Genomic DNA, 55181 nt, shown 5'->3' with positions numbered 1-55181 from the left:
CGGAACCCCGCCAGGCGCCCCGGCAGCGGTGCCTCGCGCGCCACCAGCAGGGCCACCGCCAGCACACCCGCCAGCCACAGCAGCCCGGACAGGACGGTCAGCGGCACGTCCGCCGTGAAGCCGATCCGCGGGGTGACGCCGAACAGGTCGGCGAGGTCGTCGACGACGCCCTCGCCGAGCGGCACCTCGAAGGTCTGCCGCGCGGCGAGGGCCGCCCCGAGGAGGGCGAGCAGCCACAGCACCGCGATCCGCCCGGCCCAGCCGGCCAGCTCCGGCATCCCCGCGACCGCCCGGTGGCGCAACGGCCGCAGGAACCCCGCCGCGATCACCAGTGCCCCCGTCAGCGTGACGGACAGCGGCATCACGGTCAGCCCCGCGTCCGTGCCGGCGAGCCCGCCGGCCTCTCCGGTCAGCTCCAGCGCACCGCCGACGGCGGCGACGACGGTCGCGGTGACGACCCGGGGGAAGGCGCGGTCCGGCAGGCCCGTGGCGCCGGCCGCCCACAGACCGGCCGCGGCGACCACGCCCATGGCCACCAGTGCGGCCAGTACCGTGCCGAGGGCCTGCGCCCAGCCGTGGCGGGGCACCGTCCGGCCGGAGGGGGAGGGGGTTCGCGCGCTCACGCGGCCACGCTAAGCAGCGGCCACCGGGCACGCCCTTCCGGCGGGGCCGTCCGGCGGGACCGCCGGAAGGGCGTGCCGCTTCCCGGACCGGCGTCCCGTACGCCCCACGTCAGGCCGAGCCGACGACCAGCGCGTGGTCGCCGAGGCCCATCATGCGGCCGGCCGGCACCTCGCCCCGCGTGGTGAACACCGCGAGGACGCGTCCGGTCCGCGGATCGAACGCCACGTCCAGCACCGTGCCGTGCTCCGTGCCCGTCTCGGTCAGCACCAGACGTCCCAGCAGGGCGTGCCCGGCCGGCGCCGTGCCGGGGAGGGCCGCCGGGACGACCCGGACGGCTCCCGGGCCGACCGACCGCACCGCCTCCCAGGGCAGCACCGTCTCCCTCCGGAGGAGGCCGGTGCGGAACCGGACGTGGCTGACCGTCCCGGCGCGGACGTCCACCGACAGGGACGACACGGTGCCGAGCCTGCCGTCCCCGTCCAGACGCAGCACGGGCAGGCCCCGCACCGCGGAGAAGAGCATCACGGCCACACCCCGCGCCGGCCGCCGGGCACACCGGCCGGCGTCGCGAAGCCCGGCAGGTCGCCGGTGACGTGCCGGACGGTCTCCTCGGGCAGGACGAGCGTCCGCCCCGCGACCGTCAGCGTCTGCCCGCGGGGCACGAAGACCCTGCGGCGGTGGGCCGGGCCGGGCGCGAACCGCCTGCTCGCCACCGTCCGGAAGCCGACGACACGGCCGCGGCCGCCGATGCCGCCCTCCACCACGACGTCGAGGACGGTACCGATCTCGGTGCCCGCGTCCGTCACCACCCGCGCCCCCAGCAGCCGGGCCCGCAGCGTCTCCTGCTGCCCCGTCAGGACCGCGGCGCTCACCAGGTCCCGCCGGTCGCGGACCATCACCGCGTCGTGGCCGAGCGCGTACACCGCCGGCCACGGGAGAGCCTCCTTCATCGGACCGCTCCACAGGCGCCGTCCGCTCAGCGTGAAACCGGTGATCCGCGCGACCGCGGCGTCGAGGACGGTGTCCTTGACGTGGGCGACGGCGTCCCCGCCCAGGGTGACCACCGGGCGGGTGGTGAGACTGCGTGCACCCATCAGTTCGTTCATCGCACACCCTTCCCGTGTCCCGGGTTCCCCGGCGGGCTGTGAGAATGTCCGCACTGCCGGAACAGGGGGACTGCCCCGCCGGGCCCGGGGTACGAGGACTGGTGCAGTGGCGTCCGGCCAGTCCGGCTTCCGAGAGAGAAACGTATGACCGAACACCTGGACGGGGCAGTGATACCGACTGGCTTCGACGTACCCGTGGAACCGCTGAGGCGGGCCGCGCACTACTCCGGGGAGCCCGGGAGCATCGCCGAGGCGCGTGCTTTCGCGTCGCTCTTCCTGGAACAGCTCAGGACCGAGTGGTGCGCCACGATCGGCCGGCGGGCCGACGGCGCGGTGCTCCTGGTGGTGAGCGAACTGGTCACCAACGCCGACCGGCACAGCCAGGGGCCGTACATCCTGGAGCTGGAGGGCACGGACGCCTCCGTGACGGTGAGCGTCTACGACAGCAGCGGCGCGGTGCCCCGGCGTTTCCCCCGCGATCCCGAACGCGTCGGCCGGCACGGTCTGGAGATCGTCCACGCCCTGGCGGACGCGGTCGTCGTCGAGCGGGTGCCGGTCGGCAAGCGCGTGCGCGCGACGCTGAGCCTCACCGCCGAATGACCCGCTGAACGACGCACCGCCCCGGGGACCCGCGTCCCGGGGCGGTGCCGTGCCCGGTCAGGCGCAGCCCAGCTCGCCCAGCATGCCCTCACGCAGCCGGGTGATGATCCGCTTGATCAGCCGCGAGACGTGCATCTGCGAGCAGCCGAGCCGTTCGCCGATCTCCGCCTGCGTCGCCTCCTCCACGAACCGCATGTGGATGATCTGCCGGTCGCGCTCGCTGAGCTCGGCCATCAGCGGGGCGAGCGAGTGGAAGTCCTCGACGAGCCGCAGCCCCTCCTCCTCCACGCCGATGAAGTCGGCCAGCACGGACTCGCCCGTCTCGGGCCCGTCCCCGGTCAGCGCGGCGTCCAGCGAGGACGAGTTGTAGCCGTTGGACGCGATCTGCCCCTCGATCACCTCGCGTTCGCTGATGTTCATCAGCGTCGCGAGCTCGGCGACGGTGGGCTCGCGGTCCAGGCGGCTGGAGAGTTCCTCGTGGGCCCTGGCCAGTTCCACCCGCAGCTCCTGCAGCCGCCGCGGCACGTGCACCGCCCAGGTGGTGTCCCGGAAGAACCGCTTGATCTCGCCGACGATGTACGGCAGCGCGAAGGAGGTGAACTCGACCTCGCGCGACAGCTCGAACCGGTCGATGGCCTTGATCAGGCCGATCATGCCGGTCTGGACGATGTCCTCCATGTCGTCGCCGCGGCCGCGGAACCGGCCGGCGGCGAACCGCACGAGGGACATGTTCATCTCGATCAGGGTGTTGCGCGCGTACTGGTACTCGTGGGTGCCCTCCTCGAGTTCCGCCAGCCGCTGGAAGAACTGGCGGGACAGCTGCCGCGCGTCCCGCGGGGCCACGGCGCGGGGGTCCGCGACCCCCGGCAGTGCCCCGTCGTCCGTCCCGCTCGAGGTCGTCCTCTCGACGATCTGCGCCTTCGGCCGGATCACGGCGGTCTCCATTGCCTCTCCCACGAAAGTCACGGTCGGACGTCTTCCCAGGTTCTCCCTGCGGGCGGATACCCGGGGCGTGGCGATGCATGCCACCCGGTTCTCCGGGCGGCACGGGATCGGTGACCGCGGCGTCTGCACGGGGTGACACATCTTCTTCCAGGGTATGCCCGCGGCGGCCGGCCGGCATGTGTGCGCACGTTCCGCCCACGGGCCGGCCGGCCCGTGGGCGGCGGCGCCCGGCGGGGGATTCCCCTGAGGGCGGAACGCCGTGCTCTTGTCCCGCGCCGCTCCGTTCCTACGCTGGAGAGGTGACCAGCCATGTGCCGAACGAAGCCCGCGTCATCGCCCTGCGCCCGCCCGCCGCGCGCCCGGGGGAGCGATCCGACCGCCGCACCGACGGCCCCGACGCCCCTGTCCGTCCCGGCCGCCCCGCCGCCGGAGAGCCCTTGTGGCGCGACCTGGTCGGTGACGCCCTGCGACGCGAACGCCTCGCCCAGGAACGGACGCTGAAGGACGTGGCACAGGCCGCCCGGATCTCCATGCCGTACCTGTCGGAGGTGGAGCGCGGCCGCAAGGAGGCGTCGTCGGAGGTCCTGGCCGCGGCCGCGGACGCCCTCGGTATCTCCCTGGCCGGCCTGCTGGCCCGCGTCCAGGGAGAGCTGGTGCGCGTCACCGCGCGGCACACCGGTGCCGGCCGCGTCTCCCGGCCCTCCGGTGCCCGGTTCGACGGGATGTGCCTGGCGGCCTGACGGACGCTCTTCGCCGTACGGTCCGGCGGTCGTACGGTCCGGCGCCGCACGCGTGTCCCGTCGTGCGGCGCCGGACCGGTGTCTCACGTCCTCGCCAGGCGCCGGCTGAGCACCTCGTCCGCCAGCCCGTAGGCCACGGCCTCCTCGGCGGTGAACACCTTGTCGCGGTCCATGTCCGCGCGCAGCCTCGCCGGGTCGTGCCCCGTGTGCCGGGACAGCACCTCCTCGACCTGGGAGCGGATCCGCACCATCTCCTTGGCCTGCAGCGCGAGATCGGAGACCGTGCCCTGGCGCCCGCCGCTGGCCGGCTGCCCGAGCAGCACCCGCGAGTGCTCCAGCACGAACCGCCGCCCGGGATCACCGCCGGCCAGCAGCACGGCCGCCGTGGAGGCCGCCTGCCCGACGCAGAACGTCGAGATCGGCGCCTGCACGAACGTCATCGTGTCGTAGACCGCCATCAGCGAGGTGAACGAGCCGCCGGGGGAGTTGATGTAGAGCGCGATCTCGCTCTCCGGGGCCGCCGACTCCAGGTGCAGGAGCTGCGCGATGACGACGTTCGCCACGCCGTCGTCGATCTCGGTGCCCAGGAAGACGATCCGCTCCGACAGCAGCCGGCTGAACACGTCGTAGGAGCGTTCGCCCTGCGGGGTGCGCTCGACGACGTTCGGAATCGTGTAGCTCCCCATCACCGCAGCCCCATCCTGTGCCGCGAGGCGGCCGGACGGACGTCCACGAGGGACTCCACGACCCGGTCGACCATGCCGTACTCCCTGGCCTGCTCGGCCGTGAACCAGCGGTCGCGGTCGCCGTCCCGGGAGATGGTCTCCGGGCTCTGGCCCGTGTGTTCGGCGGTGATCCGCTCGATGGTCCGCTTGGTGAACTCCAGGTTGTCCGCCTGGATCTCGATGTCGGCGGTGGTGCCGCCGATGCCCGCCGACGGCTGGTGCATCATGATCCGCGCGTTCGGCAGGGCGTAGCGCTTGCCCGCCGCGCCGACGCTGAGCAGGAACTGCCCCATGCTGGCGGCGAAGCCCATGGCGAGCGTCGAGACGTCGTTGGGGATCAGCCGCATCGTGTCGTAGACGGCGAGCCCCGCGTGCACGGAACCGCCGGGGCTGTTGATGTACAGGCTGATGTCGGTGCGCGGGTCTTCCGCGGACAGGATCAGCAGCTGCGCGCAGACCCGGTTCGCGGAGACCTCGTCGACCTGGGTGCCCAGCAGCACAATGCGCTGTGCGAGCAGCTGCGCGGCCAGGTGGTCGTCGAAGCGGGTGACGGGGGTGTCACCCTCCTCCGCGCGGGGCTGGAACACGGCCGGCGCCGGGCCGGCGATGAGTGGAGACATCGGCGCTCCTCGTCGAGTCGTCGGGGGAGCCGCGAGCGGCCGGACCGCCGCGGTTCCTCCACTCTCGGCCGGGGGACGGCCCCCGCGGGGATTTCTCTGCCCGCGGCAGATTCGCCGTGAGCAGAGCGCTCACGCGGCCCCGCCGAGATTCCCGGCGCCACGACCGATGAGTTCCGCGCCCCGCACCGGTCGACAGTGATGACCGCGTTCCACGCCCGCTCCCGGGAGGTACTCATGACCACCGACGGATTCGTCACGTGTCTCTGGTTCGACGGGCAGGCGGAGGAGGCCGCCGACTTCTACGTCTCGGTCTTCGAGAACTCGGCCATCGGCTCCGTCACCCGCACCCCGGAGGGAGCACCCGGCGCCGCCGGCACCGTCCTGACCGTCGACTTCACGGCCAACGGCCAGAAGTTCGTCGCCCTCAACGGCGGACCTCGGTTCACGTTCAACGAGGCGGTCTCCTTCCAGGTCATGTGCGAGAACCAGGAGGAGGTCGACCACTACTGGGCCAGGCTCGTCGAGGGCGGCGGCGAGCACGGCCCCTGCGGCTGGCTCAAGGACCGGTTCGGAGTGTCGTGGCAGGTCGTACCGGCCGGGATCGACGAGATGTTCCGCGACGCGGACCCGGCCAGGGCCGAGCGTGCCTTCAAGGCGATGATGTCGATGGGCAAGCTCGACATCGCCGAGCTCGAGAAGGCGTACGCGGGACAGTGAGCCGGCCGCCGCCGGGGACGGCGGACCGGTCCGGGCCGCCGCGGCGCCGCACCCGGCGCACGGAGCGGGGCCCGGACGCACAGCACGAGGAAGCGGGCCTTCCCGCACCCTCCCACCACCATCACCATCCGGAACATTCAGTGAGCGGAGGCGGCAGACATGGCCGTGCAACCCGAGGGAGCCCCTTGCTGGGCCGACGCGATGTTCGGTGACGTCGAGGAGGCCAAGCGCTTCTACGGCGACGTCCTCGGCTGGACCTTCCACGAGCTGCCGTCGGAGTACGGCAGCTACACGCAGTGCTACTCCGACGGCAAGGCGGTCGCCGCGGTGGTGCCGCCGCCGCCCGGCCAGGAGGACCGGCCCCAGTGGTGCCTCTACTTCGCCTCCCGGGACGCCGCCGCGACCGCCGGCCGCGTCCGCGAGGCCGGCGGCGAGCTGCTGATGGGACCGATGCAGGTCGACGACTTCGGCACCATGTGCCTGGCCCGCGACCCGAGCGGCGTCATGTTCGGCGTCTGGCAGGCCGGCACCCACGAGGGCTTCGAGGCGACGGCCGAGCCCGGCGCGTACTGCTGGGCGGAGGTCTTCACCCGCGAGCCCGGGAAGTCCGACGCGTTCTTCCCCGCGGTCTTCCCCTACACGGCGAAGCAGATGGAGGACGCGGAGGTGGACTTCCGCCTCTTCGAGCTGGGCGACAGCCCCGTCCTCGGCCGGATGCGGATGACGGAGGACTTCCCGCCCGAGGTGCCGCCCTACATCAACGTGTACTTCACGGTCCCCGACTGCGACGACGCCGTGGCCCGGGCCACCCGGCTCGGGGGTGTGCTGCACTTCGGGCCCATGGACACGCCCTTCGGCCGCTTCGCGGCGCTCGGCGACCCGCAGGGCGCGGTCTTCTCCGTGATCGACATCACGAAGACAGCGGGGGACATGCCCAAGCTGCGGCCCGTGACCTGAGGGCCGTGGGGACGGCCGGCCCATGGCATGATCGGGGCCATGCGTGAACGTGTGGTGGCCGCGTGCGACGGGGCTTCGAAGGGAAACCCGGGTCCGGCCGGCTGGGCCTGGGTGGTGGCCGACGACGCGGAGGTCCCGGCCCGCTGGGAGGCGGGCCCGCTGGGCCGGGCCACCAACAACGTCGCCGAGCTCACCGCCCTGGAGCGCCTGCTGGCGTCGACCGACCCGCAGGTGCCGCTGGAGGTCCGCATGGACTCCCAGTACGCCATGAAGGCCGTCACCACCTGGCTGCCCGGCTGGAAGCGCAACGGCTGGAAGACCGCCGCCGGCAAGCCGGTCGCCAACCAGGAGCTGGTCGTGCGCATCGATGAGCTGCTCGCCGGCCGCTCGGTCGAGTTCCGCTACGTTCCCGCCCACCAGGTCGACGGCGACCGGCTCAACGACTTCGCCGACCGCGCCGCCAGCCAGGCGGCGACCGTCCAGGAGCCCGCGGGCAGCGGCCTCGGTTCACCGGAACCCCCGCCCGCGCCGGACGCCCCGGCGGCCCGCAGGGCGCCGCGCCGGGCCGCCGGAGGCGCCCGCAGGAGCGCCGGCGCCTCCGCGCGGACCATCAAGGCCAAGTTCCCCGGACGCTGCGCGTGCGGCCGTTCGTACGCGGCGGGGGAGTCCATCGCCAGGAACGGCCAGAGCTGGGGCCACCCGGAGTGCCGCACGGCGGCGGCCGGATAGCCCGCGGCCTCGGCCGGCCGGGTCACACGACGGTGCCGCGCCACTGCCCGGTCTCGCGGCCGCGGCTCTCGATGAACCGCTTGAACCGCTCCAGATCGCCCTTGGTCTGCCGCTGGACGACACCGAGTTTGTCGCCGATCTTCTCGGTCACGCCCTGCGGGTGGAACTCCATCCGCAGCCGCACCTCGGTGCGGCCCGTGTCCAGCGGGCGGAAGGTGACCACACCGGCCTGCTTCGTCTCGCCCGACACCGTGGTCCACGCGACCCGCTCGTCGGGGATCTGCTCCGTGATCTCCGCGTCGAACTCGCGGTGCACGCCGTCGACGCTGGTCACCCAGTGCGTGAGGGTGTCGCCGCGCTGCTCGATGCGCTCCACCCCGTTCATGAACTCGGGGAACGACTCGAACTGGGTCCACTGGTTGTAGGCGGTGCGGACCGGGACGCCGACCTCGATGGTTTCCTGAACCTGCGACACGCTGTACTCCTCCTTCGTTTCGTCGGACGGAGCCGCACGGGTACCCGGCGGCCGGACGGCGAATCACCCCGCGCCGCCCCGGAGAGGCGGGAATATGATCCGTCAGTTTTGTTAATCTGCGGGCCACATGACCGTTTTGAGTGCATTTCAGGGGTGAGTGTGAAGGTCGCTTGCGTCGGCGGCGGGCCCGCCGGTCTGTATCTCTCGATCCTCCTCAAGCTGCAGGACCCGTCCCACGACATCACCGTCCACGAACGCAGCCCGGAGGGCTCCACCTACGGCTGGGGCGTGACCTACTGGCGCGGTCTGCTGGACGAACTCCACGCGCACGACCCCGAGTCGGCCCGCACCGTCGAGGAGCACTCCGTGCGCTGGCGGGACGGCGTCGCTCATGTGCACGACATGACCACCCGTCACCGCGGCGACGAGGGCTTCGGCATCGGCCGCCACCGGCTGCTGGAGATCCTCGCCGCCCGCGCCCGCTCCCTGGGCGTGCACCTGCGCCACGAGGACGAGATCTCCGGCGACGACCCGCCCGAAGCCGACCTCGTGGTCGCCGCCGACGGTGTGCGCAGCGCCCTGCGCACCCACCACGCCGGCCACTTCGGCACCGAGATCAGCGCCGGACGCAACCACTACATCTGGCTCGGCACCACCAAGGTCTTCGACGCCTTCACCTTCGCCTTCACCGAGACCGACCACGGCTGGATCTGGGCGTACGGCTACGCCTTCGGCCCCGAGGGCAGCACCTGCGTCGTCGAGTGCGCCCCCGAGACCTGGACCGGCCTCGGCCTGGACCGGGCCGACGAGGCGGAGGGGCTCAACCTGCTGGAGAAGCTCTTCGCCGACGTCCTGGACGGCCACCCGCTGTCCGGCAGGGCCACCCCCGCCGCCGGCGCCGCCTCCTGGCTGACCTTCCGCACCCTCACCAACCGCACCTGGTCGCGCGGCAACCTCGTCCTGCTCGGCGACGCCGCCCACACCACCCACTACTCCATCGGCGCCGGCACCACCCTCGCCCTCCAGGACGCCATGGCCCTGTCCGCCGCCCTGCGCGAGCACACCGCCCTCCCCGACGCCCTCGCCCGCTACGAGAGCGAACGCAGAGCCGCCCTGCTGCCGGTGCAGAGCGCCGCCCGGCACAGCGCCCAGTGGTACGAGAACCTCCCCCGCTACATCCACCTCCCCCCGGAGCGGATGTTCGCCCTGCTCGGCCAGCGCCACTCGCCGCTGCTGCCCTACGTCCCGCCCCAGCTGTACTACCGGCTCGACCGGGCGGCCGGGCAGCTCGAGCCGCTGCGCCGGTTCAAGCGCTGGCTGGGACCGAGGATCGCGCGCGGCGTGCAGGCACGGGTACAGGCCACCCGCCCCCGGTGAGCCGTGGACCGGCCGTCCCGGCACGGCCGCGGGGCGCCGGATGACACACTGACGACATGGACGAACGCACTTTCGACAGGTCGGGGCAGCGTGCCTCGGTGATCGGCCTCGGCACCTGGCAACTGGGAGCCGACTGGGGAGACGTCGACGACAAGGAGGCCCTCGCGGTGCTGGAGGCGGCCGCCGAGTCCGGCGTGACCTTCTTCGACACCGCCGACGTCTACGGCGACGGCCGCAGCGAGGAGACCATCGCCGCCTTCCTGCGCGGCAGGCCGGACCTGCGCGTCATGGTCGCCACCAAGATGGGCCGCCGCGTCGAGCAGATCCCGCAGAACTACGTCCTCGACAACTTCCGCGCCTGGAACGACCGTTCCCGGCGCAATCTCGGCGTCGACGTCCTCGACCTCGTACAGCTGCACTGCCCGCCCACCCCGGTCTACTCCAGCGACGAGGTCTTCGACGCGCTCGACACCCTGGTGGAGGAGGAGCGCGTCAAGGCGTACGGGGTCAGCGTCGAGACGTGCGAGGAGGCGCTCACCGCCATCGCGCGGCCGAACGTGGCGAGCGTGCAGATCATCCTCAACCCGTTCCGGACCAAGCCCCTGCGCGAGGTCCTGCCGGCCGCCCGGGAAGCGGGCGTCGGCATCATCGCCCGGGTGCCGCTCGCCTCCGGCCTGCTGTCCGGCAAGTACACCAGGGACACCGTCTTCGCCGCCAACGACCACCGCACCTTCAACCGGCACGGCGAGGCCTTCGACCGGGGCGAGACCTTCTCCGGCGTCGACTTCGCCACCGGCGTGGAGGCCGCCGCCGAGTTCGCCGCCCTCGCCCCCGAGGGATACACCCCGGCACAGCTGGCGCTGCGCTGGATCGTCCGGCAGCCCGGGGTGACCACCGTCATCCCCGGCGCCCGCTCTCCCGAACAGGCCCGCGCCAACGCGGAAGCGGCCCGGCTGCCGGAGCTGTCCGAGGAGACGCTCACGGCGGTCCGCGACCTCTACGACCGGCGCATCAGGGCGCAGGTGGAGAGCCGCTGGTAGCCGGGCCGGGCTTGCCGCGCACGCCTCACGGCGCCAGGAGCAGCTGCCGTTCCCGCTCCTGGTCGCCGGAGGAGACCCCCTCGTCCCGCGCGGAGAAGGCGCTGGTCAGCGTCCTGCTCGCGGCCTCGACGGCCTGCGGGGTGCCCTGCAGGGTGACCGTCACCGGCGCCGACAGTTTGGCACCCGCCTCCGGCGGCGCGGGATCCGCCTCCGGGGAGGGCGGGGAGCTGAAGGTCGCGGTGCGGACCGTCGCCCGCTCGTCGGCCGGAAGATCGTCGGGGGCCCCGAAGGCGCCCTCCAGCGCGCGTACGACCGCCCGCGCGTCGTCGATGCCGCCACCGTCGAGTGTCACGGTGAGCTGAGTGTCGGACATCCTTCGCCATCCTCCTCGGCCTCGGTGTGGTACCCGCCCCGTGTAACCGTCCCGCGACCGCCCAAACCGGACGCCGCCCCGGCCCGGCGTCTGTCCGCGGGGAACCCGGGAACAGGGAAGAGGACTCGAGGCAGCGGCGACCCGGGAGGAACAGTGGCCGACATGGGCAGGGACACGGGCACGGCGAACCGGCCGGACCGGCGCAGGGGGCGCAACGAGACCGAGGACGAGCGGGCCGACCGGATGTGGACGGAGCTGATCCAGGAGGTCCGCGTCGCGCAGATGGGCGTGCAGATCCTCTTCGGCTTCCTGCTCACGGTGGTGTTCACCCCGAAGTACGACGACCTGTCCGACACCGACAGGACGATCTACCTGGTGACGGTCGTCCTCGGGGCCGTGACGACCGGCGCCCTGATCGGGCCGGTGTCCCTGCACCGGCTCGTGTCCGGACGGCGGGTGAAACCCCAGGCGGTGCGGTGGGCCTCCAGGCTGACCCTGCTCGGCCTGGTGCTGCTGCTCGCCACCACGACCGCCTCGCTCCTGCTGATCCTGCGCGTCGCGTCCCACGACGGCTTCGTGCCCTACCTCGTGGCCGGCGTGGTGCTGTGGTACCTGCTGTGCTGGTTCGGGATACCGATGTGGACCCGGTACCGGCACACGTCACGCACCGACTGACCGGCCGTGCCGCCCGCTCAGCCCTCCGCCATGAGGTCGGCCAGGAAGTCGTCGACGCACACCTCCTCCTCGCCGGGCGGCACCACCGCGTGCGTCTCGCGCAGGAACGCCGCGACCGCCGTCGCCCACACGAAGACCACGGCGCGATGACGCCCCCCGTCGGGCCGCGTGTCGCCGAGGAACTCCATGCGCAGTTCCTCGCACACACCCCGCGCCTGCGGCCGCAGCCGTACGTCGCCGATGCCGACCGGGCGGGTGAGCCCGTCGCCCACCATCTCCCGGTCCAGCGTCCAGCGGGCGAGCACGCGGCCGTCGTGGCTGAACACCACGGTGAGCGCGAACGGGTCCGCGGGGTCGTAGCTCAGGTGGGCGAGCACCGGAAAACGGTCGGCGTCACCCGTCTGGAGCTGCACGACCACGGTCTTGTGCACGAGCGAGTTCATGGCGGAGGCCTCCGGGAGAGCGGACGTAGGGCCCTCTCATACCCGGCTGTCGCACAAGATGCCCGTGCAACCGGGTGAAATCCGCGGCCGCCCGGCGTCAGGAGCCGCCCAGGGCGTCGCGCAGCGCCGGCAGCAGCGTCTTCTCCGACCAGTCCAGGAACGCCGGCTGGGACTCGCCGCCGATCTGCACCAGCGCGATCTCGGTGAACCCGGCCTCCGCGTACGGGCGTACGGCCTCGACGAAGGCGTCCGGGTCGTCACCGCACGGGATCGACCGCGCCACGTCGTCGGGCGTGACGAACCGGGTCGCCGCGTCGAAGGAGTCCGGGTGCGGCAGCTCCGAGTTGACCTTCCAGCCGCAGCCGAACCAGCGGAACTGGGAGTGGGCGCGCTCGATCGCCGCGTCCCGGTCCGGGTCGTAGCAGACCGGCAGCTGGCCGACGCGCGGCTTGCCCTTGCCGCCGTGCCGGTCGAACGCCTCCAGCAGGTCCGCCTTCGGCTCCGTGGCGATCACCAGGTCGGCGTGTTCGCCCGCCAGTCTGCACGAGCGTTCCCCGGAGACGGCGATGCCGATGGGCGGCGGGGCGTCCGGCAGGTCCCACAGCCTGGCCGACTCGACGTCGAAGTGCGTGCCGCGGTGGTTGACGTGCCGGCCCCCGAAGAGCGCCCTGATGATCTCCACGGCCTCCAGGAGCATCTCGTGGCGCACGTCGGCGGTCGGCCAGCCGCCGCCCACCACGTGCTCGTTGAGGTTCTCTCCCGAGCCGAGCCCCAGCCGGAACCGTCCCCCGGACAGCAGTTGCAGCGTCGCCGCCTTCTGCGCCACGACCGCCGGGTGGTAGCGGAAGGTCGGACACGTCACGTACGTCATCAGCGGGATGCGGGACGTCGCCTGCGCCGCGGCGCCCAGCACGGCCCAGGCGTAGGGCGAGTGCCCCTGCGAACGCAGCCACGGGAAGTAGTGGTCCGAGGTCACCGAGAAGTCGAAGCCCACCTGCTCGGCGCGCACCACGTGGTCGACGAGCTCACGGGGACCGGCCTGCTCGGTCATCATCGTGTATCCGATCTGCACCATGAGGGGCGAGTCCCCGCCCGCGCGGAGCGAAAACGGGCCACGGCGCGGGGCACGTCCACGGCCCGCCCGGGCGGGTCAGCGCAGCCCGAAGCGGTCCGCCCACGCCGCCATGTCGGCGGTCGTCGCGTTGCCCCCGCACACCACCAGCCCGATCCGGGCGCCGTTCCCCACCCGCCGCACCACCTGCCGGGCGGCGGGCAGCAGACAGCCGGCGGCCGGCTCGGTCCACACCTTGGCGTGCTCGGCGAGCTCGAGCGACCCCCGGACGGCCTCCCGGTCCGGCACCACCAGGACCTCGGTGACCAGCTCCGACACATGGTCGTACGTCGACCGCGAGACGGCCGGGGCGCTGAGCGTGGTGACGACCGACGACAGCGGGACCGTCAGCGGGCCGCCCGCCGCCAGCGCCCGGGACATGGCCTCCGCGCCCTCCGTCTCCACGCCCCAGACCCGCACGCCCGGCCGGCGGGCCCGCAGCGCGGCCGCCACACCGGCGATCAGGCCCCCGCCGCCGATGCTCACCAGCACGTCCGTGAGCTCCCCGGCGTCCTCGGCGAACTCCAGTCCCACCGTCCCCTGCCCGGCGATCACCACCGGGTCGTCGAAGGGGTGGACGAGGGTCAGCCCCTCCTCCCGCAGCCGTGCCACCAGAGCGAAGGCACCGTCCATGTCGTCGGTGAGCCGCACCAGCGCGCCCGCCGCCTCGGCGGTCTCCACCGAACGCGCGGGCGCCGTGCGCGGCATGACCACCGTCGCCTTCACGTCGAGGGCGGCGGCCATCACCGCGACGGCGACGCCGTGGTTGCCGCCGCTGACCGCGACGACGCCGGCGGCCCGTTCGGACTCGGTCAGCGACAGCAGCTTCGCCGTCGCGCCGCGCGCCTTGAACGACCCGGTGCGCTGCAGCAGCTCCAGCTTGGCGGTGACCGGGACGCCGAGCAGCGCGGTCAGCCCCGGGCTCGGCACGGTCGGGGTGCGTACGACATGGTTGGCGATCCGCTCGGCGGCGGCTTCGATCCGATCGATCCCGATCAAGGCGTTCGTCCTTCCGGCGCGGGAGGCGGTCCACGCCGTCCGGCAGCCTTTCGCGCGTCGTGCCCCGGGTCAACCGGGCCCCGGGACAAGGACGGTGAGGCACGGGTCCCCGGGCCGCCCGGTGGGGCTCAGTGCTGCTGGGGCTTCTGCGGCGTCGTCTCGCTCGGCCGTACGACGACGTGTCCCTCGCCCTGGAGCACCAGTTGCACGGCCTCCCCGGAGCCCCCGCGCAGCATGGAGCCGAGCGACTGCGAGCGGTGCAGGGAGGTGGTCAGCCCCGCGGACCAGCCGACGACCGCGTCCGTGTCGACGTACACCGGGGACTGCGGCGACACCGGGATGACCAGCGGGTTGCCCTCGCACACCAGCCCCAGCCTGCCGTGGCCCGTGAAGACGCTGTTGAACAGCCCGCCGCCGGTGACGCCCGCGCCCTTCACGGTGGCGATGCGGTACGCCAACGACGCGTCGAAGCACAGGACGTTGCGGCCGTTGACGGTGAACTCGTCGCCCGGTTCCACCTCCACGACGAAGCAGTTCTGCGCCTCCTGCGCGAACCACGCCTCGCCCTGCCCGCGCACCGTCATCAGCGGCAGTCCCTCGCCGGTGACCGCGCGTTTGAGCATGCCGCCCACGCCCTGGCTCCTGCGCTCGAACTGCAGGCTGCCGCGGTAGGCGATCATCGCCCCCTGCCGGGCGAGCATCTCGCCGTCCACCACGTACCGCAGGCACTTGGCGTTCTCGACGGACATGCCCGGCGCTGCGGCGGGCTGTACCACGTACTCGCTGGAGAAAAGATCACCCTTCATGCGGGCATCCTGTCCCGGAGCGCCCGCCTCCGCCAAGTCCGTCCCGCCTCCCCTCCCTTCACGGGGTCACACGCACGGTGCGGGGAAGACTGGCCCCCATGGACGTGACCGCGACACAGGGAGGGGCCCGCATGACGCGCCCGATCACGGCAGGGCTGGACGGATCCGAGGAGAGCCTGGCCGCACTGGCCTGGGCCGCCAGGGAGGCGGCCCGCCGGGGAGCCCCGCTGCACGTCGTGCACGCCTGGCGGGCGGGGCCGGAGACGGCCGGCGCGGGGGACAGGGACACGCAGGAGCGGTGGATCCGCGACGCGGTCGCCGAGTCGGTCCGGACCGTCACCGAACGGCACCCGCGGCTCACGGTGACCACGGACGTCACCGAGGCCGACGACGCCGTCGCCGTACTGCTCGCCGCCGCGGCCGAGGCCCGGACGCTGGTGCTCGGCTCGCGCGGCCACGGAGCGGTCGTCGGCTTCCTGCTCGGCTCGGTCGGCCGGCAGGTGATCGCCGGGGCGACCCGGCCCGTCGTCCTCGTGCGGGCCGGGGACGAGGCCGCGTCGGAGGCCGCCGGCCGCGAGATCGTCGTCGGCCAGCAGGGGGAGCCGGAGGACAGCGCCGACGCGATCGGCTTCGCCTTCGAGACCGCCGCCGCGCGCGGCGCCGCCGTGCGCGCCGTACGGGCCTGGACCCTGCCGACGGTGTTCACCTACAGCCCGGGCTCGATGCGGCTCGCCGACGAGGCCGGCGGCCTGGAGCAGTACGAGCGGAAGGCTCTCGGCGAGGCGCTCGGGCCGTGGCGCGAGCGCTTCCCCGACGTCCCGGTGACCGAGCACGTGGAGATGGGCAGCGCGGGACAGGTCCTGCTGTCGGTCGCCCCCGGCGCCCAGCTGATGGTCGTCGGCCGCCGTGCCCGCCGCAGTGCCGTCGGCGCCCGGATCGGCTCGGTGGCGCACGGCGTGCTGCACCACGCGCACTGCCCGGTGGCGGTGGTCCCGCACGGCTGAACCGCCCGCGGGACGGCTCAGTCCGACGTGGGCTGGAGCGTCTCCCGGGCCTTCGGCAGGATGTTCGTGATGTAGTCCTGGACGGCGGTGTCCAGGCCGATGTCGTGCTGGGCCCGCTCGGACAGGTACCAGCGGTGCTCCAGCAGCTCGTGGTAGATCTCCGCCGGGTCCATCGAGCCGCGCAGCTCCACCGGCACCGCCCGCACCGTCGGCCGGAACACCTCCCGCACCCAGCGGTGGGCGAGGACCTCCGGGCGGGCGCCGAGGGGATCGCCCGGGGCGTAGTCGTCCTGGGTGGCCATCCAGGACTCCAGGTCGTTCAGCAGCCGCCGGGCCTGGTTCTCCTCGGCGTCCAGACCCGTCAGGCGCAGCAGCTGGCGCTGGTGGTGGCCCGCGTCGACGACCTTGGGCACGAAGGTGACCGTGTCGCCGTTGGAGGCGTGCTCGATCTGCATCTCGGCCACGTCGAAACCGAGGTCGTTGAGGCGCCGGATGCGGCGCTCGATGTAGTGGTGCTTGCCGGCCGGGTAGACGGAGGTGCGGGTCAGCTCCTGCCACAGGCGGCCGTAGCGGGCGCAGATCTCCCTGCCGAAGTCCACCGGGTCCACGGAGGGGTGCAGCGCCCCCGACGCCTCCAGGTCGAGCAGTTCGCCGCTGATGTTCACCCGGGCCAGGTCGAGGTCGTAGTCGCGCTGCCCGTCGCTCAGCCTCGGGTGCAGCTCGCCGGTCTCGGCGTCCACCAGGTAGGCGGCGTAGGCGCCCGCGTCGCGCCGGAAGAGCGTGTTGGACAGCGAGCAGTCGCCCCAGGCGAACCCCGCCAGGTGCAGCCGGACCAGCAGCACGGCGAGGGCGTCCATCAGACGGTGCATGGTCGCCGGCCGCAGTGTCGTCTCGAACATCGACCGGTACGGCAGGGAACCGCCGAGGTGCCGGGTGATCAGCACCGGCTCCAGCGGCTCGCCGGCTCCGTCGGTGCGGCCGGTGACCACGCCCAGCGCGTCCACCGCGGGGATGGCGAGCCGGTCCAGGTCGCGCAGCAGCTCGTACTCGCGCAGCGCGGGCCGTTCGGCCAGCTCCTTGACGGCGATCACCTCGTCGCCGGCCCGGGCGTAGCGGACGACGTGACGGGAGATGCCGCGGGGGAGCGGCACGAGGTACTCCTCGGGCCACTCCTCCAGCGGAAGCTGCCACGGCAGTTCGAGCAGGAGCGCGGGGTGCTCCGGATTGGTGGCACTGATCTGCAAGGCCATGCCCCGACTCTAGAACGTCCGTTCCCGCGCCTGTCGCGCGGCGTCCCCCACCGGCCCGCGGTGGAGGGGGCCGTGCCCGGGCAGCAGCACGTCGCCGTCGAGTTCCGCGAGGACGTCGAGCGAGGCCGCCGCGCGTTCCCGGTCGTGGTGGAACATGCCGGGCAGCAGCTGGGGCCCCCGCAGCCGCGAGGTGGCGTGCCCGGTGACCAGCGCGTCGCCGGAGATCACCACCCCGGCGTCCGGCAGGTGGTAGGCGCAGTGCCCGTCGGTGTGCCCGGGGGTGTGCACGGGCACGGGCCGGCCGGGCAGGTCGAGCGCGCCGTCCGCGGGGAAGGGGGCGGGCGCGGTCACCGGGTGGTGTTCGGTGCCGCCGCGGCGGATCACGTGCACCGCCCACGGCAGCACGCCCGGACGCCAGCCGTTGCGCAGGACCGTGCCGACCGACACCTGCTGCAGGAAGTCCCGCCGGGCGTGCGGCACTTCTGCCTCGTGCAGCAGTACGGGGGTGCCGTGGGCGGCGCGCAGGTGCTCGGCGGAGCCCAGGTGGTCGTTGTGGGCGTGGGTGATCAGCACGGCCGTCACCGCCTCGGGCGAACTCCCGATCCGCGCGAGGGAGTCGAGCAGCAGCCCCCGGTCGCCGGGGTAACCGGTGTCGACGAGGGTGACCGCGTCGCCCTCGGCCAGGAGGACCCAGTTGGTGTGGCTCCCGTGCACCAGATAGGTGCCGTCCGCGACCTGCCGCACGTCCGCGCGCATCGACGACCTCGCATTCCCAGGTGGCTGCCCGACGGGGACACCCAACCAGAAACGGCACGCGCACGGGTGCCCGACGCCCGGCACACCCCCGTGACCGGGAACGGCCCCGGATCCGTCCCGGCCCTTCCGGCACGCCGGTGCATCCGATACATTCCCGTACTCGGCGGCGGGTGGCGTGAACATGCTTTTCTCCGGTTCCGGCGGCCACGACGGGACCGTTCCTCGCTCTTCACCGCGAACGCACCGCCCTCGTCGCGGTCCGCGTCACCGGGGTGCCGCCCGACCCGACGGGACGGACGAGGAAAGGGACGGTCGCCATGGACGCCGACGTCATCGTGGTCGGAGCGGGCCTCGCGGGCCTGGTCGCGGCGCACGAACTGACCAGCAGGGGCCGCAGGGTCGCGCTGGTCGACCAGGAGAACGCGGCCAACCTCGGCGGACAGGCCTTCTGGTCCTTCGGCGGACTGTTCCTCGTCGACTCGCCCGAGCAGCGGCGCCTCGGCGTCAAGGACTCCTTCGACCTGGCCTGGAGCGACTGGCAGGGCAGCGCCGGCTTCGACCGGACCGAGGACGAGGACGCCTGGGCGGTGCGCTGGGCGCGGGCGTACGTCGAGTGGGCGGCGGGGGAGAAGCGGTCCTGGCTGGCCGGGCACGGCATCACCTTCCTGCCCACCGTCGGCTGGGCCGAGCGCGGCGACCTCACGGCCGGCGGGCACGGCAACTCGGTGCCCCGCTTCCACGTCGCCTGGGGCACCGGCACCGGGGTCGTCGAACCGTTCGTGCGGTACGCGAAGCAGGCCGCGCGCGACGGGCTGCTCACCTTCCACCACCGCCACCGCGTCGACCACCTGGTCGTCGAGGGCGGCACCGCGCGCGGCGTGCGCGGCACGGTCCTCGCCGAGGACACCTCGCCCCGGGGCGTCGCCTCCAACCGGGACGCCGTCGGCGAGTTCCACCTCACCGCCCGGGCCGTGATCGTCACCTCCGGCGGCATCGGCGCCGACCACGACATCGTGCGCCGTCACTGGCCCGCACGCCTGGGCACCCCGCCCGCCGAGATGGTCACCGGCGTCCCCGCCCACGTCGACGGACGGATGCTCGACATCAGCGCCGAGGCGGGCGCACGCCTGGTCAACCGCGACCGGATGTGGCACTACACCGAGGGGGTGCGCAACTGGGACCCGGTCTGGCCCGGCCACGGCATCCGCATCCTGCCCGGGCCGTCGTCGATGTGGTTCGACGCCCTCGGCCGCCGCCTGCCCTCGCCGTACCTGCCCGGCTACGACACCCTCGGCACCCTGCGGCACCTGCGCACCGCCGACGGTCTCGCGGGCCACGACCACTCCTGGTTCATCCTCACCCGGAAGATCGTCGAGAAGGAGTTCGCGCTCTCCGGCTCCGAGCAGAACCCCGACATCACCGCCAAGGACCGCGCCGGCTTCCTGCGCGAACGCCTCATCGGCAAGGGCGCCCCCGGCCCGGTGGACGCCTTCCTGCGCAAGGGCCCCGACTTCGTCACCGCGCCCACCCTGGAACTGCTGGTCGACCGGATGAACGGGCTCACCGGCAAACCGCTGCTGGACGCCGCCTCGATCCGGCGTCAGATCGAGGCCCGCGACCTGCAGATGGCCAACCCGTACGCCAAGGACGCCCAGGTCCAGGGCATCCGCAACGCCCGCCGCTACCTCGGCGACCGCCTCGGCCGCGTCGCCGGCCCGCACCGCATCCTCGACCCGGAGGCGGGCCCGCTGATCGGCGTCAAGCTGCACATCCTCACCCGCAAGACCCTCGGCGGCATCCAGACCGACCTGGACTCCCGCGCCCTGGGCGCCGACGGCACACCGGTCGAAGGACTGTACGCGGCCGGTGAGGTGGCCGGCTTCGGCGGCGGCGGGGTGCACGGCTACAACGCACTGGAGGGCACCTTCCTCGGCGGCTGCCTGTTCTCCGGACGGGCGGCGGGCCGGGCCGCGGCGCGGCAGACCGCCTGAACCGCCCGGCCGCCGCGCCCCTCGGCCACAGCCGGTCCGCCGGCACCCGCGCACCGCCGCCCGGGGGGCGCCGGGAACGGGACTTCCCGGCGTGATTCCCCCGCGCGCCGCCCGGGTACTCCGTCGGCCTGACGGACCGCCGACGAGGGAGGTCAGCGCATGGGCGCACCGGAGGACCTGCCGGTCGTACGCACACTCGCCGGGCTCGCCGATCTGGTCGCCCGCCGGCAGTGCCTGTACGTGCGCTGGTCGCGCGGCCCCCGCGCCGATCTCGCCCGGACCTCCAGCACCGACGAACTCACCGGCGTACCGATGCCGGGCCTGTCCGCGAACCCGCTGGACGTGGAGGAGTGGTGGGGGGACCGGCCCGTACGGGTGTGGGCGGCGCGCCGGCTGCACGACTACGCGCATCTGCCGCACGAGAAGGGCCCCGGCGTACGGCCCTGGGTGCTCACCGGCCGGGAGACGGGCCGCGGCCCGGACAACGAGCCGCTGGTGGCCGACGTCCGGCCGCTGTGCTGGATCGCGCCCGGCGTCATCGACGAGGCCCGCACGGAGGTGGCACGCCAGGAACGCCCCTGGGGCCCGCTGCGCCGCACCGCCCGCTGAGGAGGGGCGGTGCGGCGCAGCGGGCCCCGACGCGCTCGGGCCTGCCGGCGGCGGCCGTCAGCCGTGCCGCCGCCGTGCCGCCGCGCGCCGCTTCAGCGCCCGGCGCTCCGTCTCACTGGTCCCGCCCCACACGCCGAGGGTCTGTCCCGTGTCGAGCGCCCACTGCAGGCACTGCTCCTGGACCGGACAGCGCCGGCAGACCGCCTTCGCCTGCTCGGTCTGCAACAGGGCCGGGCCGGTGGCGCCGATCGGGAAGAACAGGTCGGGGTCCTCCGTACGGCACGCGGCGTGCTCTCGCCAGTTGTCCATCAAAGTCACCTGCGATCGAATCGTTCGCGCCTTCGTGAATGCATTGCTCCGTCCGGGTGACCCGCCGGCACCGGGGCGAAACCGCCCGTGACCGACGGCGCCGTGCGCGTCTACCACCGCAGCGCCTCGGCCGCCGCCGACACCACCGCGTCGGCCACGGCCGCCAGCGCCGGGGAGTCGAGCTTCCACTGCTGCCAGTACAGCGGGACGTCGACGGTCAGGTCCGGGGCCAGGTCGACGAGGCGGGCGGCGCGCAGCAGCGGCTCGGCCTGGGGCTGCGGCACCATGCCCCAGCCCAGCCCCGCGGCCACCGCGTCCACGAAGCCCTCCGGGGTCGGTACGTGATGCCGGGCGGCACCGGCGCCGGCCGCCCCGAGCCGCCGCACGAAGCCGTCCTGGAAGTCGTCCCGCCGGTCGAAGCACACCACCGGCGCCTCGGCGAGCGACTCCCGCAGGGGCCGCCCGTCCAGGTGCCGGCCGGCGAACCCGGGCGCGGCGCACGGCCGGTAGCGCATGCGGCCGAGCGCCCGGACGGTGCAGCCCGGCACGGGGTCGGGGGACGAGGTCACCGCGGCCATCACCACGCCCTCGCGCAGCAGCGCCGCCGTGTGGTCCTCGTCCTCGCGGCGCAGATCGAAACAGAGCCGGGGCTCCTGCGGCACCCGTGTGAGGGCGCCGAGGAACCAGGTCGCGAGCGAGTCGGCGTTGACGGCCACCGACACCCGCGTCGGTTCCCCGGCCCCGCTCAGCCCCAGCTCCGCGTACGCGTCCCGCTCCAGCCGGGCCACCTGACGGGCGAGGCGCACGAGCACCGCCCCGGACCCGGTGGGCCGCACCGGCTTGGTGCGCAGCAGCAGGACCCGTCCGGTGCGCTGCTCCAGCGCCTTCACCCGCTGGCTGACCGCGGACGGCGTCACGTGCAGCGCGGCGGCGGCCGCCTCGAACGTGCCCTCGTCCACCACGGTCAGCAGGGTGCGCACCTGGTCCAGGGGAAGGTCCGCGAACGCCGCCGCCGGTTCCGTCGTCACTGCCGCCCCGCCCTCTTCCGCCGTCGTCCCGGCGCCGTCCTCGGGAGATCTCTCCAGGAGATCTCTTCAGAAGGTCTAAGGATACGTAAGAATCTTTAGCTGTACGTGCGGTGATCGCGCGTCTAGCTTCGAGGTCATGAGCAATGCCCTGACCGCCGCGGCCGCCGGATTCGGCACCGGCCTCTCACTGATCGTCGCCATCGGCGCCCAGAACGCCTTCGTCCTGCGGCAGGGCGTCCGCCGTGACGCCGTCCTCACCGTGGTCGCCATCTGCGCGCTGTCCGACGCGGTCCTCATCGCCCTCGGGGTCGGGGGCGTCGGCGCGGTGGTGGTGGCCTGGCCGGACGCGCTGACGGTCGTCGGCTGGGTCGGCGGCGCCTTCCTGCTCTGCTACGGCGCCCTGGCCGCCCGGCGCGTGTTCCGCCCGGCCGGCGCGCTGCGGACGCAGGGCGAGGCGGCGGGCTCGCGGCGGCGGGCGGTGCTCACCTGCCTGGCACTGACCTGGCTCAACCCGCACGTCTACCTCGACACCGTCTTCCTGCTGGGTTCCGTGGCCGCCGACCGCGGACCGCTGCGCTGGACCTTCGGCCTGGGGGCCGCCCTGGCCAGCCTGTGCTGGTTCGCCGCGCTCGGTCTGGGCGCCCGCCACCTCGGACGGTTCCTCACCCGGCCCGCGGCCTGGCGCGTCCTGGACGGGCTGGTCGCGGCCGTCATGATCGCCCTCGGTCTCACCCTCGTCGCAGGCGCCTGAACCGGGGGCGAGGCGCGGCCGTCACCCGGTGCGCGGCACGGGCACGGCGCGCGGTCGCCTCACAGCGCGCCGCGCCCGTGCAGCGCGGCGTGTTCCATGAGGCGGCCGCGGGTGGCCTCCAGCCGGTGGGCGAGGATCTCGGCGACCGTCCGCACCAGCACGATGCCGAGCTGGGGATCCCGCTCGCACAGCGCGAGGACCGACGCGGCCTCGAACTCGTAGGCGCGCACCGGACTGAAGGCCTCGGCGCCGAAGTCCCACTCGTAGGGCGGGAACAGCCAGGACCAGCCGAGCAGGTCGCCCGCGCCCAGGCTGGCGACCGTCACCCGCTGCAGGGGCGTCACCTGCTGGGTCAGGGAGACCGCGCCGGACCGGATGACCCAGAAGCGGTCGGCCCTGCCTCCCGCCTCGAAGATCCGGACGTCCTCCGGGAAGGAGACCTCCTGGGCGAGTTCCATGAGACGGGCCCGCTGGGGCGGGGGGAGGGCGGTGAGCAGTTTGATCGCCTTGGTCATGGTGTGGGGCTCCTCGCCGACGGTTCGGTTCCGGTGCTTTCCCTACGTCCATCTTCAGCCGCCGCCGGCGCCCCGGGCACCTCGGCGGACGACGGTTCCCGAGGGGATTCCGTGCCGGTCCGGCGGGCACCGGCGCCGGGCATGAAAAAGCCCTGGCTGGACGGGGGAAACCAGCCAGGGCCGTGAGCGGTGACGTCCGGAGGACCTGTCGTCGACTCCGCCGCCACGTGTGAGTGAACGCTAAACCATCTCCCGGTGTCCGGGGAACCGGAAACCGGGTCGCGTGACCTGTTTCACTGCCCCGTCGCACACGGTGAGGAAGCGTCACCCGGCATCACCCGCGACTACCCTCACCGTGCCGAGCGACGGGTCGCTCGGGTCCGGCAGGTACATCCCCGCCTCCAGGCCGGTGCGCAGGTACCGGAGCACGGGCTCGGACAGCCGCTCACCGGGCAGGACGGCCGGGATGCCGGGCGGGTACGGCGTGATCATCTCGGCGGCCACCCGCCCGGCGGCCCGCTCCACCGGCACGTCCTCGGTCGGGCCGAAGAACGCGTCCCTGGGCAGCATCGCCTGCGGCATCCTCAGCCCGGCCGGCGAGGGCACCTCGACGCGCGGCGCGGGAGCCAGGGTGGGCGCCGCCCGGGCCAGGTCCTTGAGCGCGGCGAGCAGCTCGCCGGCGGTCTCCCGGTCGTCACCGTGGGTGATCTGCGCGCCGATACGGCGGTGGTCGGTCAGATGTGCCACGACGGAGCGGTTCTCGCGCAGCCAGTCCGCCGCCCGGAAGCCGGACACGCCGAGACCGTCGAGGTCGATGACGACGGGCAGCGGATCGAAGCCGTGGGCCGCCCCCGGGCCGCAGAAGTCCTCCCGGTCGTCGACGTGCATCCCGTCGATCTCCTCGACGGCCGCGCGGACCTCGGCGGCCAGCTCCAGCGCCGCGCCCATCACCTCCCGTCCCCGCAGCGCCATCTGGCGGCGCCAGCCGTCCAGTCCGGCGAGGATCAGCGCCGACGGGCTGGTCGTGCCCAGCAGATCGGCCCGCATGCCGAGCAGCTCCGGCGGGACGAGGTCGCCGCGCAGATGGAAGACGGAACCCTGCTCCAGACCGCTGCCCATCTTGTGGATGCTGGTCACGCAGATGTCGGCGCCCGCGTCCATCGCCCAGGTGGGCAGATCGGGGTGGAAGGGCAGGTGCGCCCCCCACGCCTCGTCCACGACGAGCGGCGCCGAACGCCGGTGGCAGACCTCGGCGACGGCCCGCAGGTCCGCGCTCGCCCCGTACGGCGTGGGGCTGGTGATCAGCGCGCCCTTCGCGTCGGGATGGGCGGCGAACGCCTGCTCGTACTCCTCGGCCGACGGGGGGTGGGCGAGATGCCGCCCGGCGTCCCAGCGGGGCTCCACCCACACCGGTTCGATGCCGGACAGGATCAGCCCCGACACGACCGACTTGTGGGCGTCCCGGCCGATGAGCAGCTTCTCGTGCGGGCCCGCCACGGCCAGCATCGCCGCCTTCACCGACAGACTGCTCCCGCAGGTCGAGAAGAAGGTGTGGTCGGCGTGGACCGCGTCGGCCATCAGTTCCTGGGCGCGCTGCAGCACCCGGCCGCGGGTGAGCCGGTCGTCGAGTCCGCCGGTCACCAGGAGGTCGCTGTGGAAGACCGCGTCCCCCAGCACCTCGCGCACGGCCGGATCGGCGCCGCGCGCCTGTTTGTGGCCGGGGGGCGTGAACGACAACCGTCCCTCACGGCGGTAGTCGGCGAGGGCTTCCAGGACCGGTGCGCGGGTGTGGTCGGCTGTCATGCCGACCCGGTTTCCCGGTGCGCGCCCCGCCAATCCGTCGTCCCGGCGGCCGCCGGTCAGCCTGGCTCCGTGCGCCGCCCCGGCGTCAGCACCTCGTCCAGCACCCGCAGCACGGCCTCGTACGCCACCGTCCGCACGGCCGCCTCGCGGGAGCCCTCCGGGTCGGTCGAGCGCAGCTCTTCCCTCCGCGTCCGCCACGTCCGCTCCTGTTCCAGCGCGCAGGCCCTCGCGCGGTGCATACGGCGCAGCAGTTCGTCCGAGTCCACAACATCCGTCATGCCTTCCGCGTACCCCCGCACGGCGCCCGGATGGCCCGCCGGCCCGCACGGAGGACCGCTGTTCCGGAACGCGGCCGGAAACCGGCCGGAACCCTCCGGCGGCGCCCGGCGTGCACACGGCATGCCTTCCGCCGCAGGGCAAGCTCAGCACCGCGGTCGTTCGGCCGTTCCGAGTACTTTTGCAAAAGCGGAGTTTGTTCCACCGGGGTGAGGGCAGTCGCAAGTTCGTGCTTCGGACCGGAGGCGCAGCAGCGGGAGCGGTATGGCTGCTTCGGCCCTTCCGAGCGGCCCCGGACAGCGCCGCTTCCGCGGAAAGTTCCCCTGAGACCACCGTTCAGGAGCGAATCCGCATGCCCATCGAAACGCCCACCGTCCGTCCCGGAACCCCCGAGGCCACGAACGCCCCCGACGCCGGTCCCACCACCACGGCCCGTCGTCGGCACGACGACGCACCGGACACCGTGGCCCTCTTCAGCCGGCTGGCGGAACTGGAGGACGGGCCCGAGCGGGAAGCCGTCCGCGACGAGCTCGTCACCGCCTGGCTGCCCATGGCCCACCGGATCGCCGGCCGCTTCCGCGACCGCGGCGAGTCCATCGAGGACCTGCGCCAGGTCGCGGCGCTCGGGCTGGTGAAGGCCATCGACCGCTTCGACCCGGAGCGGGGTGCCTTCGAGAGTTACGCCGTGCCCACCATCACCGGCGAGGTCAAGCGGCACTTCCGCGACCGGATGTGGGCACTGCGGGTGCCCCGCCGGGTGCAGGAACTGCGCAACAAGGTGCGGGTCGCGCGCCGCGAGCTCACCCAGAGCCCCGGCAGCCCCGAACCCTCCGTCGCCGCCCTGGCCGCCCACACCGGGCTCACCGAGGACGAGGTCAGTGCCGGCATGGAGGCGCTGGAGAGCTTCAGCACCCTGTCGCTGGACGCCGAGCTGTCCGCCGGCGACGACGGTTACAGCCTCGCGGACACCCTCGGCACGGCGGACACCTCGTACGACACCGTGATCGACCGCGAGTCCGCCAAGGAGGGCCTGCGCCGGCTGCCCGAACGCGAGCGCGCCATCCTCTACATGCGCTTCTTCGAGGACATGACGCAGAGCCGCATAGCGGACTGCCTGGGCATTTCCCAGATGCACGTCTCCCGGCTCATCAGCCGCAGCTGCGCCCGGGTGCGCGACGAGGCGATGGGCCGGCGCCCGGGCCGCAGGCGCGCCACGGCGTGACGGCCCCCCCGGGCGGTGACGCCGCCCGGACCGCGGTCCGCCGTCCCGGCGGCCGCCGGGACCGCCGCGGGCCGGCTCGTGAGGTGCGGGAAGGCGTGATGCCGTGCGCCCCGTACGCCTGACCGGGCGTACGGGGCGCACGGGCGTGTCCCGTCGGCCGGGACACACCCGCCCCCTGCGGATTGCGGGGAGGAACGCGGGGCATGCGGAGTCCCGGAGGGGAGGCTCGCATGAGTGTTCTGACACGCACCGGCCACGGCCGGGTACGGCGCGCGGCCGACGGAACGGCCGCCGAGGGGGCCGCCAGGGCCGGACTGGCCGCCCGCGGCGTCATCTACCTGCTGGTCGGCCTGCTGGCCCTGCGGATCGCCTTCGGCGACGGACAGCGGCAGGCCGACCGCGGCGGCGCCCTCGCCGAACTGGCGGAGAAGCCGTTCGGCGCCGTCCTGCTGTGGGCGCTGGGCGCCGGTCTCGTCGGCATGGCCCTGTGGCGCCTTTCCGAGGCGCTCTTCGGCACCGTGGGCGAGGACGGCCGCACCGCGAAGAAGCGGCTGCCCGCCGCCGCCCGCTGCGTCTTCTACGCGTTCGTCGCCTACTCCGTCCTGGCCTTCGCGGCCGGCTCCCGCGGCAGCGGCGGCGGAACCGGTGACCGGCAGTCCCGCGACGTCACCGCCAAGGTGCTGGAGCTGCCCGCCGGACGGTGGGCCGTGGGCGTTGCCGGGGCCGCGATCGTGGTCGCCGGAGTGGTCATCGCCGTCCAGGCGCTGCGGCGCAGCTACCACAAGAAGCTCAAGCACGGCGAGCTGAGCCGGCCGATGCGACGGCTCGTCGACGTCACCGGCGTCGGCGGCGGCACGGCGCGCGGCGTCGTCTTCGCCGCGGCGGGCGCCTTCGCGGTGCGCGCCGCCGTCGACTACGAACCGGACCGGGCCAAGGGCCTGGACGACACCCTGCGCGCCTTCGCCGGCACCCCGCTCGGACCGTGGCTGCTGGTCTGCGTCGCCGCAGGTCTGATGCTGTTCGGCGTCTTCTCCTTCGCCCTCGCCCGCTGGCGCAGGGTGTGAACGAGGTCTGAGCCGCCCGGCGCGGGGAACACGGGGCGGATGAACGAACACGAGATTCCTCCGCCGGACGGACGTCCCGTGGACGTCTACCTGGACCTCCTGCGCCTGCGCATGGAGACCGACGACTACCAGCTGCTGCTCAGCGTGGTGGAACCGGTCCTCCAGGCGATCGACGAGCACCAGATGCCCACCATCGACTTCTCCCTGGACGGCGACAGCACCGAAGCACTGCCCCAGGAGATCCGGGACGAGGCCGCCCTGGTCATCGCCACCGCCGTCACCGGCCGGCTCGACAACGAGGTCGTCGAGATCAGCACCGACGAGACCGGCCCCGTCCGCGTCGTCACGGACGCGGACACCGCCTGCGACCCCGAGCGCCTCGGCGAGATAGCCGACTACCTCAAGGAACGCCACCGGCAGAACGAGGAACTGCGCGGCATAGCCGAGGCGAGCGGCATGCCCAGCGACTTCTGACCCCGGCCCCCGGCCCGTCACCGCTTCCTTCCGGGCCCGTCACCGCTTCGGCGCCGCGACGGGAACACCCAGCGGCCGGGCGAGGCCCACCACGGCCTCGTCCAGCCGCTCCAGATGCCGCAGCACACGCCCCGTGACACGTCCGTACCGCGACACCCCCGCGCCCCCCGGCTCCAGCAGCGAGGCGATGCTGGGCCCGGTCTCCACCTCCGTGCCGGCGTGCTCGTCGGCGACGTGGGCGGCGATCGCCTCGATGTTGCGCACCGTGCGCCGCACCGCCCCGCGCAGCCTCGGATCGGCCGCGATCGACGGATGGGTGGGCAGCAGCTCGGCCGTCGCCGCCAGCGACCGCGCGTGATAGGCGCACGTCTCCAGCAGCGCCACCACGTACTGGGCCGTGTTCCGGCGGGACCGCAGCGGCGTGATCGGATGGGTGAGCGGCTGGGTGGCGCCCCGCAGATCCCCCAGCGCCTGGTCCAGGTCCCGCGCCGTGTCCAGCAGATCGGCGGCCGGCCCGCCGCTGAGCTGGTCCACGGCACCCTCGGTGACGTCGACCAGCCGCTCCAGCACCGTGCCCAGCAGTTCGTTCGTACGCCGGTCCGTGCGGATCGGCAGCACCAGCGCCGCCGCGATGATCCCGCAGGCCGCGCCCAGCGCCGTCTCCTCCACCCGCAGCAGCAGCACCGACATGCTGTACGTGTGCAGCAGGGTGTACAGCAGCCCGAGCATGGCCGTCACGAAGAACGACATCAGCGTGTAGGAGAGCGGCGCCGTGTAGAACATCGCGAAGATGAACAGCAGCACCAGCCCGAACGCGGTCCAGGTGTGGCCGCCGACCAGCCCGGCCAGCACGATCCCGGCCACCACCCCCAGCATCGTGCCCAGCAGCCGGCGGTAGCCCTTGACCAGGATCTCGCCGGTGGAGGCGGTGTTGAGGAAGACGATCCAGCAGGTGAGGACCGCCCAGTACCAGCGCTGCGAGGACAGGAACTCCCCGCCGACGATGGCCAGCGAGGATCCCACCGCCACCTGCACGGCCGCGCGGGTGGTGGGCCGCCGCAGCCCGGTCGGCTCCTCCTGGGCCGACTCCTCCTCGCCGGCGTCGATGGCGGCGTCCTCGGCGTCCAGCTCCTCGCGCGAGCGCGCCGTCGAGGGGGAGTCGTCCGAGTCGTCCTGCGGCCCGTCCAGCGCGATCCTCAGGCCCATCACGGCCCGGGCGGTCTCACCGATGCCGCGGAAGACGTCCTGCACGGCCGGCGTCGCCTCCGGCAGATTCTCCTCGTCGCGGTAGCCGAGCAGCCGGTTGCGCAGGTGCGACAGCGCCGTGCCGCGGGCCTCGGAGGGCGGACGCAGCACCAGCGCGCGCAGCGCGCCGAGGTCCCGGCGCAGGACCGCCGTCGCCTCGCCGGGCGCGGGCGTGCTCCCCACCGAGGGCGCCGGCGCGCCCGGCAGATGCAGGGTGAGGGTGTCCGCGCGCTCGGCGCTGCGCGCGCTCAGCAGCAGCAGGCCGAGACGCTCGGCGGCGATCTCGGCGTCCGCGATACGGCGCTGCACCAGCCGCGCCGTGGACGCGTCCGGGGTGCCCTCCTCCAGCCGGGACTGGATCATCAGGGCCGTCTCGTGCAGCCGCGCCGTGCCGTCCCGCAGATGCCCGAGCGCCCTGTCGATCTCGTCCGGCCCGGCGTCCAGCAGCTCGAGCTGCGCCGAGATCAGCTGCGCCAGCCGGGCCCGGAAGGCCTGGCGCAGCCGCCGCAGCACGCGTGCGGGCGTCGCCGGCACGATCGCGAAACGCACCAGGGCACTGCACGCGAACGCCACGGCGATCGCGGCCCACAGCGACGGCAGCCCCGACGTCTTCGCCCCCACGAACAGGGACACGAAGTAGACCTGGAAGCCGATCAGGCCCAGGGCGTTGCCGCGGTCGCCGAACCGGCGGCTGTAGACGGCGCAGAAGATCAGGGCAACGAAGAAGACGTCACCGACGACGACCCGCTGGGCGAGCAGCGCGCTCACCGACACGGACGCCAGCGCCACCGGCAGACCCAGCGCCAGGGTGACGGCCTGCGCGCCGGGCTGCTTCTCCCGGATCGCGAAGGTGGCGACCATCGCCGACATGGCGCCCGCCACCAGGTGCTTGACGTCCGCGCCGAGGAGGGCCAGCACGGCCAGCGCCAGGGCGATGGCGCCCACCGTCCGCAGGCCGGCCGTCAGCCGCAGCAGACCTGGATCGGACGCGGCGGCGCGGTCCCGCAGCCGTGTCCGCACCGAGCGCCCCGCCTGCCTCACGCCGCCGCACACTCTCCCGATTCAGCTCCGGTTCACGCAAAGATCCACTTGCCAGCATGCCATGCCGCGAGCGGACCCCGGGCGGCGGGTCACGACTGCGCCCGGCCGGCCCCCTCGACCTGCTCGCGGACCTGCTCCGGCGTCAGGTAGGCGTCGGTGTACTCGAAGTCCTTCAGCTTGGCCGGCTTGCGGGCCTGGAAACCGGTGCGCACGAAATCGTCGCCGGCGACCGCGTTCAGCATCCAGTTGGCCGCCACGCGCGCCTTGGCGACGCCGGTGCGCAGCGCCGACCAGTGGTAGCCGCGGGCCACGGCCTGGGCGGGCAGGCCGTGCAGCTCGACGCCGAGCGGCTTGGACACCGCGTCGGTGCCGCCGAGGTCGACGACCAGACCGAGGTCCTTGTGGACGTACGGCCGCATCGCCTGGCCCCGCAGGGTGGCGATGATGTTCTCGGCGACGTGCTTGCCCTGGCGCATCGCGTGCTGCGCGGTGGGCGGGCAGACGGCGCCCTCCTGGCCCTTGGCGAGGTCGGGCACGGCCGCCGCGTCGCCGAGCGCGAACACCCCGTCGTGGCCCGGCAGGCACATGTCGGCGGTGACCGCGAGCCGCCCCTTGACCGTCTCCGCGCCCAGCGTGGCGATCAGCGGGCTCGCGACCACGCCGGCGGTCCAGATCAGCGTGCGGGTGGGCACCACCCGGCCGTCCGTGAAGGTGACCTCCTCGGGGCCGGCCTTCTCGATGGACACGCCCAGGGAGATCTCGATACCCCGCCGCGTCAGCACCTCCTGGGCGCTGCGCCCGAGCTTCTCGCCCAGCTCGGGCATCAGCTTCGGCGCGATGTCGATCAGATGCCACTTGATCAGGGCCGGGTCCAGCCGCGGATAGCGCTTGACGGCCGCGTGCGTGAGCCGCTGCAGGCAGGCCGCGGTCTCGGTGCCCGCGTAACCGCCGCCGACCACCACGAACTGCAGCCGGGAGGCGCGCTCGGCCGGATCCTGGCTGGCGTCGGCGAGGTCGAGCTGCGAGATGACGTGATCGCGGATGTAGGCGGCCTCCGCGAGCGTCTTCATGCCGAAGGCGTGATCGGTGAGCCCCGGGATGTCGAACGTGCGGGTGACGCTGCCGGGGGACAGCACGATGTAGTCGTACGGCTCGTTGACGATCTCGCCGGTGATGGTCCGTACCACGCAGACCTTCGCCTTGAGGTCCACGCCGATGGCCCCGCCCGGGATGATCCGCGTGCGGTACCGGCTGCTGCGGCGCAGGGACAGCGCGATCGACTGCGGCGTCAGCACCCCCGAGGCCACCTGGGGCAGCAACGGCAGATAGAGCTGGTAGGAGAACGGCGCCACCAGGGTGACGTCGGCCTCGTGGGGGGAGAGCCTGCGCTCGAGCCGGCGCACGCACTCCACGCCGGCGAAACCTGCGCCGACCACCAGGATCCTGGGTCGTGTCACGGTCTTCATCCCTTTCTGCTCCAGGCGGTCTGCCGCGAACGCCATTCGCCTGCCCCTGGATCGCTGCTTCGCACCTCGTCGATCCCACCGCGTCCGCGGCGGTCCGGCGAGCGGGGAGTGCCGGGCGGGCTACACACCCCGGGATCCACCATGCCCCGCCCGGGGCCGAAGCGCACCGGACGGGCGTGAACGGCGGGGGACCGTCCGGCGGGGAGCGGCGACGGCCGGCCGGCCGCCGGGGCCGCCGAAGCGGTACGGCAGACCGGTCAGCCGGTGCCGTCGAGGTGGCACAGCAGCAGGCAGACGTCGTCGTCGCGCTCCGAGTCGCTGAGCAGAGGCCGCAGGATCCCGTCCGCCGAACCCTCCAGGTCCTCCTCCAGCTGCCGGGGCGTGAACGAGCCGAGGGCCGTGGCCAGCCGCTCGATGCCCGGGTCTATGCCCCGGGCCCGCCGCTCCACCAGACCGTCCGTGTACAGCGCCAGCGTCGAACCCGGCGCGAGCAGCTCCGTGTGGTCGGCGATCTCCTGCTCGAGCGGAATGCCGAGCATCGCCCCCGGTCTGGCGTCCAGGGTCCGCACTCGGCCGTCCGGGGTACGCAGCACGGGTGGCGGGTGCCCGGCGGCGGCCCACGTCATCGTCGGGTCGTCCGGGTGGAACCGCGCGATGACGGCGGTGGCGAACAGGTCCGGCTGCAGGTGGTGCAGGAACGTGTGCAGCCGGGTCAGCAGCCGGCCGGGGCTGCCGCCGTCGACCGCGTAGGCCCGCAGCGCGGTCCGCAGCTGGCTCATCATCACCGCCGCCCGCAGCCCGTGCCCGGTCACGTCGCCGACCACGACGATCACGCCGCCGTCGGGCTGGCGGAACGCGTCGTACCAGTCGCCGCCGATGTTCAGCCCGTGCGTGGCCGGCAGGTAACGCGCGGCCAGGCTCAGACCGGGCGGTGCCGGCAGCTCGGTCAGCAGGGCGCGCTGCAGGGTCTCGGCGATGTCGCGGTTGTGCTGGTAGCGCTGGGCGTGGTCGATCGCGATGGCGGCCCGCCGGGTCAGCTCGATCAGCATCACCGCGTCGTCCGGGTCCCAGCGCTCCCCGGGCGGGGTGAGCGTCAGCACCCCGAGCGGCGCCCCGCGGGTCGGCAGCGGGATGCACAGCAGCGGCCGGTCCGGGGCCAGGGCCGAGGGCGGCTGGTCGTCGACGCCGGGCAGCCCGCCCGGGTGCTCGGCGGCGTACTGCGGCCTGCCGGTGCGGGCCGCGAGGACGGCCGCGGCGGCGTGCACCGGGGGCCGGTTCCGGTCGCCGTCCTGGTCGAAGATCCAGACGTCGACGCTGCCGGCGTACTCGGGCACCAGCAGGTCCGGCAGGCGGCGCACGATCTCGTGATGGTCCAGCGACGCGGTGAGCACCGCGCTCGCGTCCGCCAGGAAGGTCAGCCTGCGGCGGGCGTTCTCCGCCTCGGTGCGCGCCCTGCGCTCGGCGGCGAACGCCTCCCGCTGGGCCCGCCCGGCGGCGTCCAGCTCGGCGTGCAGCGCCACGACGCCCTGGTTGGTCTGGTGCAGTTCCTCCCGGTGGAAGGCGACCAGGTCCTCCTGCTCGGCGAGCCGGTCCAGCACCAGCGCCGTGTCCTCGTCGGCCCCCAGCAGCGCCTCCGCCAGCGACGCCGGGTCGTCCGTCACGACGCCCTCGTCGGCGGCCGGGGACGCCTCGGGGCAGGGCACCGTCATCCGCCACGGAGGCTCACCGTCGGCCGCGGCCCCGAGGGCCGGCGTCACCACGGCGTGCAGCACCCCCTGCCCCGCCTCCGGCGTGCCGGCGGGCGCCGCGGACGCCTCCAGGGTCAGCCGCCAGGTGCCGCCCTTGGTCAGGCACTGCCGCAGCCGCGCGCTCAGCGCCGCCGCCAGCCGGGTGCGCTCCAGCGGCGGCACACCGTAGGCCGCCGCCAGCCGGGCGGTGGCGATACGGGCCCGGGCGGCGTCGGTGACACCGGTGATCTGCCAGGTACGGGTCATGGGCCATCCGGCGGGGTCGGGGACAGAACAGCCACGGCGGTGTCGTCCCGCACGGGGCGGGCCGGACTGCTGGCGTCACGGATCGTCACGGCGGCCGTCACCGCCGGGTCGACGCCCGGAGCGCAGGCGTCGGGCGTGGGGGTCCAGCGGCTCGGCAGACCGTCGCTGTGCAGGATCAGCACCCGGTCGTGCGCCCACTCGCGCTCCTCGTCGCGCACGGTGGTGGGCCGGTGCGTGCCGACGATGCCCGGCTGGGACACCAGCGTCCGCCAGGTGCCGCCCGCGCACAGCCGGGCCCCGATGTTGCCGACACCGGCGAACCTGAGCCGTCCGGCGCGCGGGTCGACCTGCGCCACGGCGACGGCCGCGCCCCGGGTGCGGGCCAGCGCCGCGTCCAGCCGCTTCACCACCTCGGAGGGCGCCAGGTGGGCCGCGCCGCGCAGTGCCTCCACCGCCGCCGACGAGGCCCGGGCCGCCTCGGGGCCGTGGCCCAGCCCGTCGGCCAGCATGAGCGTCACCAGGTCCCCGGTCCGCACCCACGCCCAGGCGTCGCCCGAGCAGTCGGCGCCGCCGAAGGGCACGTTCACGCCGCCGGCCCGCACCCCGGACACCGGGTCCGCGCCCGTGCCCGCGTCCCGGCCGCGGGGCGCGCCGCCGATCCGGGCCAGCACCACCGTGCCCCGGCCCGGGACGCTGTGCAGGTCGAAGTCGTCGGCGAGGCGCGCACAGGTGCCCAGGCCCGCGCCGAGCGAGCCCGTCGTCGTGAAGCCGTCGCTCAGGGCCGCGGACACGTCGGGGATCCCCGGGCCGTGGTCGACCGTCACGATCTGCACGGCCCGGGCCTCCTCGCGGCCCGCGGTCAGCAGGGGCGGGGACACTACGTCGATGAGGACCTGGCCGCCGTCGGCGTGCTTGAGCAGGTTGGTGGCCAGCTCGGTCGCCACCAGCGCGGCCGAGGCCGTGCACTGGTCGTCCAGCCCGGCCAGGCCGGCCGCGTGCTCCGCGGCCACCCGGGCGTCGCGCACCCGGGTCGAGTCGTGCACGGGGACGTCCCACACGCGGGGCATCAGAGCTCCTCCCGCGGACGCGGCGGACGGCCCACCCAGGAGGTCACCCGCACGGTGGTGCCGGCGCCCGGGGTGCTGTCGATGGAGAACTCGTGCACCAGGCGCCGGGCGCCGCCCAGCCCCAGGCCCAGTCCCTCCCCCGAGGTGTAGCCGTCGCTGAGCGCCTGCTCCAGGTCCGGGATCCCGGGCCCCTCGTCGCTGAAGGTGAGCCGGAGTCCCCGGACCCCGCCCTCGGTGAGGGCTTCGGTGTCCATGGTGCCGCCGCCCCCGTACACCAGGGTGTTGCGGGCCAGCTCACTGGCGGCCGTGACCAGCTTCGTCTGGTCCACCAGCCCGAAGCCGAGCTGGGCGGCGGCCTGCCGCACATGCTGTCGCACCCACACCAGATCCATGTCCGAACGGATCGGCAGGCGGGCCTGAGCGCCCGCGGCAGTGTGCATCACGGACTCTCCTGGCGCAGTCCGCCGTAGCGGGACGACGGAGCATGCCGGGCGAGGAGCTCCATGGCCACCTCGGTGCTGAGCGCGGTGTGCACCCGCGGCAGCGTCAGACCCAGCTCCACCAGGGTGATGGCGACCGCCGGCCGCATGCCGACCACCACGGTACGGGCGGCCAGCAGGTCGGTCTGCCCGGCGATCTCGGCCAGCACCCGGCCCAGGAAGGAGTCGACGATCTCCACACCGGAGATGTCGATGATCACACCGGTGGCGCCGGTGCGCACGATGGTCTCGGCGAGGTCCTCCTGGAGCTGCTGCGCCGTGCTGTCGTGCAGGTCGCCCTGCAGGGTGACCAGGAGGACGTCACCGAGCCGCAGTACCGGTACATGACCTGACACGGGACCCGGGCGGGGTCCGGGGAAAGCCTCGTTCACCGCGTGACCGGACCGTTCGCCACGGGGTTCACGATGCCGACGCCGAGCTGGTGCAGGACGTAGCCCAGCGCGTCGGCGAGGCTCGCCCGGGTCACCACCGTGCCCAGGTCCAGGCCGAGGTGGACCATCGTCTGCGCGATCGCCGGCCGGATGCCGGAGACGATGCACTCGGCGCCCATCAGCCGGGCCGCCGCGACCGTCTTCATCAGGTGCTGGGCCACCAGCGAGTCCACCGTCGGGACCCCGGTGATGTCCAGGATCGCGTAGCGCGCCTGCTGCTCGACGATGGACTCCAGCAGGGTCTCCATCACCACCTGGCTGCGGGCGCTGTCCAGCGTCCCGATCAGCGGCACCGCCACGATGCCGTCCCACAGCTTGATGACGGGCGTGGCCACCTCCAGCAGCTGCAGCCGCTGACGGTCGATCAGGGCCTGGTTCTCGTTCAGCGTCGTCTGCATGACCACGACCCGCAGGGTGCCCATCAGCACGCTCAGCGTGGTGACACAGTCCCGGGCGTGGTCCGCCGAGGCGTCCGGGAGATCGGACAGCAGCAGTTTCTCCACCGGCGGCCGCAGGGCCGCCAGCTCGCTCGACACCTGGGCGGTGCTCAGACCGGCCCGGGAACGGGCCGCGCCCATCCGCGCCAACTGCTCGCGCACCGTGGTGAATCCCGCGGCGTCCGGGTCCTCCACGCGGGCCGCGTCCGCGACTTGGGCCAGCGCGTCCACCACGGACTTGCCGGCCTCGACGGCCTCGTCGCGCGAAACCGTGAACACCGCCCTGAACAGAGGTTCGTCCGCCCACCGCTGGGCGATCTGCTCCCGGCGGCGCCGCAGGAACTCCCTGACCTCCTGCGTCGCCGATCCGGCCGTACCCTCCGCCTGTTCCGGCACCTGTTCCACTCCTCATCCGCGTTGCGCCGCACCGGCCCCTGGGGCGACGTGACGGCGACGTGACTCTGCCGGGCGACAACTGTAACCACCCGTCGACCTCGTACGACACCTGCTCCCGTACGCGCGGTCCGAAGGAGCGTCGGGTGCGGGGCCGGCTCAGGCCCCCGGCACCCCGGGCCCCTGCGGCTGCCCGTCGACGCGGGCCAGCGCCTCCTCGACGGTGTCCGAGACCGGCACCGTGATGCTCACACCGGTGAGGTCCAATATGCGCAGCACCGCGGGGGTGGGCGAGATGATGTGCACGCTGCCCGGCAGCTCGCGGGCCTCCTGGTAGACCCGCAGGACGATGTTCATCCCGGAGGAGTCCATGAACGGGACGTCCGAGAGGTCCAGCAGGAAGTGCCGCCGGCCGTGGTGGAGCTGGTTGGCCAGGTGGTGCTGGAACTCGGTCGCGGTGTCGACGTCCAGATAACCCTTCACCTTGAGCAGCGCGACGTCCTCACGGGGCAGCGTCACCTCGACGGACAGCGGGTTCGGGGCAATGGGCACGTGTACCTCCAACGATCCTGACAGCCAGGGGCCGGTCCACCCCCGCGAACGGCGGGGAGCCCGCGGACGGAGGGCACGGACGGTGACCGATGTCCCACCGCCGCCGTGCCCTCCGTCCGCGGACACCCTCACCGCGCCCGGCGCATACCCCCGATCCGGCTCCGCACACGTCACCCGACCCGGATGCCCACCAGACACGTGTCGTCGTCCGTGTCCGACCGGCTGTAGGTGAGCAGACGGTCCAGGTGCTGGTCGAGCGAGGCGGGGGAGGGCCGGGCGGTGCCCAGCAGATGCTTCAGCGACTCCTCCACCGGGCGGTCACGGCGCTCGATCAGGCCGTCGGTGTACATCAGCAGCGTGTCCTCGGCGGCCAGCTGGATCTCGTCCTCCTCGTAGGCGGCCTCCGCCACCGCGCCCAGCAGCATGCCCCGCACCAGCGGCAGGGGCTCCGCCTCGGGCCCCCGCACCAGCACCGGCGGCAGATGTCCGGCCCGCGCCCAGCGCAGGGTGCGCCGGGCCGGGTCGTACAGACCGCACACCGCCGTCGCCGTGACCCCGCCCGTCAGGTGGTGCGCCACGATGTTCAGCCACGACAGCAGCTGGCCCGGGCCCGCGCCCGTCACCGCGAGCCCGCGCAGCGCGTTGCGCAGGACGACCATGCTGGTCGCGGCCTCTATGCCGTGCCCTGCCACGTCCCCCACGCACAGCAGCACCATCCCGTTGGGCAGCAGCACCGCGTCGTACCAGTCACCGCCCACCAGCTGCTCCGTCTCCGCCGGCCGGTAGCGGACGGCCACCTGGAGATCCGGCACCGTGAGCGGGGTGTGGGCGGGCGGCATGATCGCGTGCTGCAGCTGGAGCGTCAGCCGGTTGCGCTCGATGGCCTGCTGCTCGGTGTGCGCCAGCTGGTCGCGGGTCGCGGCGAGCGCCACCTCCGTCCAGTGCTGCGCCGAGATGTCCTGGTAGGCGCCGCGTACGACGAGCAGGCGGTCGTCGGTGTCCAGGACCGGTTCGGCCACCACCCGCACATGCCGGGTCACGCCGTCCGGCCGCTGCAGCCGGAAGGCCGCCGACGCCGGCCTGCGGTGGTGCAGCAGCGTGCGCAGGAACCGGCCGATGGGCACGGCGTCGTCCGGGTGGGCGTGGGCCGTCAGCTCCTCCAGCGGCACCGGGGTGCTCGTCTGCGGCCGCCCGTACAGGTCGAACAGCTGCCCGTTCCAGGTGATCTCGCCCGTGAGCAGGTTCTCCTCGAAACCGCCGATGCGGCCGAGCCGCTGGGCGTGCTGCAGGAGACTGGCCAGCCGGGCGGTCTCGTCCTCGATGCGCCAGATCAGCAGCACGGCGTTGCCGTGCCGGCTGATGCTGATGTCCGCGACGGCCGACAGCGGGACCTGGTCGACCAGGGCCGTCAGGTTCATCCGCCGGGCCCGGAACGGCTCCCCCGTCGCGTACACCCGCTCCACGCTCCGGAACAGCTCGCTGTCCCCGGCGGCCATCGGATAGGCCTCCAGCAGCAGCGCGCCGCCCACGACGGCACGCGGCCGCCCGGCGGGGTCCATGAAGCGTTTGTTCACGTGCTGGATGCGGAAGTCCGCCAGATGCCCCTCGGCGTCCAGGTGCGGCACCAGGACCAGCGCGGGGTCGTGCAGGCCGTCGGCCAGGTCCATCAACTCCGCGGCGTCCGGCATGACCCGCGGCTCGAGCCCGGCCGCGTGCGGTGGCGTGTACGTCTCCAGCGTGTGCGCGCACAGTTCGGCCAGGGCCTCCACCTGGCGCACCACCTGCGGCGGCTGCGGGGGCAGGGGCCGCGCCCACGCGATCTCCAGCACGCCGTGGACACGGCCCCCGGTGCCGGCGGGCACGGCGGCACGGCCGCCCTCGGGGTACTGGTGCCGGCCCACGCTGGGCAGCCCGGTCCGGTCCAGCGACGTGATCCACTGGCCCGCGCGTTCGGTCAGGCCGCGCCGTGCCACCGTCGACACGTCCGGCGGCACATAGCGCCAGCGGGCGGCCTCGGCGGGTGGGAAACCGGCGGAACCCGCCAGCGTCAGCGACCCGTCGGAGCCGGCCGCCCAGATGGCGACGGCCACCGCGCCGAGCGGGCGCAGCGCCTGCTCCAGCAGGGCGTCCGCGACCGCCTGGGTGTCGTTCGCGGCCAGCGCGCCGCTCTCGGCGGCCCGCAGCCGCACGGCCGCCGACCCGGCCGGCGGCCGTCCGGCCTCCTCCGGCCCGTCGGTCCCGTCGGTCTTCTCCGCCTCCTCGGCGGCGGTGGCGGCGAGGAACGCGTCCGTGACCTCCGACATCCGGTCACGGGCGGCCTGGTTGATCACGTCGACCGCGAACTCCAGCGGCGTCACCTGGGACTGCTCGGCCAGCTCGGCGAGCTGCCGGGCGGCCTGCGCCGGACCGCAGCCCAGCCGGGCGACCAGGATGCCCTTGGCCAGCTCGATCAGGGCCCGGCCCTCGGCCTCCGCCTGGGCGGCCCGCACCTCGCGGCTGAGCCGTTCCACCGTGGCCGCGAGCCTGCCCACGGGCGACTGCGGGGACATGCCGCGCAGGTCGCCGCCGGCGCCGCCGGCCGCGCGGGACGGGGGCGGCTCGCCGGCGCCCGGTTCGCGCGGCTGCTCGAAGATGCTCACGGTCGGGTCACTCCTCGGCTGGGGACCGTCACGGCGCACGGCGGGACGCGCCGCGCGCCGCCCGGCCCTCCGGTGTACGGGACGGGAGCGGGCGTGCTCATGCGGGCAGCCAGCGCCGGACGCAGGCGATGAGGTCCTGGGTGTCGACCGGCTTGGTGACGTAGTCGCTGGCGCCCGAGGCGATGCTCTTCTCCCGGTCGCCGGGCATCGCCTTCGCCGTCACCGCGATGATCGGCAGCTCGGCGTACTGTGGCATCCGGCGGATCTCGGCGGTCGCCGTGTAGCCGTCCATCTCCGGCATCATCACGTCCATCAGGACCAGGCCGACCTCCGGGTGGGCCATCAGGGTCTCGATGCCCCGGCGCCCGTTCTCCGCGTGCAGCACCCGGAACCCGTGCAGCTCCAGGATCCCGCTGAGCGCGAAGAGGTTGCGCGCGTCGTCGTCCACGACGAGGACGGTACGGCCCGACGGCGACTCCTCCAGGGGCGGCGGCGCAAGGCGCTGCGGCTCCTCGGGACGGACCAGGGAGAGCACGTCGCCGGGCTCCTCGGCGGCCAGGTGCAGCGCGATCCGCTCCCGCAGCTCGTCGAGGCTGGAGAGGAACTCCAGCGCCCCGCCGCCCGCGGCGGAGCGCAGCCTCTCCTCCAGCGCTGCGTCCGCGCGGTGACCGCTGTGCACGAGCACCGGCACGCTCGCCAGCGCCGAGTCGCCCCGCAGCGCCTCCAGGAAACGGGACGCCTCGGAGTCCGGCATGCCCAGCTCCAGGACGACGCAGTGGCAGGGCTCGGCCGCCAGCGCACCCGCCGCCTCCTGTGCCCCCACGGCGGTGATGACGTCCAGCGGGGGCCTGCCGCCCGCGTCGTCCCGGCCGTGCGACAGGTCCGCGACCACGCTCTCCGCGACCAGGGTCAGCAGGCCGCGCGGCCGCTCCTCCACCACGAGCAGGCGCCGGGGACGCTGCCGGTGCCCGAGGACCGGCTCGGACGGTGCGGCCGGACGCGCGAGCGCGCCCGCGGGCGACTCGGCCGGCGCCGGTTCGCCGCCCCGGCCCAGCAGCTCCTCGAAGTCGGGCCGGGCCACCGGCAGGAACAGCGTGAACGTGCTGCCCCGGCCGGGCGTGCTGTCCACCGAGACGGCCCCGCCCAGCAGCTGGGCGATCTCCCGGGTGATCGACAGACCGAGCCCGGTGCCGCCGTACTTGCGGCTCGTCGTGCCGTCCGCCTGCTGGAACGCACCGAAGATCGACTCCAGGTTCTGCTCCGGGATGCCGATGCCCGTGTCCTTCACCCGGAACGCCACCACCGCGCCGCCCCGGACCACGCCCCGGGGTACCTCGTCGTCCGGCGCCGGCTCGATGGCCAGCTCCACCCCGCCCCGCTCGGTGAACTTCACCGCGTTGGACAGCAGGTTGCGCAGCACCTGACGCAGCCGGGAGTCGTCGGTCAGCAGGTCCGCCGGCGCGCCCGGCGCCGTCGTCACCGTGAACTCCAGCCCCTTCTGCGTCGTCATGGGCCGGAAGGTCGCCTCGACGTACTCGATGAGCTGCCGCAGCGTCACCCGCTCCGGGGAGACGTCCATCTTCCCGGCCTCGACCTTCGACAGGTCCAGGATGTCGTTGATCAGCTGGAGCAGGTCCGAGCCCGCCGAGTGGATGATCCCCGCGTACTCGACCTGCTTCGGGGTGAGGTTGCGCGACGGGTTCTGGGCGAGCAACTGGGCGAGGATCAGCAGGCTGTTGAGCGGGGTGCGCAGCTCGTGGCTCATGTTCGCCAGGAACTCCGACTTGTACTTCGAGGCCAGCGACAGCTGCTGGGCGCGGGCCTCCAGCTCCTGCCGGGCCTGCTCGATCTGCAGGTTCTTCGCCTCGATGTCCCGGTTCTGGGCGGCCAGCAGGGACGCCTTCTCCTCCAGCTCGGCGTTGGAGCGCTGCAGCTCCTCCTGCTGCACCTGCAACTCCGTGGAACGGGCCTGGAGTTCGGCGGTCAGGCGCTGGGACTCGGCGAGCAGCTCGTCGGTGCGGGCGTTGGCGACGATGGTGTTGACGTTGACGCCGATGGTCTCCATCAGCTGTTCCAGGAAGTCCCGGTGGATCTGCGTGAACGCGGTGACCGACGCCAGCTCGATCACGCCGAGCACCTGGCCCTCGACCACGATCGGCACCAGCACCAGGGCGGTGGGCACCACCTGGCCGAGCCCGGAGGAGATGGTCACGTAGCCCGGCGGCAGCTCGTCCACCACTATGGTGCGCCGGCTGCGCGCGGCCTGGCCGACCAGGGTGCGGCCGAAGGCGATCCGGGTGGGCCGGTCCGCGTCCTCGGGATAGCCGTAGGAGCCGACGAGCCGCAGCTCGGGGCCGTCGTCGCCGTCCTCGGCCAGATAGAAGGCGCCGTACTGCGCCGACACCAGCGGCACCAGCTCGTCCATGATCAGCTCGGCGACCACGGGCAGGTCCCGGTGGCCCTGCATCAGGCCGGAGATACGGGCGAGGTTGGTCTTGAGCCAGTCCTGCTCCTGGTTGGCCCGGGTGGTCTCGCGCAGGGACTGCACCATCGCGTTGATGTTGTCCTTGAGCTCGGCGACCTCGCCGGACGCCTCCACGTTGATCGAGCGGGTCAGGTCGCCCTCGGCGACCGCGCTGGTCACCTCGGCGATCGCGCGGACCTGGCGGGTGAGGTTGCCCGCCAGCTCGTTGACGTTCTCGGTGAGCCGCTTCCAGGTGCCCGAGACGCCCTCCACCTCGGCCTGGCCGCCGAGCCGGCCCTCGGTGCCGACCTCGCGGGCCACCCGGGTGACCTCGTCGGCGAAGGCGGAGAGCTGGTCGACCATCGTGTTGATGGTCGTCTTGAGCTCCAGGATCTCGCCGCGCGCGTCCACGTCGATCTTCTTCGACAGGTCGCCCCGGGCCACCGCCGTCGTCACCAGCGCGATGTTGCGCACCTGGCCGGTGAGGTTGTTGGCCATCGAGTTGACGTTGTCGGTGAGGTCCTTCCAGGTCCCGGCCACGTTCGGCACGTGCGCCTGCCCGCCGAGCCGGCCCTCGGTGCCGACCTCGCGGGCCACCCGGGTCACCTCGTCGGCGAACGCGGAGAGCGTGTCGACCATCGTGTTGATGACCTCGGCCAGGGCCGCGATCTCGCCCTCGGCCTTGACGGTGATCCGCTGCGACAGGTCACCGCGGGCCACCGCGGTGGCGACCTGGGCGATGGAGCGGACCTGCCCCGTCAGGTTCGACGCCATCACGTTGACGTTGTCGGTGAGGTCCTTCCAGGTGCCCGACACCCCGCGCACCTGGGCCTGTCCGCCCAGGTTGCCGGCCGTGCCGACCTCGCGGGCGACGCGGGTGACCTCGTCGGCGAAGGCGGAGAGCTGGTCGACCATCGTGTTGATGGTGTTCTTGAGCTCCAGGATCTCGCCGCGCGCGTCCACGGTGATCTTCTGGGAGAGGTCGCCCTTGGCCACGGCGGTCGCCACCTGGGCGACGTTGCGGACCTGGTTGGTCAGGTTGCCCGCCATGAAGTTCACCGAGTCGGTGAGGTCGCGCCAGGTCCCCTTGACGCCCTGGACGTCGGCCTGGCCGCCGAGCCGTCCGTCGGTGCCGACCTCGCGGGCGACGCGGGTGACCTCGTCGGCGAAGGCGGAGAGCTGGTCGACCATCGTGTTGATGGTGTTCTTCAGCTCCAGGATCTCGCCGCGCGCGTCCACGTCGATCTTCTGCGACAGGTCGCCCTCGGCCACCGCCGTGGCCACCTGGGCGATGTCGCGCACCTGCGTGGTCAGGTTCCCGGCCATGGCGTTGACCGAGTCCGTCAGATCGGCCCAGGTGCCCGAGACGCCCGGCACCTTGGCCTGTCCGCCGAGGGTGCCCTCGGTGCCGACCTCACGGGCCACCCGGGTGACCTCGGAGGTGAACACGGACAGCTGGTCCACCATGCCGTTGAAGACCTTGGCGATGTCCCCCATGAGGCCGTCCGCCTCGTCCGGCAGGCGCGTGCCGAAGTCGCCGTCGCGTACGGCCGTCAGACCGGCCAGCAGGCGCCGCAACTCCTGATCGCCCGGCACCGTGTCCACGGTCCCGGTGCTGTCGCTGGTCATGCGCACCCTCGTTCCGCTCCCCAGGAGCCCTCGGCACCCGAGGACTCGGAACCCCTTCCGGACCTGTCGGTCGGCCCGGCCTGTCGTGTGTGCGTTTCCGCTGTTCACGGAAGTGCTCGATGAGAAAAATACGTCAGAGGCTAACGCACGCGTGCAGCGGCGGACAAAGCGGGGCGCCCGCTGCGACGTGCGGCGCGGACAGGGGGCGCACGGCGTGTTCCCGCCGGGCGCGGGCGCCGCGGCGGGCGCTCGTGCCGCCGTCCGGGCACCCGCCCCGAATGGGGCGGCCCGGGCCGGGTATCCGCTGCTGTGGAGCCGGTCGGGACCGCCTCGTCCGCGCCCGGCCCGTCAGTCGCCGATCCATGCGGGAGGAAGGGACAGCGTGCCGACGGACAACATCTGGTCGTACGCGGCGGACAGCGGCCACGCGCAGGAGCAGGACCTCACGGGCTGCGCCGTCCACGCGAGCGACGGCACGGTCGGTCACGTGGACCGGCAGGGCGACCACTTCGGTATGCGGCACCTGGTCGTCGACACCGGCGTCTGGATCTTCGGCCGCAGCGTGCTGGTGCCGGTCGGCATGGTCCAGGGCATCGACCCCGGGGCCCGCACGGTCACCCTGGCCTGCACCAGGGCGGAGATCAAGGCCGCGCCCCGCTTCCGGACCGACAGCGAGACCATGGACCGGGATTATCTGGCGGCCGTGGGGGAGTACTACCACCGGCTGCCGCCGAGGGAGACCGCGGCCGGCTGATCCGTGCCGGGGGACCGCACGGCCGACGTCAGGGACACCACAGACATGGAACGAACCGAACAGACCGCCACGGCCGCGTCCGGCGCCGTGCCTCCGGGGACACCGGCCGCGTCCGGCGCCGCGCCCTCCGCGACACCGGCGACGGGCACCGTGACCACCGCCGGTGAGGCACGTGCCCTCGCGGAGGCGGTGGTGCGCGGGCGGAGCGGCCGCGCGGTGCGCGACGAGGACGTCATCGATCTGCTGCTCGTCGTCTCCGAGCTGGTCACCAACGCGATCCGGCACGGCGGCGGACTGGCCGGTTTCGACGTGCGGATCGTGGACGAGGGTGTGTGGATCGCCGTCCACGACCACAGCCCGGTGATCCCGCGGGCGGCGGACGCCTTCCCCACCCGGCATCACGGCAGCGGCTACGGCTGGCCGCTCGTCGCCAGGCTCGCCCGGGACATCTCCGTCACCCCCCGGCCCGAGGGCGGCAAGACGATCGGCGTGCTGGTCCCGATGCGCCCGGCCGCCGGCGCCTGACCGGACCGCCCACCGTGGCCGGAGCCGCAAGCAGGGCGCCGGCCCGCCGGGTCACCAGGGCAGGAAGACGTGGATGTCCTTGCCCCGTTCACCGGTGACGACGCTCACCTGGTCGGACAGGGTGTGGATCAGATGCCAGCCGATACCGCCGCCGCCGGTGCTCGGATGGAAGGGACGCGGCGCGGGCTTCGTGGTGCTGGTGTCGTGCATCACCACGTGCACGCCGTCGAAGGTCCGGCGCATCCGCAGCTCGAAGGGGCCCGGCGCGTACTGCACCGCGTTGGCCGCCAGCTCCGTGACCACCAGCAGGATGTCGTCCCAGTGCTCGGGCGCCGAGGGAGGTGACAGGCGCGCCAGGTCGTAGAGGAACTCCTCCGCGACGAGGCGAGCACCGGTCACATTGTGCAACTCCCCGGTGAAGCCCGCGGTCCGGCTGGTGATCTCCTCGGAAGCCAGTGTCCTGTCCCAACGCGGCTCGGCTGCCATTTCGCCTTCCCGGCCCGGCGTCCACCGGGCGTCGTCCTTTCCGTGTGTCCCTTCCCGTTGTTAGTTCCCGAGCCGGCGGAGGCTACGCGCGTGTGTGTGCCGGGTAACGGCGCGCCGCACCGCCGGCGGCGCTCCCGGTCACCGGAAGAAGACGTTGTCCGAGTCCTCCCAGCCGGCCGGCTCCGGCGCCGGGACCGAGGGGCGACGGCGTGAACGCGCCGCGTACATCGCGTCGATCTCGTCGGCGTAGGCGCGCACGATCTCGTCCCGGCGCGGTTTCATCGACGGCGTCAGCAGCCCGTTGCCGACGCCGAACGGCTCCGGCAGGATGCGGAAGACCCGGATGGACTCCGAGCGTGAGACGGCGCTGTTGGCCGCCGCGACCGCCCGGCCGATCTCCTCCCGCAGCGCGTTCTCCTCGCGCGCCTCGCGCACCGACGCGTCGCCCTGCAGCGCGAGCCCCGCCCGCCAGTGCGTCAGGAACTGCGGGTCCAGAGTGATCAGCGCACCGACGCAGGGCCGGTTGTCGCCCACGACGACCGCCTGGTGGACCAGCGGATGCATGCGCAGCCGCTGCTCCAGGGCGGCCGGGGCCACGCTCTTGCCGCCGCTGGTGATGATGACGTCCTTCTTGCGGCCGGTGATCGCCAGATACCCCTCGTCGTCCAGATGCCCGAGGTCCCCGGTGGCCAGCCAGCCGTCGCGCAGCACGGCGCGGGTGGCGGCCTCGTCACCGACGTATCCCTGGAACAGCGACGGACCGCGCACCAGGATCTCCCCGTCGTCGGCCACCCGGACATCCGTGCCGGGCAGCGGCTGCCCGACGGTGCCGGACTTCTCCCGGCCCAGCGGCTGCATCGTCAGCCCGCCGCCGGTCTCGGTCAGACCGTAGCCGTCGTGCACGGGGATGCCGATGCCCTCGTAGAAGAGGGCCAGCTCCCGGCTGAGCGGCGAACCGCCGCAGGTCGCCCGCCGGACCCGGCCGCCCAGTGCCGTCCGCAGCCGGCGGTACACCGTCCGTTCGTACAGGGCGTGCTGCAGCCGCAGGTCGAGGCCGGGTCCCGGCCCCCGGCCGAGCCGCCGGCGTTCCAGTGCCACGGCGAAGTCCCGGGCCGTGGCGGCGGCCCGCTCGAACAGCGCCCCGCGCCCCGCCTGCTGGGCGGTGCGCAGGAAATCCTTGTAGATCTTCTCCAGGACCGAGGGCACGGCGTAGAAGTACGTGGGCCGGAAGGAGCGCAGGGCCGCGCCCAGCGCCTCCTCGGTCATCGCGGGTTCGTGCGCCATGAGCAGCCCGCCCCGGACGCACAGGGTCTGGATCATCAGCCCGTACACGTGGGAGAAGGGCAGGTAGGCGAGGACCGCGCCCTGTTCCCCTGCGGGCGCCACCGTGTGGCCCCAGCCGGCGAGCAGCGTGTCGCACGGACTGGCCAGGTTCCGGTGGCTCAGCGCACAGCCCAGCGCGCGGCCCGAGGTCCCGGAGGTGTAGGCCACGACCGCGGTGGCGTCCGGCGGCACGATGCGCCGCATCGAGTCGACCGTGGCGTACGGGACGGACCCGCCGCGTGCCGTCACCGTCTCCAGCGCGCCCGTGTCCAGCTGCCAGACGTGGCGCAGCGCCGGCAGCGACGCGCACACCGAGCCGACGGTCATCACGCCCTGCTCGTCCTCGACGACCACGGCCACACAGCCCGCGTCCCGCAGGATCCACTCGACCTGGTCCCGCGAGGACGTCGGGTAGACCGGCACGACCTCGGCGCCCACCGTCCACAGGGCGTAGCAGAAGACCGTCCACTCGTACCGGGTGCGGGCCAGGACCGCCACCCGGTCGCCCGGCCGGATCCCGCACGCGATCAGTCCCCCGGCCAGGCCGGCCACCTGGTCGCGGAACCCGGCGGCCGTCACCTCCTCCCACCCGGACGGGGCCGTGGCGGAACGGCGCGCGAGCATCGGCAGACCGGGGGTGCGGGCCGCCGTGTCGAAGAGACTGTCGGCGAGCCCTCCGGTCAGGGGCGGCGGGACGGCCGGGGGAGCGAGAGCGAGGTCGCGCATGCGCTGCTCCTGACATGTACGGGGGGTGGCTTCGCCGACGGCCACCGTCGTCGGCGCGGCTCGAATGTAGCCGAGCCGCGCCGGCGGGGAGGCCGGGACGGCAGAAGTGATCCCGCCCGGTGATCCCGGCGGATCGGGGGACCCGGTCGGCATGAGCTATACGAACCCCGATCCCGATCCCGAACGCACCACCGGCCTGGAACCGGGCGGCGGCGTACCTCCCGGCGAGACCCCGCCCGCGGAGAGCAGCCTGCCCGAGGCGGGCCCGCGCGAGGTGCACAACCCCACGAAGGGCTGGGCCAAGGGGCCGCTGACCCTGATCCTCGCCCTCGTGGTGCTGATCGCGGCCGGTTTCCTCGCCTACGCCCTGGCCCTGATGCTCTGAGCGGCGACGGAGACGAGGCCGACGAGGACGCGGCCGGCCCGGCCGGTCACGGGCCGGCTCAGGCCGCCTGGGTGCGGCGCACGCACGCGGCGACGACCTCCCGCAGGCTGCCGGTGCGCTCCAGCAGCTCGCGCTGCACCCGGGCGCCGTTGCCGTGCCGCAGCAGTCCGCCGGCCAGTTCCCGGGCGCGCTCCAGGTCGCCGGCGTCGGCCAGCGCCTCCCGCACGTGCTCCAGCAGGGCCCGTACGACCGTCTCGGCCGGCATGCGCCGCATCGTCGCGGGGTGCAGCAGCTCCCCGGTCAGCCCGGACCGGGCGGCCCGCCAGGCGGCGAGCCGCAGCAGGCTCACACTGTGCCCGGCCGGCTCCACGCCCTCCCGCCACTCCCGGGCGGCCGTCTCGACCAGCGCGCGGGCCAGGGCGGCGATCAGGACGGCGGTGCTCGCGTCGAGACAGACGTCCATGACCCGGAACTCGACCGTCGGGTACCGCCGGGACAGCCGGACGTCGAAGTAGATCATCCCCTCGTCGAGGAGGGTGCCGGTGGCCACCATGTCCGCGACCCGCCGGTGGTAGTTCTCCGCCGACCCGAACAGCTCCGTCGGGCCGGCCGACGGCCAGCGCTGCCAGACCCGGCTGCGGTAACTGCTGTACGCCGAGTCCTTGCCCTGCCACAGCGGCGAGTTGGCACTCAGGGCGGTGAGCACCGGCAGCCAGGGCCGCACCCGGTCGATCACCGCGACGCCCTCCTCGTCCGACTCCACGGACACGTGCACATGACAGCCGAGGACGAGCTGCTCCTGCACCACGACGCCGTACTGCTCGGCCATCCACCGGTAGCGGCGGTTCATGCCGACGGCGGGACTGACCGGCAGCGGGGAGGTGGCGAGCGCGGCGACGGCGCAGCCGATGCCCCCGGCGTGCCTCCCGGCCTCCTCACGGCAGCGGGCGATCTCCGCGTGCAGGCGTTCCATGTCCGCCTGCGGATGCGTGGCGAACTCGAGCATCTGCTCGTGCAGTTCCTTCTCGAAGACCTCCTGCCCGGCGTCCTCCTGGGAGGCCCGGGCGAGCACCGCAGCGGACAGCGCCCGCGGCTCACCGCTCTCCGGGTCGACCAGGAGGAGCTCCTCCTCCACTCCGACAGTGCGCACCTGATGCCGCCTTTCCGAGGACTGCGGGGCGACGGACCGGGGTGTTCCGGCCGTCGGACCCCGACTGCCCCCGGAAGAGCGCCGGACACCCGGCGGGGCCCTCGCGGCTCACCTGCCGAAGGGCGTCAGCCACACCGTGGCCAGCGGAGGCAGCGTGATCCGGAGGCAGCCGTCCTCCGTCTTGACCGGGTCCGGGTTGGTGACGCCGCTGCCGCCGTACTCCTCGGCGTCGGTGTTGAGGACCTCCTGCCAGGCACCGGTGTCGTCGCCGACGGCGAGCCCGTAGTCGTGCCGCACGACCGGGGAGAAGTTCGACACCGCCAGCAGCGGGGAGCCGTCCTTGGCGAACCGAAGGAACGCGAAGACGTTGTCCTCGGCCGCGTCCACGGCGACCCACCGGAAACCGGCCGGGTCGGTGTCGCGCTGCCACAGGGCCGGGGTCCGCCCGTAGCGCGTGTTGAGGGCGCGCACCAGGTCCTGCACGCCCCGGTGGTCGCCCGACGAGTGGTAGCCCTCGTCCAGCAGCCACCACTCGGGGCCCTGCTTCTCCGACCACTCCGCGCCCTGCGCGAACTCCTGCCCCATGAACAGCAACTGCTTGCCCGGGTGGGCCCACATGAAGCCCAGGTAGGCGCGCACGTTCGCGCGCCGCTGCCACCAGTCGCCCGGCATCTTCGACACCAGGGCCTGCTTGCCGTGCACCACCTCGTCGTGGGAGATCGGCAGCACGTAGTTCTCGCTGTACGCGTACACCATCGAGAAGGTCATCTCGTGGTGGTGGTACTTGCGGTGCACGGGCTCGTGGGCGATGTATTCCAGCGAGTCGTGCATCCAGCCCATGTTCCACTTGAAGCCGAAGCCCAGACCGCCGGTGTCGGTGGGCCGGGTCACCCCGCCCCACGCGGTCGACTCCTCGGCGATGGTCACCACGCCGGGGCAGCGCCGGTAGACGGTCGCGTTCATCTCCTGCAGGAACGCCATGGCCGCCAGGTCCTCCCGGCCGCCGTACACGTTCGGCTCCCACTGCCCAAAGTCACGGCTGTAGTCCAGGTACAGCATCGAGGCGACCGCGTCGACCCGCAGCCCGTCGATGTGGAACTCCTCGCACCAGTACACGGCGTTGGCGACCAGGAAGTTGCGCACCTCGGTCCGGGCGAAGTCGAAGGTGTACGTCCCCCAGTCCGGGTGGGTCGCGCGCCGCTCGTCCCCGGGCTCGTACAGCGGGTCCCCGTCGAAGCGGGCCAGCGCCCAGTCGTCCTTCGGGAAGTGCGCCGGCACCCAGTCCATGATCACGCCGATGCCGGCCCGGTGCAGGGCGTCGACGAGGAACCGGAAGTCGTCGGGCGAGCCGAGCCGGGCGGTGGGCGCGTAGAAGCCGGTGACCTGGTAGCCCCAGGACGGGCCGTAGGGGTGCTCGGCGACCGGCATCAGCTCGACGTGGGTGAAGCCGAGGTCCTTGACGTACGCGGGGAGCTGTTCGGCCAGTTCGCGGTAGGTCAGCCCCGGCCGCCAGGACGGCAGGTGCACCTCGTACACGGAGAACGGCGCCTCGTGCACCGGCGTGGCGGCGCGGGTGCGCATCCACTCGGCGTCGCCCCACTCGTAGTGCGAGGCCGTCACCACCGACGCGGTGTTCGGCGGTTCCTCCGCGGCGCGCGCCATCGGGTCGGCCTTCAGGAACCGGTGCCCGTACCGCGAGTGGATCTCGAACTTGTACCGGGTGCCCTCGCCGACGCCCGGCAGGAACAGCTCCCACACGCCGGACGCGCCGAGGGAGCGCATCGGGAAGGCCGTGCCGTCCCAGTGGGTGAACTCGGTGGCGACCCGCACGCCCTGGGCGTTGGGCGCCCACACGGTGAAGCGGGTGCCGGTGACGCCGTCGTGGGTCATGGGCTCCGCGCCGAGCGCCCGCCACAGCTGCTCGTGCCGGCCCTCACCGATCAGATGCAGGTCCAGTTCGCCGAGGGCGGGCAGGAAGCGGTACGGGTCGTGCGTCTCCAGCTCGCCCTCCTCGTACGCCACCACCAGCGTGTACGCGGGGATGCGGTCCAGGGGCAGTACGCCGGAGAACAGACCGTCGCCCTCCGACACGAGCGGGTGGCGCTCGCCGTCGACGACCACGCTCACCTCGCGGGCGAAGGGGCGCAGCGCCCGGAAGGCGATCCCGCCGGGCACCGGGTGGGCGCCCAGCAGTGCGTGCGGGTCGTGGTGGGCGCCCGCCAGCAGGCGCCCCCGGTCGGTGGGGTCCAGCGGCGGGGCGGTCCCGCACGCACCGGGGGCGGGGTGCGGGACCGGAGCGGACGGCTCGGGGAGCGAGGTGTCGCGGAGGGCCACGGGTCAGTCTCCTCTCACGGCGAGTCGTTCGATCGCCGCCATGGGTACGGGAAGCCAGTCGGGGCGGTGCCGGGCCTCGTACAGCACCTCATACACGGCCCGGTCCGTCTCGTAGGCGCGCAGCAGACCGTGCTTCTTGCGGGGGTCCCACCCGGCGCGTGCGGCGTAACCCGCGCAGAAGGCCTCACGGCAGCGGCGCGCCCACTCGGGGCGCCACGGCCGGCGCTGCCGGGCGGCGTAGTCGAAGGAGCGCAGCATGCCCGCGATGTCCCGCAGGGGGGAGTGGGCGCTGCGCCGTTCGGCCAGCGGGCGGGACGGCTCGCCCTCGAAGTCGATGACGAACCAGTCCCGGCCGGCCCGCAGCACCTGCCCCAGGTGCAGGTCGCCGTGGATGCGCTGGGCCGGCGGACCGGAGTCGCAGGTGGCCAGCGCGGCGAACGCGCCCCGCAGACCGGGGACGAAGGGCTGCAGCGCCGGCACGGCGTGCGCGGCCGCGGTCAGCCGCTCGGTCATCGCCGCCGCCGTACGGCCGTTCTCCCCGGGGGCGCCCGAGGGGAAGGCCGAGGCCAGCGCGAGGTGCACGTCGGCCATGGCCCGCCCCAGCTCGTGGGCCTGCGAGGTGAAGACGTCCCCGGAGGACAGGGCCTGCAGGGCGAGGGTCCAGCCGTCGGAGGCGTCGTGCAGGAACGGCTGCAGCACACCGAGCGTCGCCTCGTACGGACGGGTCGTCCGCAGCCACGCCACCGGCGCCGGCACCCGGGGGCAGCCCTCGCGGGCCAGCGCGTTCGGCACCTCGAGGTCGGGGTTGACGCCGGGCTGGATGCGCCGGAACACCTTGAGGATGAACTCGTCGCCGTACACCAGCGAGGAGTTGGACTGCTCGGCGTCCAGGAGGCGGGGCGCGAGACCGCCCGGCACCGGACGCGACGGATCGCACTCGAAGCGCAGCGGACCCGCCTCGCCGGGACGGCGCAGCCGCTCCAGGAGCAGTTGGGCCGTCCGGGGGTCGTGCAGCGCGTCGTAGACCGTCCGGCCGGCCAGCGGGCCGTCCTGCACCCGGCCGATGAGAGCCCGGCCCAGGCGCGGTGACGGCTGCTCGCGCACGCCGAGCAGCAGCTGGTAGCAGTCCCCGGCGGGGGGCGCGCCGCCCGGCGCGGGCACCGGCCCGTGCCCGGTGTGCACCAGGAGATGCAGACAGCCCGGGAACAGCTCGGTCATCGACAGCAGACCGAGCTCGGCCACGGGCCGGTCCTTGCCGGCGAACCAGCGCTGGCGCGGCAGCCACTCCCGCAGCAGCTCGCCGAGCGAGGCCATCGGTTCGGTGAGACGCGCGGGTCTCGTGCGCAGGGGTGCGGTCTTCGGCATGGTGACGCGTCCTTTCCTCGGCCTGCGCTCACGCGCGGCGGCCGATGCGGGATGCGACTCGGGTGAGCCGGAACCAGTAGAAGCCGTGGCCCCCGAGGGTCAGCAGGTACGGCAGTTCACCGATGGCGGGGAAGCGCACCCCGCCGAACAGCTCGACCGGGTGGCGGCCGGCGAACTCGCGCAGGTCCAGCTCGGTGGGCTGGGCGAACCGCGCGAAGTTGTTCACGCACAGCACCAGGTCGTCCTCGTACTCGCGCAGGAAGGCCAGCACGGCGGGGTTGGACGAGGAGAGTTCGGTGTAGGTGCCGAGGCCGAAGGCGGGGTTCTGCTTGCGGATCTCGATCATGCGGCGGGTCCAGTGCAGCAGGGACGAGGGCGAGGCCATGGACGCCTCGACGTTCGTCACCTGGTAGCCGTAGACCGGGTCCATGATCGTCGGCAGGAACAGCCGGCCCGGGTCACAGGTCGAGAAACCGGCGTTGCGGTCCGGGGTCCACTGCATCGGGGTGCGCACCGCGTCGCGGTCGCCGAGCCAGATGTTGTCGCCCATGCCGATCTCGTCGCCGTAGTAGAGGATCGGCGAGCCGGGCAGGGACAGCAGCAGCGCGGTGAACAGCTCGATCTGGTCGCGGTCGTTGTCCAGCAGGGTGGCGAGCCTGCGGCGGATGCCGATGTTGGCGCGCATCCGCGGGTCCTTGGCGTACTCCGCGTACATGTAGTCGCGCTCTTCGTCGGTGACCATCTCCAGGGTCAGCTCGTCGTGGTTGCGCAGGAAGATGCCCCACTGGCAGCCCGACGGGATCGCCGGGGTCTTGGCCAGGACCTCGGAGACCGGATAGCGCGATTCCCTCCTGACCGCCATGAAGATCCGCGGCATCACCGGGAAGTGGAACGCCATGTGGCACTCGTCGCCGCCCGAGGCGTAGTCGCCGAAGTAGTCGACGACGTCCTCCGGCCACTGGTTGGCCTCCGCCAGCAGCACCGTGTCCGGGTACTGCGCGTCGATCTCGCGGCGCACGCGCTTGAGGAACTCGTGGCTGGCGGGCAGGTTCTCGCAGTTGGTGCCCTCCTCGGCGTACAGATAGGGCACGGCGTCCAGCCGGAACCCGTCGATGCCGAGGTCCAGCCAGAACTTCAGCGCGGCCAGCATCTCCTCCTGCACGGCCGGGTTCTCGTAGTTCAGGTCCGGCTGGTGGGAGAAGAAGCGGTGCCAGAAGTACTGTCCCCGCACCGGGTCGTACGTCCAGTTGGACGACTCGGTGTCCACGAAGATGATGCGGGCGTCGGCGTACCGGGTGTCGTCGTCGGCCCAGACGTAGTAGTCGCCGTAGGGGCCGTCGGGGTTCTTGCGCGACTCCTGGAACCACGGGTGCTGGTCGCTGGTGTGGTTCATGACGAAGTCGATGATCACGCGCATGCCGCGCTGGTGCGCCGAGTCCACGAACTCGACGAAGTCCGCCAGGTCACCGAACTCGGGCAGTACGGCGGTGTAGTCGGAGACGTCGTAACCGCCGTCCCTGAGCGGGGACTTGAAGAAGGGCGGCAGCCACAGGCAGTCCACGCCCAGCCATTGCAGGTAGTCCAGTTTGGCGGTCAGGCCCTTGAGGTCGCCGATGCCGTCGCCGTTGCTGTCCTGGAAGGAGCGGACGAGGACCTCGTAGAAGACGGCCCGCTTGAACCAGTCCGGGTCGCGGTCCTTGGCCGGGGTGTCCTCGAAGGTGTCCGGTACGGGAGCGTTCACGGTCATGAGGCTGCTGACCCTTCGTGCGGCGCGGCGGCGGACGACCGCTGGACGTGGAAGACGTGCGCGGGGGCCCTGCCGGGCTCCAGGCGCACGTAGTTGGTCCTGCCCCAGTGGTAGGTCTCACCCGTGAGTTCGTCGTGGACCGGCACCGACTCGTGCCAGTCGAGGCCGAGCTGCGGCATGTCGAGACAGATCGTGGCCTCCTGGGTGCGGTGGGGGTCGAGATTGGCGACCACCAGCACGACGTCGTCCCCCGCACGCTTGCTGTAGGCGATGAGGGCGTCGTTGTCGGTGTGGTGGAAGCGCAGGTTCCTGAGCCGGTGCAGCGCCGGGTGGTCGCGCCGGAGGGTGTTGAGTTTGGTGATGAGGGGGGCGATGGTGCGGCCCTCGCGTTCGGCGGCGGCCCAGTCGCGGGGG

At 73.3% G+C, this 55181-nt stretch carries 54 protein-coding genes (1 of these 54 running past the window's edge); 18 read left to right on the top strand and 36 right to left on the bottom strand.

The genetic code is table 11. The features are described 5' to 3' along the window. From ACFYOJ_RS00270 to ACFYOJ_RS00260, 3 genes are all read right to left on the bottom strand, one after another. Positions 1-623: the start of a streptophobe family protein gene (locus ACFYOJ_RS00270; RefSeq protein WP_356552479.1), read on the bottom strand. The gene continues 652 nt to the left of window position 1, outside the view; only the first 623 of its 1275 coding nucleotides appear in the window; it begins with the start codon at positions 621-623; its stop codon lies off the left edge, out of view. Between the two features lie 109 nt (positions 624-732). Next, on the bottom strand, positions 733-1149 hold the full coding sequence (locus ACFYOJ_RS00265) for a PRC-barrel domain-containing protein (RefSeq protein ID WP_356552481.1): 417 nt from the start codon (positions 1147-1149) through the stop codon (positions 733-735). Continuing rightward, positions 1146-1730: a PRC-barrel domain-containing protein gene (locus tag ACFYOJ_RS00260; protein ID WP_356552483.1), complete on the bottom strand. Its 585-nt coding sequence runs from the start codon at positions 1728-1730 to the stop codon at positions 1146-1148. The genes ACFYOJ_RS00265 and ACFYOJ_RS00260 overlap by 4 nt, the downstream gene beginning before the upstream one ends. 144 nt (positions 1731-1874) lie before the next feature. Between ACFYOJ_RS00260 and ACFYOJ_RS00255 the strand changes: the two genes are divergently transcribed. Then, entirely contained in the window at positions 1875-2330 is a 456-nt protein-coding gene (locus ACFYOJ_RS00255) for an ATP-binding protein (protein WP_356552484.1), read from the top strand. Positions 2331-2387: 57 nt separating this feature from the next. On the opposite strand, the gene ACFYOJ_RS00250 is transcribed toward ACFYOJ_RS00255, so the two are convergent. Then, a complete protein-coding gene (locus ACFYOJ_RS00250; RefSeq protein WP_356552485.1) occupies positions 2388-3275 on the bottom strand; it encodes an RNA polymerase sigma factor SigF in 888 nt (295 codons plus the stop codon). Positions 3276-3574: 299 nt separating this feature from the next. Between ACFYOJ_RS00250 and ACFYOJ_RS00245 the strand changes: the two genes are divergently transcribed. Next, a complete protein-coding gene (locus tag ACFYOJ_RS00245; RefSeq protein WP_356552486.1) occupies positions 3575-4015 on the top strand; it encodes a helix-turn-helix transcriptional regulator in 441 nt (146 codons plus the stop codon). An 83-nt stretch (positions 4016-4098) separates the two neighbouring features. Here ACFYOJ_RS00245 and ACFYOJ_RS00240 read toward each other — a convergent pair whose 3' ends face one another. Both ACFYOJ_RS00240 and ACFYOJ_RS00235 read right to left on the bottom strand, forming a co-directional pair. Further along, entirely contained in the window at positions 4099-4701 is a 603-nt protein-coding gene (locus ACFYOJ_RS00240) for an ATP-dependent Clp protease proteolytic subunit (RefSeq protein WP_356552488.1), read from the bottom strand. Then, positions 4701-5360 carry an ATP-dependent Clp protease proteolytic subunit gene (locus ACFYOJ_RS00235; RefSeq protein WP_356552490.1) on the bottom strand — a complete coding sequence of 220 codons (660 nt, stop codon included), beginning with the start codon at positions 5358-5360 and terminating at the stop codon, positions 4701-4703. Before ACFYOJ_RS00235 ends, ACFYOJ_RS00240 begins: the two co-directional genes overlap by 1 nt. Positions 5361-5594: 234 nt before the next feature. Here ACFYOJ_RS00235 and ACFYOJ_RS00230 point away from each other — a divergent pair, with 234 nt between their 5' ends. From ACFYOJ_RS00230 to ACFYOJ_RS00220, 3 genes are all read left to right on the top strand, one after another. Further along, complete coding sequence (locus ACFYOJ_RS00230) at positions 5595-6077, top strand: VOC family protein (RefSeq protein WP_356552492.1); 483 nt, start codon at positions 5595-5597, stop codon at positions 6075-6077. Between the two features lie 159 nt (positions 6078-6236). Then, positions 6237-7034, top strand: coding sequence for a VOC family protein (locus ACFYOJ_RS00225; RefSeq protein ID WP_356552494.1), 798 nt, complete (start codon positions 6237-6239; stop codon positions 7032-7034). Positions 7035-7061: 27 nt separating this feature from the next. Further along, positions 7062-7763 (top strand): ribonuclease H, encoded by a 702-nt coding sequence (locus ACFYOJ_RS00220; RefSeq protein WP_356552495.1) that lies wholly within the window; start codon positions 7062-7064, stop codon positions 7761-7763. Positions 7764-7785: 22 nt separating this feature from the next. On the opposite strand, the gene ACFYOJ_RS00215 is transcribed toward ACFYOJ_RS00220, so the two are convergent. Further along, entirely contained in the window at positions 7786-8238 is a 453-nt protein-coding gene (locus ACFYOJ_RS00215) for an SRPBCC family protein (protein WP_356552496.1), read from the bottom strand. A gap of 153 nt (positions 8239-8391) precedes the next feature. On the opposite strand from ACFYOJ_RS00215, the gene ACFYOJ_RS00210 reads away from it, so the two are divergent. Next, a complete protein-coding gene (locus tag ACFYOJ_RS00210; RefSeq protein WP_356552498.1) occupies positions 8392-9615 on the top strand; it encodes an FAD-dependent monooxygenase in 1224 nt (407 codons plus the stop codon). Between the two features lie 56 nt (positions 9616-9671). Next, positions 9672-10655, top strand: a complete 984-nt coding sequence (locus tag ACFYOJ_RS00205; protein WP_356552500.1) for an aldo/keto reductase — start codon at positions 9672-9674, stop codon at positions 10653-10655. Between the two features lie 25 nt (positions 10656-10680). Here the strand turns inward: ACFYOJ_RS00205 and ACFYOJ_RS00200 are convergent, their stop codons facing one another. Continuing rightward, positions 10681-11028, bottom strand: coding sequence for a hypothetical protein (locus ACFYOJ_RS00200; protein ID WP_356552502.1), 348 nt, complete (start codon positions 11026-11028; stop codon positions 10681-10683). A 162-nt stretch (positions 11029-11190) separates the two neighbouring features. On the opposite strand from ACFYOJ_RS00200, the gene ACFYOJ_RS00195 reads away from it, so the two are divergent. Next, entirely contained in the window at positions 11191-11703 is a 513-nt protein-coding gene (locus ACFYOJ_RS00195) for a DUF6328 family protein (RefSeq protein ID WP_356552504.1), read from the top strand. Between the two features lie 17 nt (positions 11704-11720). On the opposite strand, the gene ACFYOJ_RS00190 is transcribed toward ACFYOJ_RS00195, so the two are convergent. From ACFYOJ_RS00190 to ACFYOJ_RS00175, 4 genes are all read right to left on the bottom strand, one after another. Continuing rightward, complete coding sequence (locus ACFYOJ_RS00190) at positions 11721-12146, bottom strand: SsgA family sporulation/cell division regulator (protein WP_356552505.1); 426 nt, start codon at positions 12144-12146, stop codon at positions 11721-11723. Between the two features lie 97 nt (positions 12147-12243). Continuing rightward, positions 12244-13221 carry an LLM class F420-dependent oxidoreductase gene (locus tag ACFYOJ_RS00185; RefSeq protein ID WP_356552507.1) on the bottom strand — a complete coding sequence of 326 codons (978 nt, stop codon included), beginning with the start codon at positions 13219-13221 and terminating at the stop codon, positions 12244-12246. Positions 13222-13296: 75 nt separating this feature from the next. Further along, entirely contained in the window at positions 13297-14256 is a 960-nt protein-coding gene (locus tag ACFYOJ_RS00180; RefSeq protein ID WP_356552508.1) for a threonine/serine dehydratase, read from the bottom strand. A gap of 128 nt (positions 14257-14384) precedes the next feature. Beyond that, positions 14385-15062 carry an AIM24 family protein gene (locus tag ACFYOJ_RS00175; protein ID WP_356552510.1) on the bottom strand — a complete coding sequence of 226 codons (678 nt, stop codon included), beginning with the start codon at positions 15060-15062 and terminating at the stop codon, positions 14385-14387. Between the two features lie 131 nt (positions 15063-15193). Between ACFYOJ_RS00175 and ACFYOJ_RS00170 the strand changes: the two genes are divergently transcribed. Then, positions 15194-16066 (top strand): universal stress protein, encoded by an 873-nt coding sequence (locus ACFYOJ_RS00170; protein ID WP_356552512.1) that lies wholly within the window; start codon positions 15194-15196, stop codon positions 16064-16066. Positions 16067-16083: 17 nt separating this feature from the next. Here the strand turns inward: ACFYOJ_RS00170 and ACFYOJ_RS00165 are convergent, their stop codons facing one another. Together ACFYOJ_RS00165 and ACFYOJ_RS00160 are read right to left on the bottom strand one after the other, a co-directional pair. Further along, positions 16084-17316, bottom strand: a complete 1233-nt coding sequence (locus tag ACFYOJ_RS00165; protein ID WP_356552514.1) for a DUF4032 domain-containing protein — start codon at positions 17314-17316, stop codon at positions 16084-16086. Positions 17317-17325: 9 nt separating this feature from the next. After that, complete coding sequence (locus ACFYOJ_RS00160) at positions 17326-18072, bottom strand: MBL fold metallo-hydrolase (protein WP_356552515.1); 747 nt, start codon at positions 18070-18072, stop codon at positions 17326-17328. 317 nt (positions 18073-18389) lie between these two features. Between ACFYOJ_RS00160 and ACFYOJ_RS00155 the strand changes: the two genes are divergently transcribed. Beyond that, positions 18390-20063 carry an FAD-binding dehydrogenase gene (locus tag ACFYOJ_RS00155; protein WP_356552517.1) on the top strand — a complete coding sequence of 558 codons (1674 nt, stop codon included), beginning with the start codon at positions 18390-18392 and terminating at the stop codon, positions 20061-20063. A 159-nt stretch (positions 20064-20222) separates the two neighbouring features. Beyond that, positions 20223-20672, top strand: coding sequence for a DUF6098 family protein (locus ACFYOJ_RS00150; RefSeq protein WP_356552519.1), 450 nt, complete (start codon positions 20223-20225; stop codon positions 20670-20672). A 57-nt stretch (positions 20673-20729) separates the two neighbouring features. Here the strand turns inward: ACFYOJ_RS00150 and ACFYOJ_RS00145 are convergent, their stop codons facing one another. Then, positions 20730-20981 (bottom strand): WhiB family transcriptional regulator, encoded by a 252-nt coding sequence (locus ACFYOJ_RS00145; protein WP_356552521.1) that lies wholly within the window; start codon positions 20979-20981, stop codon positions 20730-20732. A gap of 110 nt (positions 20982-21091) precedes the next feature. After that, positions 21092-22009, bottom strand: a complete 918-nt coding sequence (locus ACFYOJ_RS00140; RefSeq protein ID WP_356552523.1) for a LysR family transcriptional regulator ArgP — start codon at positions 22007-22009, stop codon at positions 21092-21094. A gap of 136 nt (positions 22010-22145) precedes the next feature. Here ACFYOJ_RS00140 and ACFYOJ_RS00135 point away from each other — a divergent pair, with 136 nt between their 5' ends. Further along, complete coding sequence (locus tag ACFYOJ_RS00135) at positions 22146-22760, top strand: LysE/ArgO family amino acid transporter (protein WP_356552524.1); 615 nt, start codon at positions 22146-22148, stop codon at positions 22758-22760. A gap of 59 nt (positions 22761-22819) precedes the next feature. On the opposite strand, the gene ACFYOJ_RS00130 is transcribed toward ACFYOJ_RS00135, so the two are convergent. The 3 genes from ACFYOJ_RS00130 to ACFYOJ_RS00120 all read right to left on the bottom strand — a co-directional run bounded on the left by ACFYOJ_RS00130 (position 22820) and on the right by ACFYOJ_RS00120 (position 25356). Continuing rightward, positions 22820-23275 carry a cyclic nucleotide-binding domain-containing protein gene (locus ACFYOJ_RS00130; RefSeq protein ID WP_356552526.1) on the bottom strand — a complete coding sequence of 152 codons (456 nt, stop codon included), beginning with the start codon at positions 23273-23275 and terminating at the stop codon, positions 22820-22822. A gap of 324 nt (positions 23276-23599) precedes the next feature. Next, entirely contained in the window at positions 23600-25078 is a 1479-nt protein-coding gene (locus ACFYOJ_RS00125) for an aminotransferase class I/II-fold pyridoxal phosphate-dependent enzyme (RefSeq protein WP_356552528.1), read from the bottom strand. A gap of 56 nt (positions 25079-25134) precedes the next feature. Beyond that, a complete protein-coding gene (locus ACFYOJ_RS00120) occupies positions 25135-25356 on the bottom strand; it encodes a hypothetical protein (RefSeq protein ID WP_356552530.1) in 222 nt (73 codons plus the stop codon). Between the two features lie 350 nt (positions 25357-25706). Between ACFYOJ_RS00120 and ACFYOJ_RS00115 the strand changes: the two genes are divergently transcribed. The 3 genes from ACFYOJ_RS00115 (at position 25707) to ACFYOJ_RS00105 (ending at position 28114) form a co-directional block, all read left to right on the top strand. Beyond that, a complete protein-coding gene (locus ACFYOJ_RS00115; protein ID WP_356552531.1) occupies positions 25707-26576 on the top strand; it encodes a SigB/SigF/SigG family RNA polymerase sigma factor in 870 nt (289 codons plus the stop codon). Between the two features lie 230 nt (positions 26577-26806). Then, positions 26807-27640 (top strand): DUF1206 domain-containing protein, encoded by an 834-nt coding sequence (locus tag ACFYOJ_RS00110; protein ID WP_356552532.1) that lies wholly within the window; start codon positions 26807-26809, stop codon positions 27638-27640. Between the two features lie 39 nt (positions 27641-27679). Further along, positions 27680-28114: a hypothetical protein gene (locus ACFYOJ_RS00105; RefSeq protein ID WP_356552534.1), complete on the top strand. Its 435-nt coding sequence runs from the start codon at positions 27680-27682 to the stop codon at positions 28112-28114. Between the two features lie 39 nt (positions 28115-28153). Here the strand turns inward: ACFYOJ_RS00105 and ACFYOJ_RS00100 are convergent, their stop codons facing one another. From ACFYOJ_RS00100 to ACFYOJ_RS00055, 10 genes are all read right to left on the bottom strand, one after another. After that, entirely contained in the window at positions 28154-30400 is a 2247-nt protein-coding gene (locus ACFYOJ_RS00100) for an FUSC family protein (RefSeq protein WP_356552536.1), read from the bottom strand. Positions 30401-30489: 89 nt separating this feature from the next. Beyond that, positions 30490-31866, bottom strand: a complete 1377-nt coding sequence (locus ACFYOJ_RS00095; RefSeq protein WP_356552584.1) for an NAD(P)/FAD-dependent oxidoreductase — start codon at positions 31864-31866, stop codon at positions 30490-30492. A gap of 257 nt (positions 31867-32123) precedes the next feature. Then, complete coding sequence (locus tag ACFYOJ_RS00090; RefSeq protein ID WP_356552537.1) at positions 32124-33860, bottom strand: GAF domain-containing SpoIIE family protein phosphatase; 1737 nt, start codon at positions 33858-33860, stop codon at positions 32124-32126. Next, complete coding sequence (locus tag ACFYOJ_RS00085) at positions 33857-34927, bottom strand: ATP-binding SpoIIE family protein phosphatase (RefSeq protein ID WP_356552539.1); 1071 nt, start codon at positions 34925-34927, stop codon at positions 33857-33859. The genes ACFYOJ_RS00090 and ACFYOJ_RS00085 overlap by 4 nt, the downstream gene beginning before the upstream one ends. After that, positions 34927-35367 carry an anti-sigma regulatory factor gene (locus tag ACFYOJ_RS00080; RefSeq protein WP_356552586.1) on the bottom strand — a complete coding sequence of 147 codons (441 nt, stop codon included), beginning with the start codon at positions 35365-35367 and terminating at the stop codon, positions 34927-34929. The genes ACFYOJ_RS00085 and ACFYOJ_RS00080 overlap by 1 nt, the downstream gene beginning before the upstream one ends. Beyond that, positions 35367-35798 (bottom strand): STAS domain-containing protein, encoded by a 432-nt coding sequence (locus tag ACFYOJ_RS00075; RefSeq protein ID WP_356552541.1) that lies wholly within the window; start codon positions 35796-35798, stop codon positions 35367-35369. Before ACFYOJ_RS00075 ends, ACFYOJ_RS00080 begins: the two co-directional genes overlap by 1 nt. Beyond that, positions 35795-36691, bottom strand: a complete 897-nt coding sequence (locus ACFYOJ_RS00070; RefSeq protein WP_356552543.1) for an STAS domain-containing protein — start codon at positions 36689-36691, stop codon at positions 35795-35797. Before ACFYOJ_RS00070 ends, ACFYOJ_RS00075 begins: the two co-directional genes overlap by 4 nt. Positions 36692-36847: 156 nt before the next feature. Then, positions 36848-37240, bottom strand: a complete 393-nt coding sequence (locus ACFYOJ_RS00065) for an STAS domain-containing protein (RefSeq protein WP_356552545.1) — start codon at positions 37238-37240, stop codon at positions 36848-36850. A 170-nt stretch (positions 37241-37410) separates the two neighbouring features. Continuing rightward, positions 37411-39789, bottom strand: coding sequence for a SpoIIE family protein phosphatase (locus ACFYOJ_RS00060; RefSeq protein ID WP_356552587.1), 2379 nt, complete (start codon positions 39787-39789; stop codon positions 37411-37413). Between the two features lie 187 nt (positions 39790-39976). Continuing rightward, the gene (locus ACFYOJ_RS00055) at positions 39977-43972 is read right to left on the bottom strand and encodes a HAMP domain-containing protein (RefSeq protein WP_356552546.1); all 3996 of its coding nucleotides are present in this window, start codon (positions 43970-43972) and stop codon (positions 39977-39979) included. 382 nt (positions 43973-44354) lie between these two features. On the opposite strand from ACFYOJ_RS00055, the gene ACFYOJ_RS00050 reads away from it, so the two are divergent. Beyond that, positions 44355-44726 carry a PRC-barrel domain containing protein gene (locus ACFYOJ_RS00050; RefSeq protein ID WP_356552548.1) on the top strand — a complete coding sequence of 124 codons (372 nt, stop codon included), beginning with the start codon at positions 44355-44357 and terminating at the stop codon, positions 44724-44726. Between the two features lie 45 nt (positions 44727-44771). Beyond that, positions 44772-45251, top strand: coding sequence for an ATP-binding protein (locus ACFYOJ_RS00045; RefSeq protein ID WP_356552549.1), 480 nt, complete (start codon positions 44772-44774; stop codon positions 45249-45251). Positions 45252-45302: 51 nt separating this feature from the next. Here ACFYOJ_RS00045 and ACFYOJ_RS00040 read toward each other — a convergent pair whose 3' ends face one another. Next, on the bottom strand, positions 45303-45737 hold the full coding sequence (locus ACFYOJ_RS00040) for an ATP-binding protein (protein WP_356552551.1): 435 nt from the start codon (positions 45735-45737) through the stop codon (positions 45303-45305). 138 nt (positions 45738-45875) lie between these two features. Then, a complete protein-coding gene (locus tag ACFYOJ_RS00035) occupies positions 45876-47786 on the bottom strand; it encodes an AMP-dependent synthetase/ligase (RefSeq protein WP_356552553.1) in 1911 nt (636 codons plus the stop codon). A gap of 151 nt (positions 47787-47937) precedes the next feature. Here ACFYOJ_RS00035 and ACFYOJ_RS00030 point away from each other — a divergent pair, with 151 nt between their 5' ends. Beyond that, positions 47938-48171, top strand: coding sequence for a DUF6480 family protein (locus ACFYOJ_RS00030; RefSeq protein ID WP_356552555.1), 234 nt, complete (start codon positions 47938-47940; stop codon positions 48169-48171). Positions 48172-48229: 58 nt separating this feature from the next. Here ACFYOJ_RS00030 and ACFYOJ_RS00025 read toward each other — a convergent pair whose 3' ends face one another. The 5 genes from ACFYOJ_RS00025 to ACFYOJ_RS00005 all read right to left on the bottom strand — a co-directional run. Beyond that, positions 48230-49321, bottom strand: coding sequence for a glutamate--cysteine ligase (locus ACFYOJ_RS00025; protein WP_356552557.1), 1092 nt, complete (start codon positions 49319-49321; stop codon positions 48230-48232). A 108-nt stretch (positions 49322-49429) separates the two neighbouring features. Next, positions 49430-51655 (bottom strand): 1,4-alpha-glucan branching enzyme, encoded by a 2226-nt coding sequence (gene glgB / locus ACFYOJ_RS00020; RefSeq protein ID WP_356552558.1) that lies wholly within the window; start codon positions 51653-51655, stop codon positions 49430-49432. A gap of 3 nt (positions 51656-51658) precedes the next feature. Then, the gene (locus ACFYOJ_RS00015) at positions 51659-53020 is read right to left on the bottom strand and encodes a maltokinase (RefSeq protein WP_356552559.1); all 1362 of its coding nucleotides are present in this window, start codon (positions 53018-53020) and stop codon (positions 51659-51661) included. Positions 53021-53048: 28 nt separating this feature from the next. Continuing rightward, the gene (gene treS / locus ACFYOJ_RS00010; protein ID WP_356552561.1) at positions 53049-54767 is read right to left on the bottom strand and encodes a maltose alpha-D-glucosyltransferase; all 1719 of its coding nucleotides are present in this window, start codon (positions 54765-54767) and stop codon (positions 53049-53051) included. Continuing rightward, positions 54764-55181, bottom strand: a 418-nt coding sequence (locus tag ACFYOJ_RS00005) for a DUF3459 domain-containing protein (RefSeq protein ID WP_356552563.1), incomplete at its 5' end; no start/stop codon positions are given. The genes treS and ACFYOJ_RS00005, both read right to left, overlap by 4 nt.

Origin of the sequence: Streptomyces sp. NPDC006384 (assembly GCF_042870695.1) — a bacterium.
Taxonomy (GTDB): Bacteria; Actinomycetota; Actinomycetes; order Streptomycetales; family Streptomycetaceae; genus Streptomyces.
The sequence above is the reverse complement of the archived record's forward strand: the minus strand, read 5'-3'. Positions and strand labels throughout refer to the sequence as shown.

Excerpts from the sequence above, each read along its gene's own strand:
- ACFYOJ_RS00260 (WP_356552483.1), bottom strand. The coding sequence starts at position 1,730 with ATGAACGAACTGATGGGTGCACGCAGTCTCACCACCCGCCCGGTGGTC.
- ACFYOJ_RS00255 (WP_356552484.1), top strand. The coding sequence starts at position 1,875 with ATGACCGAACACCTGGACGGGGCAGTGATACCGACTGGCTTCGACGTA.
- ACFYOJ_RS00250 (WP_356552485.1), bottom strand. The coding sequence starts at position 3,275 with ATGGAGACCGCCGTGATCCGGCCGAAGGCGCAGATCGTCGAGAGGACG.
- ACFYOJ_RS00240 (WP_356552488.1), bottom strand. The coding sequence starts at position 4,701 with ATGGGGAGCTACACGATTCCGAACGTCGTCGAGCGCACCCCGCAGGGC.
- ACFYOJ_RS00235 (WP_356552490.1), bottom strand. The coding sequence starts at position 5,360 with ATGTCTCCACTCATCGCCGGCCCGGCGCCGGCCGTGTTCCAGCCCCGC.
- ACFYOJ_RS00230 (WP_356552492.1), top strand. The coding sequence starts at position 5,595 with ATGACCACCGACGGATTCGTCACGTGTCTCTGGTTCGACGGGCAGGCG.
- ACFYOJ_RS00225 (WP_356552494.1), top strand. The coding sequence starts at position 6,237 with ATGGCCGTGCAACCCGAGGGAGCCCCTTGCTGGGCCGACGCGATGTTC.
- ACFYOJ_RS00220 (WP_356552495.1), top strand. The coding sequence starts at position 7,062 with ATGATCGGGGCCATGCGTGAACGTGTGGTGGCCGCGTGCGACGGGGCT.
- ACFYOJ_RS00205 (WP_356552500.1), top strand. The coding sequence starts at position 9,672 with ATGGACGAACGCACTTTCGACAGGTCGGGGCAGCGTGCCTCGGTGATC.
- ACFYOJ_RS00200 (WP_356552502.1), bottom strand. The coding sequence starts at position 11,028 with ATGTCCGACACTCAGCTCACCGTGACACTCGACGGTGGCGGCATCGAC.
- ACFYOJ_RS00195 (WP_356552504.1), top strand. The coding sequence starts at position 11,191 with ATGGGCAGGGACACGGGCACGGCGAACCGGCCGGACCGGCGCAGGGGG.
- ACFYOJ_RS00190 (WP_356552505.1), bottom strand. The coding sequence starts at position 12,146 with ATGAACTCGCTCGTGCACAAGACCGTGGTCGTGCAGCTCCAGACGGGT.
- ACFYOJ_RS00185 (WP_356552507.1), bottom strand. The coding sequence starts at position 13,221 with ATGGTGCAGATCGGATACACGATGATGACCGAGCAGGCCGGTCCCCGT.
- ACFYOJ_RS00175 (WP_356552510.1), bottom strand. The coding sequence starts at position 15,062 with ATGAAGGGTGATCTTTTCTCCAGCGAGTACGTGGTACAGCCCGCCGCA.
- ACFYOJ_RS00170 (WP_356552512.1), top strand. The coding sequence starts at position 15,194 with ATGACGCGCCCGATCACGGCAGGGCTGGACGGATCCGAGGAGAGCCTG.
- ACFYOJ_RS00165 (WP_356552514.1), bottom strand. The coding sequence starts at position 17,316 with ATGGCCTTGCAGATCAGTGCCACCAATCCGGAGCACCCCGCGCTCCTG.
- ACFYOJ_RS00160 (WP_356552515.1), bottom strand. The coding sequence starts at position 18,072 with ATGCGCGCGGACGTGCGGCAGGTCGCGGACGGCACCTATCTGGTGCAC.
- ACFYOJ_RS00155 (WP_356552517.1), top strand. The coding sequence starts at position 18,390 with ATGGACGCCGACGTCATCGTGGTCGGAGCGGGCCTCGCGGGCCTGGTC.
- ACFYOJ_RS00150 (WP_356552519.1), top strand. The coding sequence starts at position 20,223 with ATGGGCGCACCGGAGGACCTGCCGGTCGTACGCACACTCGCCGGGCTC.
- ACFYOJ_RS00145 (WP_356552521.1), bottom strand. The coding sequence starts at position 20,981 with ATGGACAACTGGCGAGAGCACGCCGCGTGCCGTACGGAGGACCCCGAC.
- ACFYOJ_RS00135 (WP_356552524.1), top strand. The coding sequence starts at position 22,146 with ATGAGCAATGCCCTGACCGCCGCGGCCGCCGGATTCGGCACCGGCCTC.
- ACFYOJ_RS00130 (WP_356552526.1), bottom strand. The coding sequence starts at position 23,275 with ATGACCAAGGCGATCAAACTGCTCACCGCCCTCCCCCCGCCCCAGCGG.
- ACFYOJ_RS00125 (WP_356552528.1), bottom strand. The coding sequence starts at position 25,078 with ATGACAGCCGACCACACCCGCGCACCGGTCCTGGAAGCCCTCGCCGAC.
- ACFYOJ_RS00120 (WP_356552530.1), bottom strand. The coding sequence starts at position 25,356 with ATGACGGATGTTGTGGACTCGGACGAACTGCTGCGCCGTATGCACCGC.
- ACFYOJ_RS00115 (WP_356552531.1), top strand. The coding sequence starts at position 25,707 with ATGCCCATCGAAACGCCCACCGTCCGTCCCGGAACCCCCGAGGCCACG.
- ACFYOJ_RS00110 (WP_356552532.1), top strand. The coding sequence starts at position 26,807 with ATGAGTGTTCTGACACGCACCGGCCACGGCCGGGTACGGCGCGCGGCC.
- ACFYOJ_RS00105 (WP_356552534.1), top strand. The coding sequence starts at position 27,680 with ATGAACGAACACGAGATTCCTCCGCCGGACGGACGTCCCGTGGACGTC.
- ACFYOJ_RS00095 (WP_356552584.1), bottom strand. The coding sequence starts at position 31,866 with ATGAAGACCGTGACACGACCCAGGATCCTGGTGGTCGGCGCAGGTTTC.
- ACFYOJ_RS00090 (WP_356552537.1), bottom strand. The coding sequence starts at position 33,860 with ATGACCCGTACCTGGCAGATCACCGGTGTCACCGACGCCGCCCGGGCC.
- ACFYOJ_RS00085 (WP_356552539.1), bottom strand. The coding sequence starts at position 34,927 with ATGCCCCGCGTGTGGGACGTCCCCGTGCACGACTCGACCCGGGTGCGC.
- ACFYOJ_RS00080 (WP_356552586.1), bottom strand. The coding sequence starts at position 35,367 with ATGCACACTGCCGCGGGCGCTCAGGCCCGCCTGCCGATCCGTTCGGAC.
- ACFYOJ_RS00060 (WP_356552587.1), bottom strand. The coding sequence starts at position 39,789 with ATGTCCCCGCAGTCGCCCGTGGGCAGGCTCGCGGCCACGGTGGAACGG.
- ACFYOJ_RS00055 (WP_356552546.1), bottom strand. The coding sequence starts at position 43,972 with ATGACCAGCGACAGCACCGGGACCGTGGACACGGTGCCGGGCGATCAG.
- ACFYOJ_RS00045 (WP_356552549.1), top strand. The coding sequence starts at position 44,772 with ATGGAACGAACCGAACAGACCGCCACGGCCGCGTCCGGCGCCGTGCCT.
- ACFYOJ_RS00040 (WP_356552551.1), bottom strand. The coding sequence starts at position 45,737 with ATGGCAGCCGAGCCGCGTTGGGACAGGACACTGGCTTCCGAGGAGATC.
- ACFYOJ_RS00035 (WP_356552553.1), bottom strand. The coding sequence starts at position 47,786 with ATGCGCGACCTCGCTCTCGCTCCCCCGGCCGTCCCGCCGCCCCTGACC.
- ACFYOJ_RS00030 (WP_356552555.1), top strand. The coding sequence starts at position 47,938 with ATGAGCTATACGAACCCCGATCCCGATCCCGAACGCACCACCGGCCTG.
- ACFYOJ_RS00015 (WP_356552559.1), bottom strand. The coding sequence starts at position 53,020 with ATGCCGAAGACCGCACCCCTGCGCACGAGACCCGCGCGTCTCACCGAA.
- treS (WP_356552561.1), bottom strand. The coding sequence starts at position 54,767 with ATGACCGTGAACGCTCCCGTACCGGACACCTTCGAGGACACCCCGGCC.